This window comes from Burkholderia sp. BCC1972, assembly GCF_905339605.1.
Lineage (GTDB): Bacteria > Pseudomonadota > Gammaproteobacteria > Burkholderiales > Burkholderiaceae > Burkholderia.
In genome coordinates this window covers 1-43,021 of the sequence record NZ_CAJPGH010000042.1, presented here as the reverse complement: position 1 = coordinate 43,021, position 43,021 = coordinate 1, and the positions used below count along the sequence as shown (strand labels likewise).

43 protein-coding genes, 2 pseudogenes and 1 riboswitch are annotated in these 43,021 nt (G+C 66.2%); of the genes and pseudogenes, 21 read left to right on the top strand and 24 right to left on the bottom strand.

From position 1 onward, the window contains the following. From U5798_RS35150 to U5798_RS35125, 6 genes and pseudogenes are all read left to right on the top strand, one after another. Positions 1 to 469: effector protein Tle3 domain-containing protein (locus U5798_RS35150; protein WP_322084700.1), on the top strand; the 469-nt coding region annotated here is incomplete at its 5' end. After that, on the top strand, positions 466 to 1,950 hold the full coding sequence (locus U5798_RS35145; RefSeq protein WP_322084699.1) for a virulence factor: 1,485 nt from the start codon (positions 466 to 468) through the stop codon (positions 1,948 to 1,950). The genes U5798_RS35150 and U5798_RS35145, both read left to right, overlap by 4 nt. A gap of 65 nt (positions 1,951 to 2,015) precedes the next feature. Further along, positions 2,016 to 3,366: pseudogene (locus U5798_RS35140) on the top strand (virulence factor). Positions 3,367 to 3,434: 68 nt separating this feature from the next. After that, positions 3,435 to 3,692: a PAAR domain-containing protein gene (locus tag U5798_RS35135; RefSeq protein WP_124457058.1), complete on the top strand. Its 258-nt coding sequence runs from the start codon at positions 3,435 to 3,437 to the stop codon at positions 3,690 to 3,692. A gap of 18 nt (positions 3,693 to 3,710) precedes the next feature. Then, positions 3,711 to 4,031 (top strand): TrfB-related DNA-binding protein, encoded by a 321-nt coding sequence (locus U5798_RS35130; RefSeq protein WP_322084698.1) that lies wholly within the window; start codon positions 3,711 to 3,713, stop codon positions 4,029 to 4,031. A gap of 136 nt (positions 4,032 to 4,167) precedes the next feature. Beyond that, a complete protein-coding gene (locus U5798_RS35125; protein WP_124457036.1) occupies positions 4,168 to 5,646 on the top strand; it encodes an aminotransferase class V-fold PLP-dependent enzyme in 1,479 nt (492 codons plus the stop codon). Between the two features lie 97 nt (positions 5,647 to 5,743). Here U5798_RS35125 and U5798_RS35120 read toward each other — a convergent pair whose 3' ends face one another. Then, entirely contained in the window at positions 5,744 to 6,535 is a 792-nt protein-coding gene (locus U5798_RS35120; RefSeq protein WP_322084697.1) for a helix-turn-helix transcriptional regulator, read from the bottom strand. A gap of 110 nt (positions 6,536 to 6,645) precedes the next feature. On the opposite strand from U5798_RS35120, the gene U5798_RS35115 reads away from it, so the two are divergent. Beyond that, positions 6,646 to 7,725, top strand: coding sequence for an alcohol dehydrogenase catalytic domain-containing protein (locus U5798_RS35115; RefSeq protein WP_322084696.1), 1,080 nt, complete (start codon positions 6,646 to 6,648; stop codon positions 7,723 to 7,725). Positions 7,726 to 7,876: 151 nt separating this feature from the next. On the opposite strand, the gene U5798_RS35110 is transcribed toward U5798_RS35115, so the two are convergent. Further along, positions 7,877 to 8,974 carry a DJ-1/PfpI family protein gene (locus tag U5798_RS35110; protein ID WP_322084695.1) on the bottom strand — a complete coding sequence of 366 codons (1,098 nt, stop codon included), beginning with the start codon at positions 8,972 to 8,974 and terminating at the stop codon, positions 7,877 to 7,879. A gap of 88 nt (positions 8,975 to 9,062) precedes the next feature. Between U5798_RS35110 and U5798_RS35105 the strand changes: the two genes are divergently transcribed. After that, positions 9,063 to 10,073 carry a GlxA family transcriptional regulator gene (locus U5798_RS35105; protein ID WP_322084694.1) on the top strand — a complete coding sequence of 337 codons (1,011 nt, stop codon included), beginning with the start codon at positions 9,063 to 9,065 and terminating at the stop codon, positions 10,071 to 10,073. Between the two features lie 118 nt (positions 10,074 to 10,191). On the opposite strand, the gene U5798_RS35100 is transcribed toward U5798_RS35105, so the two are convergent. From U5798_RS35100 to U5798_RS35055, 10 genes are all read right to left on the bottom strand, one after another. After that, positions 10,192 to 10,623, bottom strand: coding sequence for a 2-oxoglutarate dehydrogenase (locus tag U5798_RS35100; RefSeq protein WP_124457041.1), 432 nt, complete (start codon positions 10,621 to 10,623; stop codon positions 10,192 to 10,194). Positions 10,624 to 10,666: 43 nt separating this feature from the next. After that, entirely contained in the window at positions 10,667 to 12,514 is a 1,848-nt protein-coding gene (locus tag U5798_RS35095; RefSeq protein WP_322084693.1) for a S10 family serine carboxypeptidase-like protein, read from the bottom strand. A 708-nt stretch (positions 12,515 to 13,222) separates the two neighbouring features. After that, positions 13,223 to 15,037, bottom strand: coding sequence for an ExeM/NucH family extracellular endonuclease (locus U5798_RS35090; protein WP_322084692.1), 1,815 nt, complete (start codon positions 15,035 to 15,037; stop codon positions 13,223 to 13,225). Positions 15,038 to 15,251: 214 nt separating this feature from the next. Continuing rightward, complete coding sequence (locus U5798_RS35085; protein ID WP_322084691.1) at positions 15,252 to 16,193, bottom strand: CopD family protein; 942 nt, start codon at positions 16,191 to 16,193, stop codon at positions 15,252 to 15,254. Next, positions 16,190 to 16,570: a copper homeostasis periplasmic binding protein CopC gene (gene copC, locus U5798_RS35080; protein ID WP_322084690.1), complete on the bottom strand. Its 381-nt coding sequence runs from the start codon at positions 16,568 to 16,570 to the stop codon at positions 16,190 to 16,192. Before copC ends, U5798_RS35085 begins: the two co-directional genes overlap by 4 nt. 14 nt (positions 16,571 to 16,584) lie before the next feature. Further along, positions 16,585 to 16,932, bottom strand: coding sequence for a copper-binding protein (locus tag U5798_RS35075; RefSeq protein ID WP_322084689.1), 348 nt, complete (start codon positions 16,930 to 16,932; stop codon positions 16,585 to 16,587). A gap of 67 nt (positions 16,933 to 16,999) precedes the next feature. After that, a complete protein-coding gene (locus U5798_RS35070) occupies positions 17,000 to 18,295 on the bottom strand; it encodes a copper oxidase (RefSeq protein WP_322084688.1) in 1,296 nt (431 codons plus the stop codon). A 1-nt stretch (position 18,296) separates the two neighbouring features. Continuing rightward, positions 18,297 to 19,799: a TolC family protein gene (locus U5798_RS35065; RefSeq protein ID WP_322084687.1), complete on the bottom strand. Its 1,503-nt coding sequence runs from the start codon at positions 19,797 to 19,799 to the stop codon at positions 18,297 to 18,299. After that, a complete protein-coding gene (locus U5798_RS35060) occupies positions 19,796 to 20,068 on the bottom strand; it encodes a hypothetical protein (RefSeq protein WP_322084686.1) in 273 nt (90 codons plus the stop codon). The genes U5798_RS35065 and U5798_RS35060 overlap by 4 nt, the downstream gene beginning before the upstream one ends. Before the next feature lie 88 nt (positions 20,069 to 20,156). After that, on the bottom strand, positions 20,157 to 20,519 hold the full coding sequence (locus tag U5798_RS35055) for a hypothetical protein (protein WP_322084702.1): 363 nt from the start codon (positions 20,517 to 20,519) through the stop codon (positions 20,157 to 20,159). 267 nt (positions 20,520 to 20,786) lie between these two features. On the opposite strand from U5798_RS35055, the gene U5798_RS35050 reads away from it, so the two are divergent. Both U5798_RS35050 and U5798_RS35045 read left to right on the top strand, forming a co-directional pair. Further along, positions 20,787 to 21,458, top strand: coding sequence for a heavy metal response regulator transcription factor (locus U5798_RS35050; RefSeq protein WP_124457052.1), 672 nt, complete (start codon positions 20,787 to 20,789; stop codon positions 21,456 to 21,458). Between the two features lie 2 nt (positions 21,459 to 21,460). Further along, a complete protein-coding gene (locus tag U5798_RS35045) occupies positions 21,461 to 22,870 on the top strand; it encodes a heavy metal sensor histidine kinase (RefSeq protein ID WP_322084701.1) in 1,410 nt (469 codons plus the stop codon). Positions 22,871 to 22,889: 19 nt separating this feature from the next. Here U5798_RS35045 and U5798_RS35040 read toward each other — a convergent pair whose 3' ends face one another. The 4 genes from U5798_RS35040 to U5798_RS35025 form a co-directional block, all read right to left on the bottom strand. Next, positions 22,890 to 24,098 carry an MFS transporter gene (locus U5798_RS35040; RefSeq protein WP_322084685.1) on the bottom strand — a complete coding sequence of 403 codons (1,209 nt, stop codon included), beginning with the start codon at positions 24,096 to 24,098 and terminating at the stop codon, positions 22,890 to 22,892. 95 nt (positions 24,099 to 24,193) lie between these two features. Continuing rightward, a complete protein-coding gene (locus U5798_RS35035) occupies positions 24,194 to 24,379 on the bottom strand; it encodes a DUF1289 domain-containing protein (protein WP_322084684.1) in 186 nt (61 codons plus the stop codon). 2 nt (positions 24,380 to 24,381) lie between these two features. After that, a complete protein-coding gene (gene dmeF / locus U5798_RS35030; protein WP_322084683.1) occupies positions 24,382 to 25,395 on the bottom strand; it encodes a CDF family Co(II)/Ni(II) efflux transporter DmeF in 1,014 nt (337 codons plus the stop codon). A gap of 12 nt (positions 25,396 to 25,407) precedes the next feature. After that, positions 25,408 to 25,683, bottom strand: coding sequence for a metal/formaldehyde-sensitive transcriptional repressor (locus U5798_RS35025; RefSeq protein ID WP_124457057.1), 276 nt, complete (start codon positions 25,681 to 25,683; stop codon positions 25,408 to 25,410). A gap of 115 nt (positions 25,684 to 25,798) precedes the next feature. Continuing rightward, a riboswitch (yybP-ykoY riboswitch) is annotated at positions 25,799 to 25,966 on the top strand. Between the two features lie 81 nt (positions 25,967 to 26,047). Between U5798_RS35025 and U5798_RS35020 the strand changes: the two genes are divergently transcribed. Then, the gene (locus tag U5798_RS35020; protein ID WP_322084682.1) at positions 26,048 to 27,058 is read left to right on the top strand and encodes a sodium:calcium antiporter; all 1,011 of its coding nucleotides are present in this window, start codon (positions 26,048 to 26,050) and stop codon (positions 27,056 to 27,058) included. A gap of 73 nt (positions 27,059 to 27,131) precedes the next feature. Here the strand turns inward: U5798_RS35020 and arsH are convergent, their stop codons facing one another. The 5 genes from arsH to U5798_RS34995 form a co-directional block, all read right to left on the bottom strand. Then, positions 27,132 to 27,869, bottom strand: a complete 738-nt coding sequence (gene arsH / locus U5798_RS35015) for an arsenical resistance protein ArsH (RefSeq protein WP_322084681.1) — start codon at positions 27,867 to 27,869, stop codon at positions 27,132 to 27,134. Further along, on the bottom strand, positions 27,847 to 28,269 hold the full coding sequence (gene arsC / locus U5798_RS35010) for an arsenate reductase (glutaredoxin) (RefSeq protein WP_124456986.1): 423 nt from the start codon (positions 28,267 to 28,269) through the stop codon (positions 27,847 to 27,849). Before arsC ends, arsH begins: the two co-directional genes overlap by 23 nt. 20 nt (positions 28,270 to 28,289) lie before the next feature. Beyond that, positions 28,290 to 29,360, bottom strand: coding sequence for an ACR3 family arsenite efflux transporter (arsB, locus tag U5798_RS35005; RefSeq protein ID WP_322084680.1), 1,071 nt, complete (start codon positions 29,358 to 29,360; stop codon positions 28,290 to 28,292). After that, positions 29,357 to 29,689, bottom strand: a complete 333-nt coding sequence (locus U5798_RS35000) for an ArsR/SmtB family transcription factor (protein ID WP_124456991.1) — start codon at positions 29,687 to 29,689, stop codon at positions 29,357 to 29,359. Before U5798_RS35000 ends, arsB begins: the two co-directional genes overlap by 4 nt. 61 nt (positions 29,690 to 29,750) lie before the next feature. Then, positions 29,751 to 30,383, bottom strand: a complete 633-nt coding sequence (locus tag U5798_RS34995) for a glutathione binding-like protein (protein WP_322084679.1) — start codon at positions 30,381 to 30,383, stop codon at positions 29,751 to 29,753. Positions 30,384 to 30,519: 136 nt separating this feature from the next. Here U5798_RS34995 and U5798_RS34990 point away from each other — a divergent pair, with 136 nt between their 5' ends. Both U5798_RS34990 and U5798_RS34985 read left to right on the top strand, forming a co-directional pair. Next, positions 30,520 to 30,912 carry a helix-turn-helix domain-containing protein gene (locus U5798_RS34990; RefSeq protein ID WP_322084678.1) on the top strand — a complete coding sequence of 131 codons (393 nt, stop codon included), beginning with the start codon at positions 30,520 to 30,522 and terminating at the stop codon, positions 30,910 to 30,912. A 31-nt stretch (positions 30,913 to 30,943) separates the two neighbouring features. Beyond that, complete coding sequence (locus tag U5798_RS34985) at positions 30,944 to 31,312, top strand: hypothetical protein (RefSeq protein ID WP_322084677.1); 369 nt, start codon at positions 30,944 to 30,946, stop codon at positions 31,310 to 31,312. On the opposite strand, the gene U5798_RS34980 is transcribed toward U5798_RS34985, so the two are convergent. Continuing rightward, positions 31,309 to 31,857 carry a YbhB/YbcL family Raf kinase inhibitor-like protein gene (locus U5798_RS34980; RefSeq protein WP_322084676.1) on the bottom strand — a complete coding sequence of 183 codons (549 nt, stop codon included), beginning with the start codon at positions 31,855 to 31,857 and terminating at the stop codon, positions 31,309 to 31,311. The genes U5798_RS34985 and U5798_RS34980 overlap by 4 nt on opposite strands. Positions 31,858 to 32,062: 205 nt before the next feature. Between U5798_RS34980 and U5798_RS34975 the strand changes: the two genes are divergently transcribed. The 7 genes and pseudogenes from U5798_RS34975 to U5798_RS34940 all read left to right on the top strand — a co-directional run bounded on the left by U5798_RS34975 (position 32,063) and on the right by U5798_RS34940 (position 40,473). Next, positions 32,063 to 32,926 (top strand): XAC2610-related protein, encoded by an 864-nt coding sequence (locus tag U5798_RS34975; protein WP_322084675.1) that lies wholly within the window; start codon positions 32,063 to 32,065, stop codon positions 32,924 to 32,926. 181 nt (positions 32,927 to 33,107) lie between these two features. After that, positions 33,108 to 34,487 carry an MFS transporter gene (locus U5798_RS34970; protein WP_124456980.1) on the top strand — a complete coding sequence of 460 codons (1,380 nt, stop codon included), beginning with the start codon at positions 33,108 to 33,110 and terminating at the stop codon, positions 34,485 to 34,487. A gap of 491 nt (positions 34,488 to 34,978) precedes the next feature. Further along, complete coding sequence (locus U5798_RS34965) at positions 34,979 to 35,863, top strand: helix-turn-helix transcriptional regulator (RefSeq protein WP_322084674.1); 885 nt, start codon at positions 34,979 to 34,981, stop codon at positions 35,861 to 35,863. Positions 35,864 to 36,030: 167 nt separating this feature from the next. Beyond that, a pseudogene (locus U5798_RS34955) lies at positions 36,031 to 36,518 on the top strand (HAD family hydrolase); the annotation flags it as partial. Positions 36,519 to 36,686: 168 nt separating this feature from the next. Further along, the gene (locus U5798_RS34950; protein WP_322084673.1) at positions 36,687 to 36,824 is read left to right on the top strand and encodes a hypothetical protein; all 138 of its coding nucleotides are present in this window, start codon (positions 36,687 to 36,689) and stop codon (positions 36,822 to 36,824) included. A 44-nt stretch (positions 36,825 to 36,868) separates the two neighbouring features. Next, positions 36,869 to 39,319, top strand: coding sequence for a phosphocholine-specific phospholipase C (locus tag U5798_RS34945; protein WP_322084672.1), 2,451 nt, complete (start codon positions 36,869 to 36,871; stop codon positions 39,317 to 39,319). Between the two features lie 563 nt (positions 39,320 to 39,882). Further along, positions 39,883 to 40,473 (top strand): GNAT family N-acetyltransferase, encoded by a 591-nt coding sequence (locus U5798_RS34940; RefSeq protein ID WP_322084671.1) that lies wholly within the window; start codon positions 39,883 to 39,885, stop codon positions 40,471 to 40,473. A 30-nt stretch (positions 40,474 to 40,503) separates the two neighbouring features. Here the strand turns inward: U5798_RS34940 and tam are convergent, their stop codons facing one another. Further along, positions 40,504 to 41,289 carry a trans-aconitate 2-methyltransferase gene (gene tam, locus U5798_RS34935; RefSeq protein ID WP_322084670.1) on the bottom strand — a complete coding sequence of 262 codons (786 nt, stop codon included), beginning with the start codon at positions 41,287 to 41,289 and terminating at the stop codon, positions 40,504 to 40,506. Between the two features lie 133 nt (positions 41,290 to 41,422). Here tam and U5798_RS34930 point away from each other — a divergent pair, with 133 nt between their 5' ends. Continuing rightward, positions 41,423 to 42,319 (top strand): LysR family transcriptional regulator, encoded by an 897-nt coding sequence (locus U5798_RS34930; protein WP_322084669.1) that lies wholly within the window; start codon positions 41,423 to 41,425, stop codon positions 42,317 to 42,319. A gap of 87 nt (positions 42,320 to 42,406) precedes the next feature. Here U5798_RS34930 and U5798_RS34925 read toward each other — a convergent pair whose 3' ends face one another. Beyond that, positions 42,407 to 42,841, bottom strand: coding sequence for a GNAT family N-acetyltransferase (locus U5798_RS34925; RefSeq protein ID WP_124456959.1), 435 nt, complete (start codon positions 42,839 to 42,841; stop codon positions 42,407 to 42,409). Positions 42,842 to 43,021: the final 180 nt, after the last annotated feature.

Below are 43,021 nucleotides of genomic sequence, written 5' to 3'. Positions count from 1 at the left end.
AATGGAAGCGCGGCGCACGCTGAATACGGAATGGCTCGATGGTGATGGCCACGTGATCGGCGAGGACGGCAAGAGCGAAATGCCGGCGGGCTACAAGGAATGGCGCGATCAACAGATTGTCGATTGGCTCGATCGTGGCTCGACCAACAGCCCGACGAATCATTCCACGACGATGACCAATCCGGAGCATGCCAAAAAGGCACTTGCGTACGACGTGGCGATCGGGGTTTGCTATCTGACGCCAGATCAACTCTACGACTTGCGGATTGAGGCGGATTGGCGGATGGGAGACGGTATTCCCAACGATAGTCTAAACAAGAAATACACAGAGTACTTTGTGCGCGGAGAGCTTGACGGGCTTCCGATGCATGAATGGGTCCATGCAGATAGCAGTGAAGGCAAGATGCCGGACACGATGACGGATGAACGAGAAGGTCAGTTCTATCTGAAGGTCGGGGGAGCGATATGAAGGCACTGATCGCTACATGGCCACGACGTGCCGCCGTTGCGGTCGCAGCATGGATGATCGCGGCCGTACTCATGGCCTCATTGATGGCGCACGTAGAACAACCGGACCCGATACAACTGGAAATAGGAGATTGGATGAAACGATTTGTAGTCGTACCCAGCTTGGCTGCGCTCATGGTGCTCTTGTTCACCATGGCCACGGTACGGTCAGCCCACGCGGCACCCACGACGGAATCGGTAACGCATGCGGAGCCATCCGCGGAAGAGGCGGCGGCGAAGCCGTTCGTCGCGCAGGTCGTGGGTTTGATCTGGTTGAATCCATTGCAACGCATGGACTACCCGACAGAATGGCAATTGCTGTGGACGCAAGGACTCGCGTCTCCGAACAAGAACGACGACATGGTGCGGACCGATCCGAAGTCCTTTACGACGCTCCAGTCGGTAGCGGGTATTGCATACGGCAACCGAGGCACAGAAACATTCAGAGGTTTCTATCGCAAGTACATGACCAAGTTCCCGCTGCTGCTTCACTCACGCTACGCGAGCAACGCGAAATACTTCTACACGGTCAAACCTGACGATAAAAATAACTGGCGTGAGTTGGCTGGCATCCGTGTCGAGCTTGCGGTTCCGGAACGACTCGACGCGGCCGAATCGCAAAGCTACTTGCAGGACTCCATTCGAAGGACGTTTTCGATCGGGAATCGGTATTTTCCAACGATGTGGAGCCGCAACGAGCTCCCCGACGTACAAGTCACACAAGGCGGCCCCAACACCGGATTCACATCCCTGAACAACGCATTGGACTACTTGCAGGCTAACCCCGACAAAAGCGTCTGGGTAGTGAACTGGGACGCACCCAACTTCCCGCCCACGGATGCACAGATCAATGAGAACCTTGTCACGCTGTTCCTCGCCGGTCCGACGTTCAACACCGAGCGCGAACCGCTCGCCTGGATCGGCAAGGCCGCCACCGGCAACACACAAGCGTTTTCATCGAAGGTCGGCACAAAACGAATCGTGCAGGCGTGGAAAGCGACGATCGACCAGGCGGCACGCAATGCCGGCGTCGCAGTCCCGGACCTCAACTACATCGTTCACGACGCAGGCATAGGTAGTGACGCATCGTCATCACGCATTGGCGCGCTCGCGCAGACTTTGACTGAAATTCTGCCGGATTACGAACACCGGAAGCAGACATTCAACACGGCCGCCCTGCTCGGCGACATGGGAACAGGCAGCGCATTAACCGACGTCGCGCTCGCAATCGGCCGGATCAATCACTTTGGCGGCAACGCACTCGTCGCCGGTACGACCGATCCCGAGCATCCCGTCGCGGTCGTTGTCCGGCCACCGTCGAAGCTCACGCCGATCGACCCCGACAAGGACTGGTTCCGCGCACGCGGCGGAAACAACGCCTACCTGCCGTGGTGGGGGCGTCGGCACGATACAAATTACGGCATGCAAGGCTATTCATGGTGATGCACACCGGCACGGCAGCGCGTTACATGTGAACGTAGCTGTTGTATCGAGCAGCAGGAGATGGGATGAAACGATTTGTAGTTGTACCTAGTTTGGTGGCACTCGTGGCGATTCTGTTCCCGACGGCCATGATGCGCTCGGCGCATTCCGCACCTGCCGCTGAACCAATAGCGAACGCAGCTCCCTCCGTCGAAGAGCCGGCGAAGCCGTTCGTCGCGCAGGTCGTGGGTTTGATCTGGTTGAATCCATTGCAACGCATGGACTACCCGACAGAATGGCAATTGTTGTGGACGCAAGGGCTTGCCTCGCCGAACAAGAATGACGACATGGTGCGCACAGATCCGAGGTCTTTCACTACGTTGCAATCGGTAGCCGGAATCGCTTATGGAAATCGTGGCACGGAGACATTCAAGGGCTTCTACCACAAGTACATGGAAAAATTTCCCCTCCTGCTGAGTAGTCGTTACGCGATGAACGCCAAGTATTTCTACACAGTAAAACCGGACGACAAGAAGGATTGGCGCGAACTTTCCGGGATTCGCATCGAGGGTGCAGTTCCTGAGCGCCTTGATCCGGCTATCGCGCGCGAATACCTGGCAGAGCCGATCCGAAAAACCTTCTTTATCGGCAACCCACATTTCCCGACGATGTGGAGTCGCAGTGCGCTCCCCGACGTACAAATCACGCAAGGCGGTGCCAACGCCGGATTCACATCCCTGAACAAAGCCTTGGACTACTTGCAGGCGAACCCCGACAAGAGCGTCTGGGTGATGAACTGGGACGCACCCAACTTCCCGCCCACGGACGCACAGATCAACGAGAATCTGGTCGTGCTGTTCCTCGCCGGTCCGACGTTCAACACCGAGCGCGAACCGCTCGCCTGGATCGGCAAGGCCGCCACTGGCAACACACAAGCGTTTTCGTCGAAGGTCGGCACAAAACGAACCGTGCAGGCGTGGAAAGCGACGATCGATCAAGCGGCACGTAGCGCCGGCGTCGCAGTCCCGGACCTCAACTACGTCGTTCACGACGCAGGCATAGGTAGTGACGCATCGTCATCACGCGTTGGCGCGCTCGTGCAGACTTTGACTGAAATTCTGCCGGATTACGAACACCGGAAGCAGACATTCAACACGGCCGCCCTACTCGGCGACATGGGAACAGGCAGCGCATTGACCGACGTCGCGCTCGCAATCGGCCGGATCAATCACTTCGGCGGCAACGCACTCGTCGCCGGTACGACCGATCCCGAGCATCCCGTCGCGGTCGTCGTCCGGCCACCGTCGAAACTCACGCCGATCGATCCCGACAAGGACTGGTTCCGCGCACGCGGCGGCAACAACGCCTACCTGCCGTGGTGGGTGGTGGGGCCGCCGACACGATACAAATTACGGCATGCAAGGCTATTCCTGGTGACATACATCGGCTCGAGACGTCACGTGCAAACGCAACCGCTCGCGCCAATCATTCAGAGGACAGATCATATGCGGGGAATTATTCGGATAGACGACACACATACCCACGGCGGCCGGGTCGAAACCGGAGCCGAAAAGAGCGAGGTGATGGGGCGTGCGGTCGCCCGCATCGGCGATACGTGCTCGTGTCCGATTCACGGGACTTGCACGATTACCGAAGGCGACTCAAGCTTCATCGTTGACGGCCGCCCCGCCGCGTTCAATCATCACAAGACTTCGTGCGGCGCAGAGTTGATTTCGTCGCTTCAGCATTCCGGACGGATCTGAATGCCGCGGACCCAACGCATGACCGCCGAACAGTTCCGCTTGCTGCGGATGCAGGATACGCGGATCAAGCCTTTGAACCAGTGGGCCTTGCACGAGATTTTCGTGAAGGGCCGATCACAACGGGCGCTGGCCGCCGAACTCGGCATGTCGCGCTCCGCGATGTCGCAACTGGTGCGAAAAGCCTGGCAACGCTATCTGGAACTGCCGCGCAACGACACGCGTCTCACGACGCTCACGGTCACGATCCCGTCGAAGTACGAGCGCGCGCTGCTGGCGTGGGTGCGGGATGCACACCGGTCAGCGCCCCAACACGACGTGATCGGCCCCATGACTCCATAGAGAAACAAATTCCCCATTCGCGAACATCAATAAAACGTTATTCCACATCCAGCCGAATCCACAGCCAACTTTGGATCCTTTTTCCCTTCTGTCCCCCGTATCATTTCCGTCACTACGCAATGAGCAAGAGACGGACATGAGCGACACCAACACGCTGCACTACCTCGACTACGCTGCCACGACGCCCGCCGATCCGCGCGTGATCGAAGCAATGACGGCCTGCCTCGGCTTCGACGGCATCTTCGGCAACCCCGCATCGAGCTCGCACGCCGCCGGCCGGCAGGCGAAAGACAAGGTCGAGCACGCACGCGCGCAGGTCGCCGCGCTGATCGGCGCGGATGCCGACGAGATCGTCTGGACGTCCGGTGCGACCGAGTCGAACAACCTCGCGCTGAAAGGCTATGCGGAAAACGCGACCGGCAAGCGCCACCTGATCACGAGCCGCATCGAGCACAAGGCCATTCTCGACACGATGGCCAACCTGGCGAAGCACGGCTCGCAGGTCACGTTCCTGACACCCACGCGCGACGGCGAGATCACCGCCGACGCGGTGGCCGCCGCGATCGGCCCCGAGACGGGCCTCGTATCGCTGATGCTCGTGAACAACGAGATCGGCACGCTGACCGACATCGGCGCGATCGCGCGCATCGTGCACGCAGCCGGCGCGCTGCTCCACGTCGACGCCGCCCAGGCGCTCGGCAAGACGCCGATCGACGTGCGCGCGCTCGGCATCGACATGATGTCGATGTCGGCACACAAGGTTTACGGGCCCAAGGGTATCGGCGCGCTGTTCGTCCGCCGCGAGATCGCCGATCGCATCGCCCCGCAGATTCACGGCGGCGGTCACGAGCGCGGGTTGCGCTCGGGCACGCTCGCGACGCATCAGATCGTCGGGATGGGCGTCGCGTGCGAGCTCGCCGCTGAAAAGCTCGACGGCGAAGCCGCACGGATCGCCGCGCTCGGCGCACGCCTGACCGACGCACTGTCCGCGCTCGGCGACGTCACGCAGAACGCAGCCGCCGCGCGCCGCATCCCGCACACGCTGAGCCTGACGGTGAACGCACCGGGCTTCTTCCCGTTCATGCTCGGCGAAGCGCTCGCCGTGTCGTCGACTTCCGCATGCAACTCGACCAGCGGCGCACCGTCGCACGTGCTGACCGCGATCGGCCTCGATGCGGAAACGGCCGGCCGCACCGTGCGCGTGAGCTTCGGCCGCTTCACGACGGAGCAGGACGTCGACTTCGCGGTCGCGTGTTTCCGCAACGCGATCGAGCAATGCCGCGCGACGGCGTCGAACGGGTTCTCCGCGTCGCGCCAGATTACGCCGGCCGACCTGAAGGCGATCCGCAATGCGGGCTTCCGCTCGGTCATCTGCAACCGGCCGGACGGCGAAGGCGCGGATCAACCGGCGTTCGACGAGATCGCCGCCGCGGCCCGCGAACTGGGCCTCGAAGCACGCTATCTGCCGGTCGAGCGCGACCGCATCGGCGACGCGGAGATCGACGCGTTCGGCGCACTGGTCGACACGCTGCAGAAACCGGTACTCGCGTACTGCCGCAGCGGCAGCCGCTCCGGCCTGTTGTGGAATCGCCTGTCCGCACGACGCACGGCCTGAGCCGGCACACCTTCCCCGCTACACCGCGCCATCCGCGTTCACGCACGAAGCCGATGCTTCGCTGCGTGAACGCGCGGTGATGCCGGCCAACGCAGCATCACGTCACTTCGTCGCCATTCACCGGCGTATAGATCGCCAGCTTCAGCGCGGGATCGTCGTTCGACTGGAACGTCGCGTACTCGTAGCGCCGCGTGCCGCGTTGCGCGTGCACGAGCACCTTCTCGCCGGACACGCCGCTGCGCACGTCATGCGCATCCCACCCTTGCGCGAACTCGACGCTGCTCGCGCGCAAGCGCGCCACCAGCTCGATGAATGCCGGATCGTTCGCGAACAGATCATGACTCGCGCGAAACAGCGCGATCATCCGGCGCGCCTCGTCGGCCCAGCTCGCGGCGAAGAGCGCCCGCGCGTGGGGCTCGACGAACATGAAGACCAGGATGTTGCGGTCGGCTTCCGCCAGCCGGTCGAAGCCGAGCAGGTCGGCCGCGGCGGCATTCCACGCGAGGAGGTCCCAGCGCCGCCCGGTGACGTAGGCCGGCTGTCGAAGATGCGCGACGAGCCGCGCGACGCTCGGCGGCACGCGCTCCGGCACGAACGCATGCGGCACGTCACGCCGCGCGAGCGTGCGCAGATGGGCGGCCTCTGCGTTGTCCAGCCGCAATGCGCGCGCCAGCGCGTCGAGCGTCGCATCCGACGGGCTGACGTCGCGCCCCTGCTCGAGCCGCACATACCAGTCGACGCCGATGCCGGCCAGCTCCGCGACTTCCTCGCGCCGCAGGCCGGGCGTCCGCCGGCGCGGGCCGACGTGCAGGCCGACGTCGTCCGGTCGCAGCTTCTTGCGCCGCGAGCGCAGGAAATCGCCAAACGGGGTGCGCGTGGTGACGGTCATCGGGTTCGCTCCGTGCAGGGTGGTATCGGCCAATCCTGGGTTCGTGCCGGGCCTTGTTGCGGATTCTAAGCCTGCCAGAATCGACGTGTCCCGCCCCCTCAGGAAGCGTCATGAAAGCTGCGATTCTGAAGTCGCTCGGCCAGCCGCTCGCGATCGAAACGATGCCGGCCCCCGGGCTCGGCACCGGCGAAGTCGTCGTGGATGTCGTCGCGACGCCGGTTCTGTCCTATGCGCAGGAAGTGTTCAGCGGCGAGCGCCGCTATCCGCTCGAGCTGCCGATCGTGCCCGGCTGCGGCGCAATCGGCAGGGTCCGGCAAACCGGCCCCGACGCGACGCAGTTGCAGCCGGGCGACTGGGTATTCTGCGATCCGACGGTGCGCTCACGCGACGATGCGCGGATGCCCGACATCGTGCTGCAGGGCTGGAGCGCGCGCGGCGACGGCGGCAAGCAGTTGCAGCGCTACTTCCACGACGGCCCGTTCGCCGAACGGCTGCGCGTGCCGACCGAGAACGCGGTGCGCATCGGCGACATCGCACCCGCCGACGCCGCACGCTGGTGCGCGCTCAATACGCTGCTCGTGCCGTACGGCGGGCTGCTCGCATCGGACTTGCGGGCCGGCGAGATCCTGCTCGTCAGCGGCGCCACCGGCAACTTCGGCAGCGCATGCGTCGCGGTGGCGCTCGCGATGGGCACGCGATGCGTGGTCGCGCCTGGCCGCAATGCGCGTGCGCTCGCGGATCTCGAACGCCGCTTCGGTGAACGCATACGCACGGTCGAGCTGACCGGCGACGAAGCCACGGATCGCACCCGCATGCAGCAGGCGGCGCCGGGACCGATCGACTGCGTGATCGACCTGATGCCGCCGTCGGTACCCGCGACGACGGTGCGGGCTGCCGTGATGGCCGTGCGCCCGTACGGGCGCGTGGTGCTGATGGGCGGCGTGGGCATGCTCGGCGGAGCCGGGCTCGAACTGCCGTATCCGTGGATCATGCGCAACGACATCACGCTGCGCGGCAAGTGGATGTACCCGACCGAAGCCGTGACGATGATGACGGGGCTCGTCCGCAGCGGGTTGCTCGATCTCGGGCATTTCGACGTGACCGTGTTCGCGCTCGACGCGGCGAACGAGGCGGTCGCTCATGCGGCGGCGAACGGCGGGCCGTTCAGGATGACGGTGATTGCGCCTTAGTCAGCCTCGTGCTCCATACGCATCCAGCGCCCTCGGCGTGCCAGCGCGCGAGTTCCCACGCGAGATGCACGCCGCCCCGCGCGATGCCCCGCTCGCGGGATTGGCGAAGCAAGCGCGGCCGGAAACGCCAGGACTCCGCACCCGACAGCCGCTACTTCGGATACTCCAGTTGCAGCGCGACCCAGCCTGACGTCGCGTCGCCGTAGCGTGCCGCGATGTCGCCGAGCACGCCGGGCAGCGCCGCTTCGCCACGGCGGCCGGCCGGCATCGCCACATGCTCGTGCCGGACGTTCGCCGGCTGCGCCAGCAATCGCAGCCCGTGCCTCGACTCGACCACCCGCGCGTCCGCCGTCGCGACGACGTCGCTGCGCCAGGTCCGCGCCCACGCGTCGGCGGTCAACGCAACCGGAAGCTCGTCAAACCCGCTCTCGACCGGAAGATCGAACGTCTCGTGGCGCCAGAACGCGAGGCGATTGGTCAGCGCGATCGCCACCGCACGCGCGGTCAATGCGTACCGGCTGCCGTCGTGAACGTCGCTCCATCCCTGCGCGCCAATGCGACGCGCGGTTTCAGCCGCCGCCGTCGGTCCGGCCAGCGCACTCACCAAGGCCAGCGAAGCGGGAATCGACGCCGATACGCCGGTCGTCGTCATGACGTCGCCGTCCATCACGTAGCGGCGATCGTCGACCCACGTCGTCCCGGCAAAGCGGCGACGCAGGCTGTCGCGCGAATACCAGTGGGACGTCGCCGTGCGATGCAGCAGCAGGCCCGCGTTCGCGAGGACTTCCGCGCCGTCGCAGATCGCCACCATCGTCGCGCCGGCAGCGGCCTGCCTGCGCAACCACGCCAGCACCGCCGGCCGGTCGGCTCGATGCAGCGCGGGAACGATCACGACATCGGCCCCGGCGGGAACGGTCGCGTCGAACCGGTCGAACGTGGTATCGGCCAGCATGCGCAACGCGGGCATCAGCTCGACCTCGCCTTCGTCGGCCGACACGGCGACGACATCGGCTGCACCGGAGGTCTTCAGGATCGCGTACGGGACGATGAAATCCGTCGTCTCCGTGCCGGCGTTGTCCGCGACGATCGCAACGAGCGGCCGCGTGCGGCCCGCCTTCGGCACGCCGATCGTCAGCGCGCGTGCGACCGGCAGCGCGTCCTCCGCCATCGCCGGTGCCGGCCGCGCCGCCCACGCGCCCAGCAGCCCGCACACGAACAACACCGCCCCGCCTGTCTTCCGTACCCGCATCGTCTCCCCGCATCCGTCGATTGCACGTCCGGAAAATTACAAGGATCATGCTCGCGGTCACAAGGACAACTCCACCGCACTTTCCGCCATGTCCCAGTCAACCTGCCCGGCACGCGACATCGTTGTCGTCGGCTTCGAAGGCGTCCAGTCGCTCGACATCACGGGCCCGATGGAAGTATTCGCGGTCGCGAACCGTCACCTGCCCGACCATGCCGTGCCGTACCGGCTCACGCTCGCGTCGCAACACGGCGACGACATCGTCACGCATGCGGGCCTGCGCCTCGCCGGTACGGCCGCGCTCGCGAGCCTGCCGGGACGGATCGACACGCTCATCGTCGCCGGCGGCCATGAAGCCGCGCTGCGGCACGCCGCATCGGAGGCAGGCGTGCTACCGTGGCTGCGCACGCGGATCGCGGGCACGCGGCGGATCGCGAGCATCTGCACGGGTGCGTTCGTGCTCGCCGCGGGCGGATGGCTGGACGGCAAGCGTGCGACCACGCACTGGAACCAGTGCGCGACGCTCCAGGCACTCTGTCCCGACGCGCGGATCGAGCCGGACGCGATCTACGTGAGCGATCCGCCGTTCCATACGTCGGCCGGCGTGACGGCCGGCATCGATCTGTGCCTGGCACTCGTCGAGGCGGACTGCGGTGCACCGACCGCACTCGCGGTCGCACGCGAACTCGTGCTATTCATGCATCGCCCCGGCGGACAGGCGCAATTCAGCGTCGGGCTCGACATCCAGGCAAGTGCAACGCCGCGCATGCGCGCGCTGCTCGCCGACATCGCCGACGATCCGGTCGGCGACCTCGGCATCGCCGCGCTGGCCGCCCGCGTGAACATGAGCGAACGCACGTTTGCGCGCCATTTCCTCAAGGAGACCGGACTGTCGCCCGCGCAATACGTGCTCGCAGCGCGCGTCGAGCGAGCGAAGGCCCTGCTGGAGCGGGCCGACTGGCCGCTCGAACGGATCGCCGAACGCGCGGGATTCGGCAGTGTGGACGCGTTGCAGCGTGCGTTCGCAAAACGCGTCGGCACGTCGCCGCGCGACTATCGCGCGCGCTTCGGGCCGCGACGCGACAAGCGGCAGACGGAATAGGACACCCGCGGCTCCGCCGGCATGCGGGATGAAAGCCGAGCGTTCCAGCACCCGCGCCGCCGACCACTCGGCGGCCGGTGCGACGAATATCGCACCGGCCGCCGCGCTGCCTGCTACGTCACTCGTCCTGCTGTTCCTGCTGCGCCTGCACCTGCCGCTGCTGGATGAACTGCCGCACATCGCTCATCGTCACGCGGCCGGTGTGCTTCGCATCGATCTCGTCGAAGTGCTTCGATACGAAGCCGAGCCCGCTGCTCTGCGCCTGCGCCTTCGTCACGGCCGCGCCGTTGCTCAGCACGGTATTGCCGCCGAGCCGTGCATCGACGCGCTGCTGCGCCTGCTGCTGCAGCGTCGCGCCGGTCGACGGCAGCACCGGCGCCGCCCGCGTGGCCGGAAAGAACGGACCGTCGACACCGCGCCCGCCGTGCGGCAGCTTCACCGGCGCCACCGCTTGCGGCGGCAACGCGTAGGCACTGCTCATCACGGCTCCGAGCACGATCAACGGGGACATACGCCGCATCAATTTGATTAGGGACATGATCACTCGCATTCAATGGATGAATAGAGGGTTCCTTTGACAAGGAGTCCGTCGCTCAAGGAGCCGCCGCCAGCGTCGTCGCGGCCGTCGCACCCGGCACGCTGCCGGTCGGCACGCTGGGCGGGTTCTCGTCCGGCCACGGCGGCGGCAGCATGTGCAGCGTCAGCGCCGTCGGAATCCGCGCGCCCTTGTAGAACGTCTTCAGGTCACGCTTCATCTCCGGGCGGGCGACGTCGTCCAGGTAGGTCATGTGGCCGCCCTGGAAGAAGTTCACCTGCAGCTTCGGATGCAGGCCCTTCACCGTCTGCAGCCGCGCGAGTTGCTTCTCGGTGTTGAAGAACGGCGTCGCGAGGTCGTGATAACCGTTCTCCGCGAGCACGCGAAGCTTCGGATTGAGCTGCAGCGCGCCAAGCAGATCGGGGATCGTGTCAGGCATCGGCTGGCCGTCGTGCGAGAAGTCCCAGACGCCGATGATGTTGTCGTTCAGCGGCAGGTACGTCGCATTCGGTGCGGAATAGCCGAGGTAATCCGGCATCTGCGTCGCGAGCGCGTTCGTGAACGGCTGCGAAATCAGGATGTCGGACGGATCGCCGTCGTTCTGCAGCCGCGGATCGGAATTCGGCAACGACACGCGTCCGTCGTACCGGCCGATCGTCGTGCCGGGCAGCAGGCTCGTGCCGAACGGATTCGCGTTGAAGTAGCCGCGCAGCGCCTGTTGCGTCAGGCTCGACGGAATCGACCACAGCTTCAGCGTCGCATCGCTCGGGAACACCGGCGTGCCGAGCGCATCCGGAATGCCGAGCTGGCTCAACACCCACGACTGCGAGTACTTCTGCAGCTGGTTGTAGATCAGCGTCGTGAACAGTTCCGTCTGCAGTGCGTACAACCCCGGGTTCACCGGCGCCGGCGAGACCTGGTTGAAGTACGCCGCGACCGCCGCATAGCCGGGCAGGTAGCCGGCCACCGTATCGGTTTCGAGCAGCAGCCCTTCCGTCGACTGCGTGATCGCCACCGCCTCCACCGCATCGGCGAAGTAGTTCAGGATTGCCGACTGCAGCACGATGCCCGTCAGGTGCACGCCGGCCGATTCGAGCGCGAGTGCCAGCATGTCGGTACGCGGCGTGCCGTACGATTCGCCGTACAGGTAGATCGGCGACGTGCCGCGGCTGTTGACGTTCAGGTAGCGCTGGATGAAATCGCGCATGATGTTCACGTCCGCATCGGAACCCCAGTACTTCTGGTTGGTGTTCGGCAACACGGCTTCCGACAGCCCCGTTCCGGGCGGGTCGATGAACACGAGGTCGGTGGTGTCGATCAGGCTTTCCGCGTTGTCGACGAGCGGATAGTTCGGCCAGTTGGCGCCGAACAGCGGATCTGGCGTGGCCACCCGCGTCGGCGCGAACGAGCCGAGCCGCAGCCAGATCGACGACGAGCCGGGGCCGCCGTTATAGACGAACGTGACGGGGCGCGGCTTGCCGTTCGTACTCGGCGCGGTGTACGCGACATACGACATCGACGCTTCCGCATTGCCGTTCGCATCCTGCGCGGTCAGGTGGCCGGTGGTCGTCGTGTAGTTGACCGTCGTGCCGCCGCCTTTCCACTGGTAATGCATGACGGCGGCTTTCTCGGAGACCTGCGACGCGGCGAGACCGTCGGTCGCGTTCATCGAGTAGGCGACCTGGTCGACGTAAGGCTGGTTGGCCGCCGGCGCCTGGTTGCCGGCCGCTTGCGCGCTGGCCTGCTGGCTGGCCGTGGCCTGCGCGAGGCTCGACGCGCCGACGGACGACGAATCGTCGCCGCCGCACGCCGCGAGCGCCAGTGTCATGACGGTCAATGCACCTAGCCCGGCCAGCCGGCCGCGACGAACACGGCGGCTACCGGTACTGCTCCTGTCTGGTTTCATCTCTTTCCTTTGGCTTCGGATACCGCGTCACAAACGCCGCCAACGCCTGCGAAACGCGCAGGCCGACCCGCCACTCGCGTTGCACGGTCGGCAGTCGGCGGTTGGGGATGGGACTTCTCAGAGACTGAACTTGATACAGACACAGCAAACTGCTGGCGAGAATGGTGCTCGGACGCGCCCCCTGCAGTTTGGAACGACTTTTATATGACCAAAATTTACGACATGACAAAAATAGGCGGTGCTGCGCCGCGTTGTCAAAGATCATTCCGATATTAAAAATCCCGCAATGATGCGAAGGGCCGCCAGTGTCTGGCATTTGAAAGAAAACGGGATCATTCGCACAAGGTGCGCTTTATCGGCAATGTCGCGTCAAATATTTTACTTTTCGCGCATGACGCAGAAGCCTTTCCTGCATTCAGGCCGCGACGGACAAGCCTTCAGATCGACAGGATTTTTCTTTCATTTTTATTATTCAGGTTCGATTAAGACCGAACGGCGGCATTCACGCATCGCACCAGGATTCGATTAACTTCAAGCTTTCTTTAATCGTTATACCGGTACGCACCGCATCATCCACAAAATACCGATTTCATTAATTAGAATCACCTTTGGCGGAATTATTTACCCGGTATCCGGCCGGTATTTTCCGGGCAGATGACGACGTGCAGCATGGCCGCACGTCGTCAGTTATCGCGCGCCGATCGGCGATTACTTCCCGCCGCCCGGCAGCGCGATATCGATCAGCACCGGATCGTGATCCGACGAACGATACGCATCCGGCGCGTAGAACGTCTTCTGCTGTTCGGCCGACTTGTACGCGAGCGTGTACTGCAGCGCGAGCGGCTCGTCCGCGTTGATGTGCCATTCGTGCACGGCCTTCACGTGCGACGCGAGCGGCAGCGTCGCGAGCGCGTGGTCGAGATAGCCGGCTTCGCCGTTGTACACGTAGCTGTATGCATTCGCGCCGATCCAGCGCGCGACGAGGTTGCGGTAGCCGCGCGATTCGAGCGTGCGGATCGGGTCTTCGTACGTGTAGCTGTTGAAGTCGCCGATCAGCAGCACGCCCTGGCCCGCGACACCCGTCGGGTTGCCGGCCAGCCAGTCGGCCACCTTCGCCGCCGCACGCGTGCGCGTCGGGTTCCAGCAGCCCTGGCCGTCGCCCTGGTCGAGATCGTCGTTCGCGGCATCCGGGCAGTTCTTCGACTTCAGGTGGTTCACGGCCACCGTCAACGACTGCTTGTTGCCGTTGACCAGCCGGAACGACTGCGCGAGCGGCTGGCGGTTCTTGTCGTCGATCGCGAGCGTCGCCGCGCGGCCGACCGGTTCGACCTTGCGGCTGTCGTAGATCATCGCGACCGCGATCGCATCGCCGCCTAGACGCGACGAACCCGGATCGACGACGCGCCAGTGGTTGCCGAGCTTCGCCGCGAGCTGGCGCACCGCGCTCAGTTCGCCGTAGCCGTTGTTCTGGACTTCCATCAGGCCGATCACGTCGGCGTCGATCGCCTTCAGCGCGCTGACGATCTTCGCTTCCTGACGCTGGAATTCCTGGTAGTTCTTCGCGCCGCGGTTGTTCGGATCGTCGAAGCCGCCGCCGAGACCGTTGCCGTTGAAGTAGTTCAGCACGTTGAACGACGCGACGCGCAGGTTCGATTTCGGATCGCGTGCGGGCGCGCCGGTGCGCGGGTTCAGACGCGTGTCGAACGCCGGCACGGCCGCGCCGGGCAGCGGCTGCACGCGCCATGCGCCGTAGCGCACTTCGAGCACGCCTTCGACGTCGCGCACGGTGTAGCCCGCGCGCAGCGTGTTGGCGGCCGACAGACCGGGTGCCGGATACGGCACGGTCGCGGGGTTCTGCTTGTTCGAGCCGTCGTCGAGGATCAGGCGATTGCGGGCGTTCGCGTCGATCTGCGCCTGCGCCTGGGCGGGCGGCACGACGCTCGTCGGCGTGCGCAGGCGGCCGTTGCTGAGCATCACGCTGCCGTAGCGGCCGAGCTCGTAGTTGTCCGTGACGTTCAGCGTCTGCGGCAGGCGCACGAGCATTCCCTCGTACGCGGCGAACGTGGCCGGGCTGTCGACCGGCAGCGTGAGCGTCGCGGGCGTGACCGACTGGCCATTCGCGCATACCGCGATCGCGCCCGACAGCGTCAGTTGCGTCTGCCCGTATTTCTCCTCGACCTTGCCCGTCACGTGCACGAGATCGCCGGCCTTCGCGCGCGCTTTCGGCGCATAGACGAACAGGCCTTCGGACACGCCCGGCTGGTTGCGGCGCTGCGCGTCGGCCTGCTGGACGAAGAAGCCGCCGAAGCCGTCCGTGCCGCCGAAATCGGCGGTAACGACGGCTTCGATCGACACGTTCTGGCCGGCGAGCGGCGACGGCGCGCCCGGCCCCTGGATGTCGGCGATCGGCGTCGTGCTGCCGCCGCAGTTCGGGCTGACGGGGGCGGCAGTGGCGGCGAATACCGGCGCGGCGAGCGTCGGGAGCAACAATAGCGGGGCAAACAGACGGATTGTCGAGCGCATGACGGGGAATCCCGGTTGTGAGGGTGGCGAAAGCTTAGCGGCGCTCAATGACAGTTTTTGGTAATGAAGAGACAGGCCGATGTAATCGTCGTTATCACGCTGCGGTCGCCACCGCTCGCACGTTCGGGCCTGAAAATGCGGGGAAATCGTCTGACGACAACTGCTTCGTGCCCGCGACGATCCCCCCGCGTGTGTTCGCGCTTGCACCGCCCGGCTAGACCGTCCCCGGGAACGCGCTGGACACGAGCACGGCCGCCACCATCAGCACACCGCCGAGCACGACCGCCTCGATCCGCAACACGGCGCCGAACCGTTGCAAAGAAACCGCCGGCATCGCGGCAGCCGGATCCTTCAGCGCGGCCAACAGCTTCGGCATCCCGAAGAAACGGTTATGCCCGCCGAGCGCCGCCGCGATCAGCACGAGCGCGAGCTTCAGCAGCAGGATCTGTCCGTACGTCGACGCGAGCAGGTTGACGGGCGTATCGACGCCGCGCCAGCCGTTGTAAGCGCCGGTCGCGAACAGCACGACCAGCGCATGGGTCGACGCGTCGGACAACGACTGCACGAACGATGCGCCCGTCGTGCGCTCGCTCGCAGGCATGCCGATGAGCCGCGGCATCACGCCGAACGCCGTCACGAGCACGAGCCCGACCCATGCGCTGATCGCCAGCAGATGCAGCCAGTCGATCCATACCGGCACGCTGAACAATCCCGCATCCACCGGATGTCCGCCGTTGCTGCGCGCAAGCGCGACGCAGGCGAGCGCCGCCCACATCGCGAGCGGAAAGCGCGCGTCGTCCGCGCGCCTGACGAACGACAGCAGCACGACGACGAGCATGAACACGGCACCGGCCAGCCACGCATGGCCAAACCCCGTGCCCACGAGCATCGCGCAGACGGCCGGCCCCGCTTCGAGCAACGACACTTCGCTCATCAGCGCGCAGTGCGCCCAGAACGCGGTGATGCTCGCGAGCAGCGACGCGACCGACGCGATGCGCAGCGTCGCGACGAGCCGCCGTGCGACGCCGTGCTGCCATGCCGACGCGCCGCGCGCGAGCCAGTGGCGGCCGAGCAGCGCGCCGACGACGACGGCGAACCCGGCGTTCTGGAGCGCCACCGCCACGAGACGCAGCAGGCCGACGATGCCGTCGTTCATCCCTTCACCCGGAACGTATAGGTGCCCTTCGTACGATGTGCGTCGGCCGTCATCGCCGCCCATTGCACCGTGTAGGGGCCGGGCGCGAGCTTCGGCAGCGCGACCGTCATCACGCGCGGGTTCGACGCATCGACCTTCGCCTTGTCCTGCGTGACGGCGTTGCCGTTCGCGTCCGACACCTTCACCGAGCTGAAGGCCGGTTCGAGATCTTCGTTGAAGGTAAGCCGCACGGTGTCGGGCGCCACGTCGACCGTGCCGCCCGTCGCCGGTGCGGCGCTTTCCAGCTTGCCGTGCGCCGAGGCCGCGACCGGCGCGGCCGCGAGGATCGCGCCGGCCGCGGCGAAGCCGGCCAGCCGCTTGAGCGTCGTGATCGTCATGTTCGCGCTCCGCATCACGGCTTCTTCAGTTCGACGACGGTCAGCGCACCGTTCACGTCCTCGGCGACGAAGTCGATCTTGTCGCCGGCCTTGACCTGCGACAGCATCGCCGGATCCTTCACCTTGAACGCCATCGTCATCCCGTCCATCCCGAGGTTCTCCAGCGGGCCGTGCTTGATCGTCAGCTTGCCGGCCGCCGTATCGACCTTGCGGATTTCGCCGTGCGACATGGGCTGCGCCGCGTCGGCGCCCTGCTTCGCGCCGCCGCTCATGTCCATGCCGGCCATGTCGCCGGCCGCGTACGACGCGGCGGAAAATACCAGCGCACAACCCGTTGCCATCAAAACCAGTCCCTTCTTCATCGTGTCGACTCCCGTGTGAGTGAATGAAACCGGCGGCCGCATCGATACGGCCGCCGCATGCTGCCGATCAGCCGTCTGGCAATTCGCCGGTGTATTCGTAGGCGACGGTGCCCTTCGGATGCCGGAACCAGCCCGGATCGCGATAGTCGTTGCGGCCGAGCCCCTGCCGCACCTTGCAGACCGTGAACATGCCGCCCATCTCCAGCGGCCCGAACGGGCCCGTGCCCGTCATCATCGGCAGCGTGTTGTCGGGCAGCGGCATTTCCATGCCGCCCATCGCGCCGCCCGTGCTGCCCATCGCCATGTAGTCGGGCACGAGCTTGCCGATCCGTTTCGCGAGATCCTTCTGCGGCACGCCGATCAGGTTCGGCACCTGGTGGCCCATCGCATTCATCGTGTGGTGCGACTTGTGGCAATGGAACGCCCAGTCGCCGGGGCGGTCGGCGGTGAACTCGATCGCGCGCATCTGCCCTACCGCGACATCGGCCGTCACCTCCGGCCAGCGCGCCGCCGGCGGAATCCAGCCGCCATCGGTGCCCGCGACTTCGAAGCTGTAGCCATGCAGGTGGATCGGATGGTTCGTCATCGTCAGGTTGCCGAAACGAATCCGCACGCGGTCGCCGGCTCGCACCGGCAGCGGATCGATGCCCGGGAACACGCGCGAGTTGAACGTCCACATGTTGAAGTCGGTCATCTCGTTCACGCGCGGCGTATAGCTGCCGGGGTCGATGTCGTACGCGGCGAGCAGGAACACGAAATCGCGATCGACCGGCATCGTGCCGCGATCCTTCGGATGCACGATGAACATGCCCATCATCCCCATCGCCATCTGCACCATCTCGTCGGCGTGCGGGTGATACATGAACGTGCCGTGCGATTCGAGCTGGAACTCGTAGACGAAGGTCTTGCCCGGTGGAATGTGCGGCTGCGTGAGGCCGCCGACGCCGTCCATTCCGTTCGGCAGCCGCAGCCCGTGCCAGTGGATCGTCGTGTGCTCGGGCAGCCGGTTGGTCACGAAGATGCGGACCTTGTCGCCTTCGACGGCCTCGATCGTCGGGCCCGGCGACTGGCCGTTGTAGCCCCACAGGTTCGCGTTCATGCCGGGCGCCATCTCGCGCACGACGGGCTCGGCCGTCAGGTGGAATTCCTTCCAGCCGTTCTTCATCCGCCACGGCAGCGACCAGCCGTTCAGCGTCGCGACGGGCGTGTACGGGCGGCCGTTCGGCGGCACGAGCGGCGGCTGCGTGCCGGTCTTCGCCATCGTGGGCGCTTCGGGCAGCGAAGCGGCGCCGGCCTTGCTGACCATCGCCGCACCGAGCAGCGCGGCGCCCGAGCCGCTGAGAAATTGTCGACGGGACACCATGTCAATGACCTTCCGGATGCGGTTGCGCCGCGGGCGCCGGTTGCGCCGCGGGGGTGGAGGCCGGCTGCGGCGCAGCGTCGGCCTTGGGAGTGGATTCGGATGCCGATTCGGCGGAATTCGCCGCGCGCGGCGCAACACCTGATGACGGCAGCCGGCCGCCGACGGCGATCTGCAGATCGGTTTCGGCGAGCCAGTAGTCCTTCAGCGCATCGATGTAGCCGTTGACCGCGCCGACCTGTTCGCGCGCATCGGCCAGCAGTTCGAACACGCTTGCGAGCATCCCGTTGTAGCGCAGCAGCAGTTCGTCGGAGATCGTCGTGCGCAGCGGCACGACCTCGTCTCGGTAGTGCGTTGCGACGTCGTAGCTCGTCACGTACGCCGCATACGATTCGCGCACTTCGGAGCGCGCGTCGATCGCCGTCTTCGCGAGCCGGTTCGCCGACTGCATGTAGATGGCCTCGGCGCGCGCGACCTTTGCACCGCCCCAGTCGAACAGCGGAATCTCGACGCTGATCTCGTAGCCGTGCTCGTGGCCCTTGCCGGTCTCGTAGTTGTTCACGTAGCCGAGATCGACCGCGTTGACGAAGCGTGTCGCCTTGCTCAGGCCGAGCGACGACGCGACGCCCTGCGCCTGCAGCTTCGCGGCCTGGATGTCGAAGCGGTTGGTCATCGCGAAGCGTTCGAGATCGGGCAGGTCCGAGCGCGTTTTCGGCAGGTCGGGCAGGCGCTCGGGCAGCGCGTACTGCGTGCGCGCGCCCCACAGCCCCATCGCACGCGTCAGCTTCTCGCGGGCGGCCACGGCCTGCTGGCGCGCCTTCGCGTGCTGCGCGACCGCGTCGGCATGGAACGCCTGTTCGCGCGCGTAGTCGAGGCGGCTGAAGTTGCCGGCCTGCCGCATGCGCTGTGCGAGTTCGGCGGCCGCGCTCGCAGCGTCGCGCACCTGTTGCGCATAGTTCGCGGCCTGCTCGGCGGCGACGGCTTCCACGTAGGCGCGGCGCGCGTCGGCCGCCGCCTTCAGCATCGCGTCGGCCGTCTCGAGCTTGGTCTGCTCGAAGCGGCGACGTTCGATAGTCGTCGCGAGCGGCATCGTCAGCAATGCGAACACGTTCGCCGAGAACGTGCGGCCGAGCGTCAGCTCGCCGTCGCCGGCACGCGTGCGGCTGAACGCGAAGCGCGGGTTCGGCAGCCGGCCGGCCTGCACGAGGTCGGCCTCCGACAGCCCGAGTTCGGCGTACGACGCCTGCAGGCCGCGGTTGTTCAACAGCGCGACCTGCACCGCGTCGTCCATCGACAGCGGTTTCGCCAGCAGCTCCTTCGTCCGTTTGTCGACGGCTTCGCGGTCGGCGTCGGTCCTGACCATCACCGCGTCTTTCCCGATGCGCTCCGATGCGGCGGACGACACGGCGCCGAAACCGCCGTCCTTCGAAAACGTCGTACAGCCTGCGAGGAGCGCCAGCGTGACCGCGGCCGCGCCGATCCTCGGCGATATCGCCAGGTTCGTCATTGCGCGGCCCCTCCGTGCGTCGAATGCGCGCCGCCATGACGCGCCGCGTTGCCGGGTTTCGCAGGCCGCTCCATCACGTCCCGGTTCAGTTGTTTCCAGCCCGGGCCTTCGTCGTCGCGATACGGCCGGTAGCCGTCGAACGCGGACGGCACGGTAACGTCCGGCACCGACGCGGCTGCGTCCGCCGGATCGGGTAACGGGGTTTGCGCAGCCGCGAGCGACGGCACGAAAGCCGCCGCGCTCAACAGCGCCGCAGTGATCAGTCGCATGAAAATATCTCGTCGTGAATCGCCCGGCGGACCTGGTGCGGCCGCCGGCGTGGATGGCAGGTCGTGGCCGGTCGGCCACGGGTAGCAACTAGACGGGCATCCGGCGAGGCGGCCGGTCGATGCCGCCGGTCAGGAACGACACGACGACGACCGAAGGCGGCTGCGAGATGATCGCGACGCTGACGTCCGCCGCGGCGGGCACCACGGGCGCGCCCGACATGCCCGTACCGAAGCAGCACGACACGCACGCCGGGCATGACGATGCATGCCGCGCGTGGCCATCGTGATCGTGATGGCCTGCCTGCGCGGCCGGCATTGCGTTCGGGGCCTCCTCTACCGGCACGGCGCCAGCGCCAGCGCCCGCGCACGGCATCGACGCAGCCGCGAACGACTGGATCGGCAGGCTCAGCGCCAGCAGCACGACGAGGAGAAATTTGCGCCAGAACGACATGGATGCGGAATCAGGCAGACAACGACCGGTTGGGCCGGCGCGGCGCCGTGACGGCGCGCGCCGGGGGACAAGACGGTCGCAGCTTATCGCCGCCGCGGTGACGACGACATGGCCGAAACATGACCGGAATTTCATGAAACGCGGTGCCGCGACGCATCGGCGCTGCATGACAATCCCGTCATCCGGCGGTCATCCTTCGCGCACGCGCGGCGCCGTAAGCTCAGGCGTTACACTGACCGGCTGGAATCACGGACAGCCTGCCTCACCATGCGGATACTGATAGTCGAAGACGAACCCAAGATGGCGTCGTACCTCCGGAAGGGGCTGATGGAGGCGAGCTATACGGTCGACATCGCGGAAACCGGCAAGGACGGGCTGTTCCTCGCGCTGCACGAGGATTTCGACCTCGTCGTGCTCGACGTGATGCTGCCGGAGCTGGACGGCTTCGAGGTGCTCAAGCGGCTGCGCGCGCAGAAGCAGACGCCCGTGCTGCTGCTCACGGCCCGCGAGGCGATCGAGGACAAGGTGACCGGGCTCGAACTCGGCGCCGACGACTACCTGCTCAAGCCGTTCGCGTATGCCGAATTCCTGGCGCGCATCCGTTCGCTGTTGCGGCGCGCGCCGCGCAACGTGCGCGACATCCTGCAGGTGGCCGATCTCGAGGTCGACCTGCTCAAGCGCCGCGTGCGGCGCGCCGATACCCGCATCGACCTGACCGCGCAGGAATTCGCACTGCTGCAGCTGCTCGCGGAGCGCGAAGGCGAAGTGCTGACGCGCACGTTCATCACGTCGCAGATCTGGGACATGAATTTCGACAGCGACACGAACGTCGTCGATGCGGCGATCAAGCGCCTGCGCGCGAAGATCGACAACGCCTACGAGAAGAAGCTGATCCACACGATCCGCGGGATGGGCTACGTGCTCGAGGATCGTTCGTGACCGTGAACGCGAGCCCGGCTTCGTATTCGCTGCTGCGGCGCCTGACGGTCGCGTTCGCCGCCGTCGCCGCGCTCGTGTTCGCGCTGACCGGCGCGTATCTGTACCGTTCGCTATCCGCCGAACTCACGCGGCGCGACGATATCGAGATCTCCGGCAAGCTCAACCAGTTCCTGCAGCTCGCACGCGCCAGCGGATCGACGGCCGCGCTGCGCGCCGATCCGGCCGTGTTTCATGAAGTGCTGCTGTCGCATCCCGGTGTCTATCTCGGCATCTACGACGCGCGGAACCGCCCGCTCGTCGAGCATGCCGACGAAGCCGGCAACACGCTGGCGTCGCTCATCGCGGCACCGCATCCTGCCGGTGGAACGTCCGGCCCGTTCACCTGCTCGCCGTCCGGCATCGGCACGTCGCGCTGCGTGTACGCCCGAGCAACGCTACCGTCCGGCGAAGCGATCCAGGTCGCGCTCGCGCGTACGGCAACCGATCGCCAGTCGCTGCTCGAAAGCTATCGCGTCGACATCTGGCTCGCGGCAGCCGTCGGCGCGCTGCTGGTCGGCGCACTCGGCTACGCAGTCGCATCGCGCGGCCTGCGCCCCGTCGAGAGCCTCGGCCGGCAGACGTCGCGCATCGAGGCGCACAACCTGAACGCACGCCTCGACGCGCGCGGCGGCCCGGTGGAATTGCGCGAGCTTGCGACATCGGTCAACCGGATGCTCGACCGCCTCGAACGCGCGTTCGTTCGGCTGTCGCAGTTCTCTTCCGATCTCGCGCACGACATGCGCACGCCGCTCGCGAACGTGATCAGTTCGTCGCAGATCACGCTGTCGCGTGCCCGCACGACCGAGGAATACGAAGCGCTGATCGATTCGAACATCGAGGAATGCGAACGGCTGCAGCGGATGATCGAGAACATGCTGTTTCTCGCGCGCACCGACAACGCACGTCAGCACCTGAAGACCGCCGAACTCGACGCGGGCAGCGAACTGCGTCGGCTCGCGTCGTATTTCCAGGCACTGGCCGACGAGGCCGGCGTGCGCATCGACGTGCGCGGGGAAGCGCCGGTCGTCGCGGATGCGACGCTGTTCCGGCGCGCGGTGAGCAACCTCGCGTCGAACGCGCTCGAACATGCGGAAGCCGCGTCGACGATCGAGCTGGCCGTCTCGACGCAGCAGAATTACGCGGTCGTCGAAGTCACGAATCGCGGCGCCGCGATTCCGCCCGAGCAGGTCGAACGGATCTTCGAACGCTTCTACCGCATCGATTCGTCGCGGCACGGCGCGGCGCGCAACGCGGGGCTCGGGCTCGCGATCGTGAAGTCGATCATGGAGCTGCATCGCGGCAAGGTCGAGGTCGCGAGCCGCGACGGGCGCACGACGTTCGCGCTCTACTTTCCGCGCGGCGCGGAGCGTTGAACCGCTCCTCGACTTCCGGCTAGCGATCCCGTTCGGTCGCGAACGACCTGCGAATGCAGGCGAGCAGCGCGATGGTCGCGGCACTGAACACGGCCCCTGCGTAGAACGTGGCGGCGGCGCCTGCCCGGTCCCACAAGGCGCCCGCGACGACGCTCGACACGAGCGTCACGGCGCCGCTGAGCAGGTTGAACACGCCGAACGCCGTCCCTCGCAACTCGGCCGACGCGGCATGCGCAACCATCGTCGCGAGCAGCCCCTGCGTCATCCCCATGTGGAGTCCCCACAACGCGACGCCGACGAGCACGGTGCCCCAGTGCGTGCCGTGTGCAAGCACGATATCGGCGGCGATCAGCATGACGAGCCCGGCCACCATCAGCTTCGTGTGGCTCGTCGTGTCGGCGAGCTTGCCGAACGGGTAAGCCGACACCGCGTACACGACGTTCATCGCCACCATCACGAGCGGCACGAGCGCAACGGGCACGCCGCTGCCCATCGCTCGCAGCACCAGGAACGCCTCGCTGAAGCGGGCCAGCGCGAACACGGCACCGATCGCGACGACCCACCAGTAGCGGGCGCCGAGTTGCGCGACGACCTCGCGGCGGATCGGGTTGACGCGCGCCTCGCCCGGCGCGCGCGCCGGCTCGTCGATACCCAACGCGAGCAGCGCCACGGCCAGCACGCCGGGAATCACGGCCAGCCAGAACGCGAGGCGGAAATCGTCGCGCCAGGCCAGCATGATGACGACGGCCAGCAACGGCCCGAGGAATGCGCCCACCGTATCGAGCGACTGCCGCAGCCCGTAGGCGGCGCCGCGCAGGTGGACCGGCGTGACGTCGGCCACCAGCGCGTCGCGCGGCGCGCCGCGAATCCCCTTGCCGATGCGGTCGACGATCCGCGCCGTCACCACGACGCCGATCGTCGGCGCGATCGCGAACAGCGGCTTGCTCAGCGCGCCGAGCCCGTAGCCGGCGACCGCCAGCCACTTGCGATTGCGCAGGTAGTCGCTCAGCGTGCCGGAGAACACCTTGACGACCGGCGACGTCGCCTCGGCGATCCCTTCGATCAGGCCGATCGTCGTCGCGCTCGCACCGAGCCCCGCCATCAGGAACATCGGCAACAGGCTGTGGATGATCTCCGACGACACGTCCATCAACAGGCTCACGCAGCCCAGCACCCAGACGCTGCGCGGAATCTGGCGAAGAATGCCGGACGACGATTCGGTCTGCATGGGCGGCTCCCGGTCAGGAATCCCGACGTTGAATGCCTGTGATGCTACCGCAGGCCCGTGACCGGCTCGCAGGCTTCGGGGGTCATGCGTCCGCTCTAGTCGGCCGTCTCGCGCCGAATCTTGGCCTGCCGGCGCGTACGGTCGTTCAGTACCTGGTGCCGGCGATGGTCGGTCATCTTCTTCCAGTCGCGCGCCTCGTCGCGCGTGCGCAGGCAGCCGACACAAAAGCCCGTCCGGCCGTCGAACGCGCACAGCTCGATACACGGAGATTTCACGGCCACGATCAGGCCGCCTTCGCGGGCGTCATCACTTCGACGGTCACGTGAGACATGCCGTCGAAGCCCGCGACGAGCGCATGGTAGAAACGCGCATCGCGCGTGGCGTCGCCGGTTTCGACCGACACGATCGCACTCATGTGCCCGGGGCCGACGCGCCACACGTGGAGATCGTTGACCTTGTCGCCGAGCGCCTCGATCGCGCGACGGACGTTGTCCGTCAGCTTGCGATCGACGTTGACGTCGAGCAGGATGCCGCTCGTGTCGCGCATCAGACCGTAGGCCCAGTTGGCGATCACCAGCGCGCCGACGATGCCCGCCAGCGGATCCATCCACACCCAGCCGAACGCCCGCGCGAGCAGCAGACCGACGATCGCGAGCACCGACACGGCCGCGTCGGCGATCACGTGAATGTAGGCCGACCGGATGTTGTGGTCGCGATGCGCCGCCGCGTGCGAACCGTGGTCGTGGTGCGCGTGATGCGCGTCGTCGTGGTCGTGGTCGTGGTCGTGGTCGTGGTCGTGCGCATGATGATGGCCGTGACCGTGCCCGTGATGGTGGTCGCCGCTCAGCAGCCACACGCTGGCCAGGTTGACTGCGAGCCCCGCCACCGCGATCGGAATCGCTTCGCCGAAATGAATGGGCACCGGAGACAGAAGACGCGCGATCGCCTCATAGCCGATCAGCAGCGCGATCATCGCGAGCACGATCGCGCTCGTGAACCCGGCCAGGTCGCCGAGCTTGCCGGTGCCGAACACGAAGCGCGGATCGTCCGCATGCCGGCGCGCGTAGGTATAGGCCAGCGCCGCGATCAGCATCGCGCCCGCATGCGTCGACATGTGCAGCCCGTCCGCGACCAGCGCCAGCGACCCGAACAGCGTGCCGCCGACGATTTCGGCGACCATCATCGCCGAGCACAGGCCGATGACCATCCACGTTCTCCGTTCGTTCTGCTCATGCGCAGCACCGAGGAAGATGTGATCATGCCCCGCGCCGAACGCGTCATCCCGGAAAGTGTTCATGCGCCGCTCCGATTACTTGAAATAGCTGTGCACCACGTCGATCAGCTGCTCGGTCGCGCTGCCTTCATGTGCGTCAGGACCATGCGCATCGACCAGATGTTCGCGAATGTGATCTTCCAGCACGACGGCCAGCAGCCCGTTCATCGCGCCGCGGCAACTCGTGATCAATTGCAGGACTTCGTTGCAGCCGCGCTCCTCGCCGAGCGCGCGCTCGATCGCTTCGACCTGGCCCTTGATCCGACGCACGCGGTTCAGCAGCTTCTGTTTGTCGCGGACGGTATGACTCATCGATGGCTCCTGTATAGGGGAGGGGAGTATATCTCCAGGAAGGTTTCCCTATAGGGTAGAGGGGTATATTTTTTGAGATGAAGGCTTGCCGAAAGAAATCCGCTCGACTAGACTGCACTTCGTCTTTGGGGAGTAGCCTGCTTTCCGTCCCCGGAAAGCGAACGCGTCAACACACTCGGCCTGTGGCCGTGGCGCGTTCGGCCTGATCGGCTTGGCGAGACCATGGGCGCATCGCGTCGTTCCTGGTCGGACGTCGGCGGATGCGCCATGGTTCGTCAGCGTCCGACCACGGAGTCCCCATGTTCCCCACCGTCTTCTCCCCGCGCTCCCCTGCCCGCCGGGCACGTGCCTGCGGAGGTGCCGCATGACCTTCATGTTCCTCGAACTGGCGTTCATGCTGATCGTCATCCTCATCTCGGCCGAAGTCTTCACCAATGCGCTCGAACACCTCGGCGAACGCCTGAAGATTTCCGAGGGCGTCACCGGTTCGCTGTTCGCGGCCGTCGGCACGGCGCTGCCCGAAACGATGGTGCCGCTGCTCGCCCTGGCCGGCGGCACGGCGAACCAGGCCGTGAACGAGGAAATCGGTGTCGGCGCGATTCTCGGCGCACCGCTGATGCTCGCGACGCTCACCACGTTCCTGATGACGCTCGCCGTGATCCGCTCGCGCGGGTTGCGCGGCACGATCGCGCCCGAACGCACGGGCTTCGTGCGCGACATGAACACCTTCCTCGCCGCGTTCTCGCTGGCCACCGCGGCGATGTTCGTCCCGCATCACAACTGGGCCGTGCGCGCCCTGCTCGCCGCGATGCTGGTCGGGCTCTACGTGATGTACGTCGTGCTGACGTTCCGCGCGTCGACCCGGCTCGTCGATGCCGGGCACGGCACCGAAGCACCGCATGCGATGTTCCTGTCGCGTCTCGGCCTGCCGACCCATCTCGCGACGATCGTGCTGCAGTTGCTGATCGGCCTCGCGCTGCTGGTCGGCGGCGCGAAGGGCTTCATTCACGGCGTGGAAGGCGTGTCGCACGCGCTCGGTATCTCGGCGCTGCTGCTGTCGCTGATCATCGTGCCGATCGCGACGGAGTTGCCGGAGAAGGTCAACAGCGTGCTGTGGATCCGCCGCAAGAAGGACACGCTCGCGTTCGGCAACATCACCGGCGCGATGGTGTTCCAGGGCACGCTGCTGCCGGCGATCGGCATCATGCTGACGCCGTGGGAGCCGCGCCCCGAAGTGCTGACCGGCGTGATCATCACGCTCGCGGCGGCCGCGTGGCTGCGCTTCAATGCGCGCACCCGCGGGCTCGCGATCTGGGCGTTGCTCGCGAACGGCGCGGGTTATGCGGGGTATCTGGTCCTGACGCTGGGGCGCTGAGCTGGCTCACCCGGCACACGCCCGCCGGCCCGGCGCGAACGATGTCCCGCCGCGCCGCGTACCCGCGGGCGATTCAGATGCGCGCCTGGTTCACTCGCTGCGACAGTTGTTCGGCGCTTTCCTTGCGCTCGCTGTACCGGTCCGTCAGGTACGCGCCGACGTCGCGCGTCAGCAGCGTGAATTTGACCAGTTCCTCCATGACGTCGACGACCCGGTCGAAATACGCGGACGGCTTCATCCGGTCGTCGTCGCCGAATTCCATGAACGCCTTCGCGACGGACGACTGGTTCGGAATGGTCAGCATGCGCATCCAGCGCCCGAGCACACGCATCTGGTTGACCGCGTTGAACGATTGCGAGCCGCCGCTGACCTGCATGACCGCGAGCGTCTTGCCCTGCGTCGGCCGTACCGCGCCGACCGACAACGGGATCCAGTCGATCTGCGATTTCATCACGCCGGTCATCGCGCCGTGCCGCTCGGGGGAGCACCACACCATGCCCTCCGACCATTGCACGAGTTCGCGCAACTCCGCCACTTTCGGATGGTGCTCGGGGGCATCGTCGGGCAACGGCAATCCGGACGGATTGAAGATCCGGACGTCGGCGCCCATGGCCGTCAGCAACCGCGCCGCCTCCTCGACCAGCAGCCGGCTGAACGAACGCACGCGCAATGATCCGTAGAGCAGCACGATGCGAGGCGGATGCGTGGACGGAAGCGCGGGCTGCAGCCGGCTCGCGTCCGGTACGCGAAAGAGCGTGGCATCGAGTTGCGGCAGGTCGTTCAGGCGGTCAGACACGCTTGCCCTCCGCATCGATCACGATTTCGCCGTCTTCCTTCGCAAACGGCCCCTTCTGCGGATCGGGCAGGATATCGAGCACCTGCTCGGACGGGCGGCACAGCCGCGTGCCGAGCGGCGTGACGACGATCGGGCGATTGATCAGGAGCGGGTGGGCGACCATGAAGCCGATCAGATCGGCGTCGCTCCATCTCGGATTGTCGAGATCGAGCGCTTCATAGGGTGTCCCCTTGCGACGCAGCACGTCGCGAACGGGAATGCCCATCGCCGCGATCAGCGCGCGCAGTTCCGCTTCGCCCGGCGGCGTTTCCAGATAAAGCACGACGCGCGGCTCGACGCCGCTGTTGCGGATCATCGCCAGCGTGTTGCGCGACGTGCCGCAATCGGGGTTGTGATAGATCGTGATGTCGGTCATTTCCGGATTCCTGAATGATGTCACGCGCGCTCGTACCAGCCCTTCGAACGGTTGACGACGCGCACGACGAGCAGCATGACCGGCACCTCGATGAGCACGCCGACGACGGTCGCGAGCGCTGCACCGGAGTGGAAACCGAACAGGCTGATGGCCGCCGCCACGGCCAGTTCGAAAAAGTTGGATGCGCCGATCAACGCCGACGGGCATGCGATGCAGTGCTTCTCGCCGACGACGCGATTGAGCCCGTAGGCGAGCGCCGCGTTGAAGAACACCTGGATCAGGATCGGCACCGCGAGCAGCGCGATCACCAGCGGTTGCTTGAGGATCGCCTCGCCCTGGAACGCGAACAGCAGCACCAGCGTGGCCAGCAGCGCGGCGATGGACCAGGGGCCGATCTTCGCCATCGCGCGGTCGAACGCCGCCTGCCCGTTGGCGAGCAACAGCCTGCGCCACGCTTGCGCGAGGATCACCGGGATGACGATGTAGAGCACGACCGACGTGAGCAGCGTCGCCCACGGCACCGTGATGGCGGACATCCCCAGCAACAGCCCGACCAGCGGCGCGAACGCGATCACCATGATGCTGTCGTTCAGCGCGACCTGCGACAGCGTGAACAGCGGATCGCCGCCCGTCAGCCGGCTCCACACAAACACCATCGCCGTGCACGGTGCGGCGGCCAGCAGGATCAGGCCGGCGATATAGCTGTCGATCTGGTCGGCCGGCAGCATCGGCGCGAATAGCTGCCGGATGAACAACCAGCCGAGCAACGCCATCGAAAACGGCTTGACGAGCCAGTTCACGACGAGCGTGACGCCGATCCCCCGCACGTGCTGCCGAACCTCATGCAACGCACCGAAGTCGACCTTGACGAGCATCGGCACGATCATCACCCAGATCAACAGCCCGACGGGCAGGTTGACCTGGGCGTATTCCATGCGTCCGATGCGCTGGAAAAGCCCCGGCTGCGCCAGGCCCAGCGCGATGCCGAGCACGATGCAAAGCGCCACCCAGACGGTCAGGTAGCGCTCGAAGAATCCGATGGCGGGCTTGACTGCCAACGCCTGCGACGGGGCCGCGTTCGAGCCGGTCATGTGCGATCCCCGCAGCAGGCGGGCGCCGCCGGCACGCCGCAGGCCGCGCCGGCGCAGCAGTTCTCGGTCAGGAACCCGACGAGGCCGCTCATCGATTCGAAATTCGCCGCGTAATAGATGAACCTGCCGTCCTGGCGCGCGGTGACCAGATCCGCATGCGACAGATCCTTCAGATGGAACGACAGGCTCGAGGGCGACAGCCCGATCTGCTGCGCGATCGCGCCGGCCGGCAGTCCTTGCGGCCCGGCAACGACCAGCGCGCGAAAGATGGCCAGGCGCGCTTCATGAGCAAGCGCGCCCAGGGCGCGCACGACGAGATTGGAGTCCATGGCGCGAAGGATAGCGCCATCATTTCGATATTTCAAGTATTGTCGAAATGATGGTGGATCGCTATGCCAGTCGCTCGTCCACCTCCAGCACGGCCCGCACCGCCGGCCGCGCGCGCACCCGCTCGTACCACGCATGCAGGTGCCCGTACCGGGTCAGGTCGATATCCGCGTGGTACACCGAGCGCATCCAGTCGGCCTTGCCCCACCCGGTGAGCGCGAACAGATACGCGTCGGCGACCGTGAACGTATCGCCCGTCAGGAACGTCCGGCCGTCGAGCTGGCGGTCGATCCATGCGAAGCGGCTGTCGAGCTTCGTTCTCGCCGGGTCGACGTACTTCCCCGCCTGCACGGCATACAGCAGCGGGATGAAACCCTTGTGGATCTCGGTGCCGAGGAAGTTGAGCCATTCCATCAGCCGGTAGCGCGCGAGCGTGCCGTAGGCCGGCGCGAGCGCGGCTTCCGGGCGCTGGTCCGCGAGATACTGCGCGATCACCGGCCCTTCGCGCAGCACCGTGCCATCGTCGAGTTCGAGCAGCGGCACGTAGCCGAGTTCGGTCACGTCGTAGTAGTTGCGGCCGTCTTCGACGACATGCTTGCGCGCGTCGACCTTGACGATCTCCGCGTCGATGCCGCCTTCGCGCAGCACGATGCAGATCGCCTGCGAACAGCTGCCGGGAGCGTGATAGAGCTTCATGTGTTTCCTTCGTGAGTTGTCCATGTATCGATTCGCCGCGACGCGGGCGCTAATATCTCGCATCGGCACACGGCTGAGAAGACGGCAGTCGTTTGTGCCGTAGTCACAAAAAATTTACCGACCAGGATCGAGCACGATGAAAACGAGTGCGACAGGATGTTCCGTCGAAGAAGCGATGCGCCTGCTCGGCGGCCGCTGGCGGCTGCTGCTGGTGTCGTATCTGCTCGACGGGCCGCGACGCTTCAGCGACCTGCGCCGCGACATGCCGGGCATCTCGCAGCGCATGCTGACGCTCGACCTGCGCGCGCTGGAAGACGCGGGGCTCGTATTGCGAACCGTGTATCCGGAAGTGCCGGTGCGGGTCGAGTACGAGCTGACCGCCGACGGCGACCGGCTGCGGCCCGTCGTCGACGTGATGCGCGAATTCGGGCTGTGGCTGAAGGCACGCGATGCCGATGCGTCGTGCGACACCGACGTGGCACCGGGAGCGGCAGCCGCGATCGAAACGGCCCTCCATTCAAACCGATAACTCCTACTCTCTTACGCAGGAATCCACATTCATGGAACTTCACGCCACCGTCGGCGCGGCGACGTCCGATCTCGACGACGACGAAAGCTTCGCCAACATCTATTTTCACGATGCGGAGCAGAACTATTGCTTCTCGCTGTTGCGCTTCCCTGAGGACGCGCTGATCGAAGTGATGGTGCACGACCAGATCAATACGAGCGTCAAGGATCTGTCTGTACGCCTCACGGACACCATGATCGACGTCGAGCTCGAGCCCGCCGTTGCCGCGCGGCTCGACGGCCAGACGCGCTACGTGATCCATCTCGCGCCGGGCCAGTACGATCCGGTCAAGCTGCGCGCCGCGCTGAAGGAGATCTTCGTCGGCAAGAGCGGGTTTCGCGACGACAGCACGGGCGGCTAACGGCTCATTCGAACGATCATCGTCGCTTTTGCAAGCTGATGATCGTGCGCGGCGAAGCCGACGACCGCCGGCGTCGCGTCACGCTCGACCGGCAGCTTCGCCACCTTGAGCGCGGTCAGCGTGATGACGTAGCGATGTGTGTCGCCCTGCGGCGGGCACGGACCAAGATAGCCGGCGTGGCCTGTGTCGTTCTTCATCAGGACGGCGCCCGCCGGCAGCCGGGAAGTATCATTGCCCGCACCGAGCGCGATGCCGTGAGCCGACACCGGTATGTTGGCAACGACCCAATGCCAGAACCCCGATCCGGTCGGTGCGTCGGCATCGAACATCGTCAGCAGGTAGCTTTGCGTCCCCTCGGGCTCACCGCGCCATTGGATGGACGGCGAAACGTTGTTGCCGTGACACCCGAAACTGTCGGACACCTGTGCATCAGCGAACGTGCGACCGGCCAGTTCCGCGCTATCGATCGAGAAGCCCGCGGCGCGCGCCGTGCCGACGGCGATCAGCACTGCACAGAGGGCGAAACCGGCTTCGAATGTTTTCATTTTCATTGAGCAACTCACCAGTGAGCAGGATCGGAACGGGCATTCTTGCGTTCGCGAGGATCCGCAACAAGGCGAGTATCGGTACTGGTATCGTGGCTACCCGGCGGCGCCCGGCACGCACGCTCGCATAGAATTTCCGCATTTGGAAACCGGGCCGGGCCCGTCTGATCCATCCTCATCGACGACGGTCGCTCCCGACGCGACAATGACACGCTCCCTTCGACTCCACCCGCTCCCCCGCCTCGCGGCGCTGCTGCTCGCCGCGAGCGTATCGATCTTCCCCGCCGCGCAGGCAGCCAAGCCGCTGCTCACGTTCAAGGTCGACGACACCGTCACGGCCCGTGTCGAGCGCGCCGACAGCGCACACGTCACGGTCCGCTTCCTGCCGAGCGGGAAGACGCAGACGCTCGACGTCACGGCCGCCGACGAGGAAGGCCACTATCACCTCGCGACCGACGACTACAACTTCGACGGCCACCGCGATCTCGCCATGCACGCAACGCTCGGCATGGTCAACGACAGCTACGGCATCTACCTGTACGACGTCGCACGCCAGCGGTTCGAACCGCTGCGCATGCCAGCGAGCAACATGCCGCATGGCAACTGCGACGACCTGGTCAACGTGGCGGCGAAGCCGAACGAGCGCACGCTGTACAGCGCGTGCCGCGGCGGCCCGATCTGGTACACCGACGCGTACCGCTTCGATGCCGGCGGCAAGATGTACCTGTACCAGTCCAGCGAGGCGATACCGGACGACTTGCGCGACCTGCTCGACGGCGATTCCGGCCCGTCGTCGATGCTGCTGACTTACGACGCACATGGCAAGCGCGTGTCGCGCCGCCCCGACGCGTACGGCGGCGGCACCGTCACGTTCAAGGTGCGCCCGGCACGCCTGCCGATGCACGACGCGATGACCGATGCGCCCGCGCGCCGCTACGTCGTCGCGGGCGACACGGTCGAACTGATCGACACGAGCGCCGATTTCCAATGGCTGAAGGTGCAGTATCGCAATCCGCACGCCGGTGTCGTGCAAGGCTGGGTCAGCGCGAAGGAAGCGATGGCCAACTGAGGCACGACGCGGCTCGCGTGCCGCCTCTCCCACATATTGAACGCTCGGCGTCCCATTAATAGGGATGCCTGTTCAAATGTTGACGCACGTCACCTCACGGCTCTAACGTTCGCCCCAACGCCCTTCGATTCGGCCGCTCCGCTCGCGGGCGCCGGCCAGGCACAGAACACAGGAGACAACCGTGGCCCAATCCGCGTCACGCACCCACGCGAACCTGCCCGAGCGCTCGACCGCGCACGACCGTACCGCCCCCGAATCCGCCGTCCGCCCGGCCGCGACCACGCCACCGAGCCGCAAGCGCCTGCTGATTCTCGCGCTGCTGTTCGTCACGGTCGTGATCAACTATCTCGACCGCAGCAACCTGTCGATCGCCGCGCCCGCGCTGTTCAAGGAACTGAACATCGATCCCGTCCGCGCGGGCCTCGTGTTCTCCGCATTCGGCTGGACCTATGCGCTGATGCAGATCCCGGGCGGCTGGCTCGTCGACAAGGTGTCGCCGCGCGTGCTGTATGCGGGCGCACTCGCACTGTGGTCGGCCGCGACGCTGTTGCTCGGCTTCGCGGGCTCGTTCGTCGGGCTGATCGTGCTGCGTCTCGCGGTCGGTGCGCTGGAAGCGCCGGCCTACCCGATCAACAACCGCGTGGTCACGACGTGGTTCCCGACCCGCGAACGCGCAAGCGCGATCGGCGGCTACACGTCGGGCCAGTTCGTCGGCCTCGCGTTCCTCACGCCGGTGCTCGCGTGGCTGCAGGTGCATCTCGGCTGGCACATGGTGTTCGTCGCGACGGGCCTCGCCGGCATCGCGTGGGCCGCGGTCTGGTATGCGGTGTATCGCGAGCCGCGCGCGTTTCGCGGCGTCAACGCGGCCGAGATCGCGCTGATCCGCGACGGCGGCGGCCTCGTCGATCTCGAGGACCGTGTCGCGGCGCGCAGCGAACGCGCGCCGTCGACGTGGCGCGACCTCGGCGTCGTGCTCGGCCGGCGCAAGCTGTGGGGCATCTACCTCGGCCAGTTCGCACTGAACTCGACGCTGTGGTTCTTCCTCACGTGGTTCCCGACCTACCTCGTCAAGTATCGCGGGATGGATTTCATCAAGTCGGGCTTCCTCGCGTCGCTGCCGTTCCTCGCCGCGTTCGTCGGCGTGCTGTGCTCGGGCGTGCTGTCGGACTGGCTGATGCGCCGCGGCGCCTCGCAGGGCTTCGCGCGCAAGCTGCCGATCATCTCGGGGCTGCTGATCTCGACCTGCATCATCGGCGCGAACTACGTGACGTCCACCGGCTGGGTGATCGCGTTCATGACGATCGCGTTCTTCGGCAACGGCTTCGCGTCCATCACGTGGTCGCTCGTGTCGGGGCTCGCGCCCGCGCGGCTGCTGGGCCTCACGGGCGGTGTGTTCAACCTGATCGGCAACCTGTCCGCGATCGCGACGCCGATCGTGATCGGGCTGCTGGTCGACGGCGCGGACTTCTCGCGCGCGATCACCTACATCGCCGCGATGGCGCTCGCAGGCAGCCTGTCGTACGGGTTGCTCGTCGGCAAGGTCGAACGCATCGACGCATGAGCGCCGCAGGGGCGGCACGCGTGTGCCGCCGTCGCTCTGCTTTACTGCTGCCCGTGTGCCGTGTCAGAACCGCGTGAACCCGTCGCGGAATACGCCTGCGCCCGGCGACAGGATGTCCCTGATCAGCGTGCGGGTCGCATGCACCAGTGCCCGTTGAGTACGACGTCTTAGCCTTTCGTCTGCCACTCGTGCCCCTTGCCGCAGCGGAACAAGTATCTGCCCGCCATTCCGGTATAGTCCGTGGCAAGGCACTGCCCTCCGCGTGATAGTGCCGTCACCGTCAATCGCGACAGTCCTTCCGGGTCGCGCAACGCGTCACTCAGACGCTGGTTTGCGCACTCACGGCACCAAGCCCCCTGAGTCACGTCGTGCCCCGTTGCCTGCCAGCGGTGGCCTGCCGCACTCCCATTCATACAACCGACAGTATTTCCCCCTAATGACGTTTTCGGCCCGAAACGCTACAATCGCGCCGCTTTTCACCGGGGAACCGCATGCCGCTCAACGTGACCCCCTTCCACCGCGACAACGACCGCTTCAACGTGTCGTTCAAGGCGCTGGGCGAACTGATCGAGACGGTCGGCACGCCGCACTTCGTGCCGCGCCTCGCGCAACTGCTGAACGACGTGGTGCCGCTCGACGTCGCGCACGTCGAACGCTCGCGCGTCGACGGCACGATGCCCACCGGCTACCGATGCGAATGGATCGGTAGCAGCGGCATCGGCACCGAATCCACCGAAATCTCCGACGTGATGACGCTCTACTACGAGCGCTTTCTCGACAGCGACCCGCTGTTCGCCGGCCTGCGCGGCAAGACGGGCACGATGCTCGTCGTGCGCGACATCGCGGCGATCCCGCCCGGCGAATTCCGCCAGCGGCTGTTCGACGACGTGCATATCGGCCATGAATGCGTGCTCGCGCGCGGCACGCGTTATTCGCAGCACTCGATCGCACTGGAGCGCGGCCGCGACCGGCCGCCGTTCACGCTCACCGAGATGAACCGCTTCCGCAGCATCAGCGACGTGCTGTTTCCGCTGCTCGAACTGCATGCGTCGACGACTGCCGTGCGGCGCGTCGCGCACCCGACGCTCGAAGTCCACCCGCTCGCTCAGTTCGATGCGCGCATCGCCGCCGACGGCGTGAAGCTGTCAAAGCGCGAATACGAAACCTGCAAGCACCTGATCTCCGGCAAGACCGTGCCGGAAACCGCCGGGATTCTCGGCGTGCGCGTCGCGTCGGCCGAGTCGTACGTGAAGCGCGCGTTCGCGAAGCTCGGCGTGCGGACCAAACGCGAACTCGCCGCGTGGGGTTCGGCGACCACGGCCTTTCCTTCCGGCGGCGCGCACGACGGCGCCGCGCCACCAGCCATCTCGCGCTGACCTGACCGCGCCGCGCGGCCGCCTTCGATTCGCCGCAGGTGATCGACATCGGCGATGTCGTCTGGAGCGACATCGCGGCCACCACCCGCGTCGCGATGATGCTGCTCGACGGGCTCGGCTACGAGGCGACCAAGACGATCGCGTCGCCGCCAATCGTGCTGGCCGGCGTGGCGCTCGCGCCGCTCACCCGCTATCCGCGCAAGATGCTCGAACGCTGGCATGCGCGGTTCATGGACTAGGTGACCCGTCCGGCGATCACGCCCCAGTCGCGCGAGCTGGTCGACCGGCATCGCGAGAACGCCGATCTCTGCTGTATCGTGACGACGACCAACGTCTTCGTCGCGCGGCCGAATTCGGTATAGAGCACCTGCTCGGTATCGAGCTCGATACCGACGACGGCACGCCAGGCGGCGCATTTACCGGGCGCAGCACGGGCGCGCCGAGCTTCCGCGAAGGGAAGATCGTGCGCACGGCCGCATGGCTGGCGTCGCTCGGCTACGCCTCGTCCGATTTCGAATGCACTGACTTCTACAGCGATTCGATCAACGACGTGCCGCTGCTGGATGACGTCACGCATCCGGTCGCAACCCATCCCGACTCGAAGCTTTTTCAAGTGGCAGGCACGCGCGGGTGGCCTGTCATGAAGTTGTTCTGATTCGGGCGATATTCTCTGCTGTTCATTTTCATGTCTGGAGGGGTAATGAAATACGGAGCATGCAGCAACAATCTCGATCAATCAGGAATCCGATTCGAATCGAATCGCAAGCATGTCGTCAATTCGCGTCAGCCGGAAAGCCGCTTTCTGCGCTTGCGCGGCATTTTCATGATCACGCTCCTGTGCACGCTGGCCGCGTGCGGCGACGGCGACTCGGGCACGGCAGCCCATGTGGCTGCCGCGCGCGCGGCCGCACCGGGTTCAGCGTCCACGCCCGTCCTGCACTGCGCGAGCGCGTGCCACTGACCGACGCAGGCCGCGAGGCCAGCCATCCAAGACAGAGAGCGATCATGCAAAACAAACCCACAACACGACGTCAGTTCCTCGCCGATGCGTTGAAGCTCGCCGGTGCGACCGCGATCACGGGCATGCTGCCCGAAAGCATCGCGCGCGCCCAGGCCATTCCGGCGGCCACCGTTACCGGTACGATCCAGGACGTGAAGCACGTCGTGATCCTGATGCAGGAAAACCGTTCATTCGATCACTATCTCGGCACGCTGGGCGGCGCACGCGGCTTCGGCGATCCGCGGCCGGTCGTGATTTCGAGCGGGTATCCGGTGTGGCGCCAGCCCTGGCTGCTGTCCTACGTGTTTCCGTTCAACCCGTCCCCGCCCTTCGGCACGGCGAACGGCGACACCTACTACGGCGACCTCCCTCACGACTGGGGCACCACGCACAGCGCCTGGAACAACGGCCGCTACGACAACTGGACCGGCGCGAAGACCAGCGGCACGATGTACTACTTCACGCAGAACGACATCCCGTTCTACTACGCACTGGCGAGCGCGTTCACGGTGTGCGACGACTACCACTGCTCGATGCTCGGCCCGACCGACCCGAACCGGCTGTATCTGTGGACCGGCTGCTGCGGCAACGTGCCGGGCTATTCGCCATACACGGACAACACGATGACCGGCACTGGCTGGACGACCTTGCCGGAACGGCTGAACGCGGCCGGCGTCACGTGGAAGTTCTACCAGGACAAGGGCAACGGCCTGGATGCCGGCCACGCTTACGGCAATTCCAACAGCACCGGCAGCACGCTCTGGTGGAACGGCAACTACGGCGACAACATCGTTCTCAACTTCAAGCAATATCAGAACCTCGGCGCCAACGATCCGCTCGCGCCCGCGATCAACGGTACGCAGATCGACCCGAGCGGCGGCGGCAAGGAATACGACACGAACCTGTTCAGCCAGCTGCAGGCCGATGTCGCGAACGACACCTTGCCGCAGGTGTCGTGGATCGCCGCGCCTTACGCGTACTGCGAGCATCCGTCGTGGGCCGCGAGCGGCGGCGAATGGTACGTGAGCAACGTGCTGAATGCGCTGACCTCGAATCCGAAGGTCTGGGCCAGCACGGTCTTGCTCGTGATGTACGACGAGAACGACGGCCTGTTCGATCACGTGCCGCCCGCCGTCCCGGCCAGCGCCGCGGCCGGCACCGGGAAGTCGACCGTCTCGACGGCCGCGGAATTCGTCGCCGGCAGCGGCAGCGCATCGGACGGCTCGGCCAGCGGCGACGTACCGATCGGGCTCGGCCCGCGCGTGCCGATGTTCGTGATCTCGCCGTGGTCGAAGGGCGGCAAGGTGAATTCGCAGGTCTTCGATCACACGTCGGTGGTCCGGTTCCTGGAAGCGCGGTTCGGGTTTCAGGAAACCAATATCTCGCCGTGGCGACGCGCGGTATGCGGCGACCTGACGTCGGCCTTCGATTTCTCGAACGCCGACCAGACCGTGCCCGCGATCCAGCCGCCGGCGAGCAACATGAACCCGAATGGCCCGGCCGTCCTGATCCCCTACCCGACCACCACCGCGGTGCCGGCGCAGACCGCCGGCCGCAGCACCGCCTGCCGCCTGCCCTACGAGTTCTTCGTGCAAGGCAAGGTCAACCGCGCAGGCAACGCGCTGTCGCTGACGATGACCAACACCGGCACCGCCGGCGTGCACCTGCAGGCGTGGGTCGACGGCACGAGCACGATCCCCCGGCATTACACGATCGCGGCCAACGCAAGCCAGTGCGCGAACCTGTCGGATGCGCTCGCGCTGACTTCCGGCGGCAGCTACGACTATTCGGTCTACGGCCCGAATGGGTTCCTGCAGACGTTCCGCGGCAGCATCGGTTCGTCCCGCAACACCGGATCGACCGCCGAAATCAGCCTGTGCTACGACGTGGCGAACGGCAACGTGCAGATCACGCTCGACAACTCAGCCGGCGCCAGTGCGACCACGTTCCAGCTCACCGACAACGCCTACGGGATGAACACGAAGCAGTCGTTCACCGTCGCCGCCGGTGCGACACAGGCCGTCACGTGGTACGGCGACGGCGGCTGGTATGACGCCAGCATCCGCGACGCGAACGATCCGAACTTCCTGCGCCGGGTGGCCGGTTGCGTGCAGACGCAATCCGGCGCCCTGCTCACGGATTCGGCGATCGGCAATACCGGCAGGAAGTTCGTCGCGTCGCTCGCGTCGCAAGGCTCGACGTTCGGCACGCTGCGGTTCGACTACGTCGCGCCGCCGTGGAACCACAGCCCGAAGAACTGGGTGGGCATCTTTGCGCATGGCGCACAGCCGACCAAGGGCAGCTACAAGTCGTGGGCATATCTGCCAAAGAGCACCGGCTCGCTGCTGTTCTCGTCCACGGCCAACAGCACGCTGGCGTCGGGGCAGTACGATGCGTGGTACCTGTTCGACGACGGCTATACGCCGCTTGCGGGCCCCGTCACGATCAACATCTGACGGCATCGCCAGACGGCGCCGGCCGCTCGCTCGGGGCCGACACGCATTCGGGCGCGACGTGCCACGTTGCGCCCGAATGCTTTTCCCGCCGCGCGGTACGCGCTATACGAACAGAGCCTCGTAGAACGCACCGACGCCGACCGTCTCGAGATCGCGCAACCCGAGCGTGTTGATGTTCTCGATGCTCGCGCCGCACGCGGGCCGTGCGCCAAACGGCAAACAATGATTCGGTTTCCTGTCTTCTTTCATCCGCATGTGATCGACGGCCGTCATCTCAGCGAAGCGAGTACGGGGCCCACGCCGAAATCCAGCATAATCAGGCGGTCGAAAGAGCGCCTCGGCCGGCGCGCGAACCCCGCACACGTTTGCGCGGCCGTCCGGTTCATCGCTCGACCGCGTTCCGCCGCCACGCAAGCAGCCTGTCCGTGCCGGACCCGTACGCGGCGAACCGCGCGGGCGCAAAAAAACGAAGCACGAACACACGCGATGCGGCGCACATCACGACGCCGGCAATCGCATCACGGACACCACCACGCATCCCGCCGAAAACAGGACACCGACCTATGGACCAAGCCGAGCACATCAGCATCGAACCGGCGATCTCGCTTGCCGCCGACGAACTGGACCGTTGCGACTTCTCGTTCGACATCGCATGGGAGCTGAATGCGCCGTATCAGGATTTGCTCGACCTGCGTGCACTGCCCGCGCGCCGCAAGGACTACGGGTTCGATCCGGACGGCTGGGCAGACGAAGCGGCCGGCAGGACGGCACTCTTTCGCGCGACCGCCGGCGGCCAGTTCGCCGGCTTCGTCGCGGTCGCCGAGAGCTGGAACGGCATGGCCGAAATCGCGGAGCTGGCCGTCGACCGGGAACATCGGCGCCTCGGTATCGGGCAATTCCTGCTGGCGGCAGCGGAAGCGTGGGCGCGCAACCACGGATTCCGCTTCATGCGGCTGGAAACGCAGGCGAACAATGTCGCGGCCTGCTCCACCTATGCGCGTGCGGGCTTCGCCCTCGGCGGACACGACCGCTTCCTGTACGCCGACGGCGAAAACGCCGGGGAAGTCGCGCTGTTCTGGTACAAGGACCTGCGCGACGGGCAGACCGCACGGAGCCGCACGGTCGACCCCGCATCGGTGCGGCCGGTGCGCTGACGCGCCGCCGCCCGGCGCGTCATTGCCGCATCACTTCCGCGTCGCGACGATGAACAGCCGTGGGAACGGCAACAGCACGGTACCGTCGTCGAGTGCCGGATAACCGTCGGGCCCGGCGATCGCGTCGCGATAGCGCACGAGGAACGCACGCTGTTCGGCGTCGTCGAGCGCGGCGAGGAACGGCCGCAGCGCACTGCCCTTGAACCATTCGACAACCGCGTCCGCACCGCCGCGCAGCGGATGGTAGTAGGTCGTGCGCCACACGTCCACGCGCGAACACAGCGGCGACAGCAGCGCGTAGTAGTACCGCGCATCGAATCGCTCGGTACGCGCCGCCCCTTTCAGCTTGTCGGCCCACGGCCCGGCTGCGGCGACCTCGCGCATCAGGCGGTGCGCGGGCTCGTCGAGGTTGTCCGGCATCTGCACCGCGAGATGGCCACCGGGCGCGAGCCGGCCGACGAGCGCCGGGAACAGCGTGTCGTGCGCGGGCACCCATTGCAGCACCGCGTTCGACAGGATCAGGTCATAGCCGCCCGGATCGTCCCACGTCGTGACATCGGCAATGTCGAAACGCAGCGCCGGCAGCCGCTTGCGCGCGGCCGCGATCATGTCCGCCGATGCGTCGATCCCGTGGATCGTCGCATCCGGCGCGCGTTCGATCAGCGCCTCGGTCGAATTGCCGGGCCCGCAGCCGACGTCGATCGCGGTATGGATCGGCGTCTTCGGCACGGCGGCCAGCAGGTCGCGCACCGGCCGCGTGCGTTCGTCCTCGAACCGCACGTACTGGTTCGCGTATTGATCAAGTGGGGTCGTCACGAAGGTTCTCCTTGTCGGCAGCGGCGGCAAGCGTGCCGCGAGGGAGGCAGGCAGCCGCCGATGCAGCGCATTCTGCGACCGCGCTCGGCCTTCAGTAAAATGAATTTAATATCGTGATTGATTCAAGATTCTGATGAAGATCGATACGCTCGGTGTCCAGGCTTTCGTCGCGATCGCGGACGGCGGCAGCTTCAGGCAAGCGGCCGACACGCTGCACGTCACGCAAACGGCGATCACGCAGCGGCTGCGCAAGCTCGAATCCTATCTCGGCGTCGCGCTGGTCGAGCGCACCACGCGTCGCACCACGCTGACCGAGATCGGCCGGCGCTTCCTGCCGCAAGCGCGCCGGCTGCTGAACGAATTGTCCGACGCGCTGACCGAAATCCGCGAGACGGGCCTGAGCCAGCGCGGCGACGTCACGATCGCGTGCGTGCCGACGGTCGGCGTGCAGTACCTGCCGCGCATCCTGCGCGCCTTCTCCGGGCACCGGCCGCACGATCGCGTGAAGATCCTCGATCACGCGTCGGCGTCCGTGCTGCAGGCCGTGCTGCGGCGTGAAGCCGAATTCGGCATCAGCATCGCCGGCGATCAGCATCCCGAACTCGTCAGCGTGCCGCTTACGCACGATCCCTACGTGCTCGTGTGCCGCGACGATCATCCGCTCGCGAAGCGGCGGCGCATTCGCTGGGCGGCGCTGCAGCCGCATCCGCTGATCTTCGCCGGCGAAGTGAGCGGCAATCGCGGGCTGCTCGAAGGCGCATTGAAGACGAGCGGCGTGTCGCTGCATTCGTTCTACGAAGTGCAGCGCAGCTCGACGGCGCTCGGGCTCGTCGCCGAAGGGCTCGGCGCGGCCGTCGTGCCGAAGCTCGCGATCCAGAGGAATGCCTATCCGATGATCCGCACGATCGAGCTCGTCGAGCCGTCGGTGTCGCGCACGCTCGTGCTCGTCACTCGCAAGAGCGCACAGCTGTCGCCGGCCGCCCGCGCGCTGTACGACATGATCGTCGCGCGGGCGACGCCAACGCGGTAATCCGTGAGCGTGCGGTATGGGTAGCCGCGAGACATCGCCGCGTGTCGGCAGGTGTCAGGAAGCTGCGCCATTGCCGGCGAATCGCGTTTACAGCACCTTCACCATGAACACGCGTGACGTCCCTTCCGGCTCGCACGGCACTTCGCCGAATGCTTCGTAGCCTTGCTTCCGGTAGAAATCCGGCGCCTGGAACGAGATCGTGTAGAGCACCGCACGCGCACATCCGCGTCGTTTCGCCTCCGCTTCGGCCTCGCGCAGCAGCCGGCTGCCGAAGCCGCCTCCACGCAGCGATTCGGGCAGGTAGAACAGATCGATGAAGAAGAGGCCGAGCGACGTGCGCCCCGTCAGGCCGCCCATGATCTCGCCGGTCGCGGGATCGGTGACGTACACGTCGAGCGCGGCCGCATCCGAGCGCCCCGTCATCGCGTGGTTGAATTCGCCGAGCTTGCGGCTGATGAAATCTCGTGCGGCCGGCTGCTCGGTGTCGGTCAGGCGAAGGGTAACGTCGGGATGGGCGGTCATCGGGCGAGTGCGTGCGTGAACGGGCCGCCGGGCATGCAGCACCGCGGCAGGCATCGCACGACTATAGCGCGTCGCCCGCTGCGTGGCGACCGCGCCGTTGCCGCGCGATTCCGCTCCCGGCCACACGCTCACGCCATCGCGAACGCCGCCTTCAGGTCGGCCATCCGGCGCCGCTCGCGA

Bases quoted from the DNA above. Each gene is read 5' to 3' on its own strand.
- U5798_RS35100 (WP_124457041.1), bottom strand. From the start codon at position 10,623: ATGCGAGTGATCATGTCCCTAATCAAATTGATGCGGCGTATGTCCCCG.
- U5798_RS35110 (WP_322084695.1), bottom strand. From the start codon at position 8,974: ATGCGGGTACGGAAGACAGGCGGGGCGGTGTTGTTCGTGTGCGGGCTG.
- U5798_RS35085 (WP_322084691.1), bottom strand. From the start codon at position 16,193: ATGAACGACGGCATCGTCGGCCTGCTGCGTCTCGTGGCGGTGGCGCTC.
- arsH (WP_322084681.1), bottom strand. From the start codon at position 27,869: ATGCGGAGGGCAAGCGTGTCTGACCGCCTGAACGACCTGCCGCAACTC.
- dmeF (WP_322084683.1), bottom strand. From the start codon at position 25,395: ATGAACACTTTCCGGGATGACGCGTTCGGCGCGGGGCATGATCACATC.
- U5798_RS35090 (WP_322084692.1), bottom strand. From the start codon at position 15,037: ATGCGCTCGACAATCCGTCTGTTTGCCCCGCTATTGTTGCTCCCGACG.
- U5798_RS34995 (WP_322084679.1), bottom strand. From the start codon at position 30,383: ATGAAGCTCTATCACGCTCCCGGCAGCTGTTCGCAGGCGATCTGCATC.
- U5798_RS35055 (WP_322084702.1), bottom strand. From the start codon at position 20,519: ATGTCGTTCTGGCGCAAATTTCTCCTCGTCGTGCTGCTGGCGCTGAGC.
- U5798_RS35125 (WP_124457036.1), top strand. From the start codon at position 4,168: ATGAGCGACACCAACACGCTGCACTACCTCGACTACGCTGCCACGACG.
- U5798_RS34925 (WP_124456959.1), bottom strand. From the start codon at position 42,841: ATGACCGCCCATCCCGACGTTACCCTTCGCCTGACCGACACCGAGCAG.
- U5798_RS35025 (WP_124457057.1), bottom strand. From the start codon at position 25,683: ATGAGTCATACCGTCCGCGACAAACAGAAGCTGCTGAACCGCGTGCGT.
- U5798_RS35105 (WP_322084694.1), top strand. From the start codon at position 9,063: ATGTCCCAGTCAACCTGCCCGGCACGCGACATCGTTGTCGTCGGCTTC.
- U5798_RS35145 (WP_322084699.1), top strand. From the start codon at position 466: ATGAAGGCACTGATCGCTACATGGCCACGACGTGCCGCCGTTGCGGTC.
- arsB (WP_322084680.1), bottom strand. From the start codon at position 29,360: ATGACCGGCTCGAACGCGGCCCCGTCGCAGGCGTTGGCAGTCAAGCCC.
- U5798_RS34990 (WP_322084678.1), top strand. From the start codon at position 30,520: ATGAAAACGAGTGCGACAGGATGTTCCGTCGAAGAAGCGATGCGCCTG.
- U5798_RS34945 (WP_322084672.1), top strand. From the start codon at position 36,869: ATGCAAAACAAACCCACAACACGACGTCAGTTCCTCGCCGATGCGTTG.
- U5798_RS35060 (WP_322084686.1), bottom strand. From the start codon at position 20,068: ATGCGACTGATCACTGCGGCGCTGTTGAGCGCGGCGGCTTTCGTGCCG.
- U5798_RS34980 (WP_322084676.1), bottom strand. From the start codon at position 31,857: ATGAAAACATTCGAAGCCGGTTTCGCCCTCTGTGCAGTGCTGATCGCC.
- U5798_RS35135 (WP_124457058.1), top strand. From the start codon at position 3,435: ATGCGGGGAATTATTCGGATAGACGACACACATACCCACGGCGGCCGG.
- U5798_RS35130 (WP_322084698.1), top strand. From the start codon at position 3,711: ATGACCGCCGAACAGTTCCGCTTGCTGCGGATGCAGGATACGCGGATC.
- U5798_RS35050 (WP_124457052.1), top strand. From the start codon at position 20,787: ATGCGGATACTGATAGTCGAAGACGAACCCAAGATGGCGTCGTACCTC.
- U5798_RS34940 (WP_322084671.1), top strand. From the start codon at position 39,883: ATGGACCAAGCCGAGCACATCAGCATCGAACCGGCGATCTCGCTTGCC.
- U5798_RS34930 (WP_322084669.1), top strand. From the start codon at position 41,423: ATGAAGATCGATACGCTCGGTGTCCAGGCTTTCGTCGCGATCGCGGAC.
- U5798_RS34950 (WP_322084673.1), top strand. From the start codon at position 36,687: ATGATCACGCTCCTGTGCACGCTGGCCGCGTGCGGCGACGGCGACTCG.
- U5798_RS35115 (WP_322084696.1), top strand. From the start codon at position 6,646: ATGAAAGCTGCGATTCTGAAGTCGCTCGGCCAGCCGCTCGCGATCGAA.
- U5798_RS35020 (WP_322084682.1), top strand. From the start codon at position 26,048: ATGACCTTCATGTTCCTCGAACTGGCGTTCATGCTGATCGTCATCCTC.
- U5798_RS35000 (WP_124456991.1), bottom strand. From the start codon at position 29,689: ATGGACTCCAATCTCGTCGTGCGCGCCCTGGGCGCGCTTGCTCATGAA.
- copC (WP_322084690.1), bottom strand. From the start codon at position 16,570: ATGACGATCACGACGCTCAAGCGGCTGGCCGGCTTCGCCGCGGCCGGC.
- U5798_RS35075 (WP_322084689.1), bottom strand. From the start codon at position 16,932: ATGAAGAAGGGACTGGTTTTGATGGCAACGGGTTGTGCGCTGGTATTT.
- U5798_RS35095 (WP_322084693.1), bottom strand. From the start codon at position 12,514: ATGAAACCAGACAGGAGCAGTACCGGTAGCCGCCGTGTTCGTCGCGGC.
- U5798_RS34965 (WP_322084674.1), top strand. From the start codon at position 34,979: ATGCCGCTCAACGTGACCCCCTTCCACCGCGACAACGACCGCTTCAAC.
- U5798_RS34985 (WP_322084677.1), top strand. From the start codon at position 30,944: ATGGAACTTCACGCCACCGTCGGCGCGGCGACGTCCGATCTCGACGAC.
- arsC (WP_124456986.1), bottom strand. From the start codon at position 28,269: ATGACCGACATCACGATCTATCACAACCCCGATTGCGGCACGTCGCGC.
- U5798_RS34975 (WP_322084675.1), top strand. From the start codon at position 32,063: ATGACACGCTCCCTTCGACTCCACCCGCTCCCCCGCCTCGCGGCGCTG.
- U5798_RS35065 (WP_322084687.1), bottom strand. From the start codon at position 19,799: ATGACGAACCTGGCGATATCGCCGAGGATCGGCGCGGCCGCGGTCACG.
- U5798_RS35040 (WP_322084685.1), bottom strand. From the start codon at position 24,098: ATGCAGACCGAATCGTCGTCCGGCATTCTTCGCCAGATTCCGCGCAGC.
- U5798_RS35070 (WP_322084688.1), bottom strand. From the start codon at position 18,295: ATGGTGTCCCGTCGACAATTTCTCAGCGGCTCGGGCGCCGCGCTGCTC.
- U5798_RS35120 (WP_322084697.1), bottom strand. From the start codon at position 6,535: ATGACCGTCACCACGCGCACCCCGTTTGGCGATTTCCTGCGCTCGCGG.